This window comes from Sorangium sp. So ce204 (genome assembly GCF_051526795.1).
GTDB lineage: Bacteria > Myxococcota_A > Polyangia > Polyangiales > Polyangiaceae > Sorangium > Sorangium cellulosum_B.
Genome location: NZ_CP150317.1, coordinates 2,476,703 through 2,534,373, shown reverse-complemented (window position 1 = coordinate 2,534,373; position 57,671 = coordinate 2,476,703). Strand labels below are relative to the sequence as shown.

At 72.2% G+C, this 57,671-nt stretch carries 45 protein-coding genes (2 of these 45 running past the window's edge); 18 read left to right on the top strand and 27 right to left on the bottom strand.

The genetic code is table 11. From position 1 onward, the window contains the following. Window positions 1-2,037: the 3' portion of an ATP-dependent RNA helicase gene (locus WMF22_RS09580; RefSeq protein ID WP_438035528.1), read on the top strand. 687 nt of this gene lie to the left of the window's left edge; 2,037 of the gene's 2,724 nt are visible here — the last part of the coding sequence; its start codon lies beyond the left edge, outside the window; its stop codon occupies window positions 2,035-2,037. A gap of 1 nt (window position 2,038) precedes the next feature. Here WMF22_RS09580 and WMF22_RS09575 read toward each other — a convergent pair whose 3' ends face one another. The 3 genes from WMF22_RS09575 to WMF22_RS09565 all read right to left on the bottom strand — a co-directional run bounded on the left by WMF22_RS09575 (window position 2,039) and on the right by WMF22_RS09565 (window position 4,641). Further along, the gene (locus WMF22_RS09575) at window positions 2,039-3,076 is read right to left on the bottom strand and encodes a hypothetical protein (RefSeq protein ID WP_437298793.1); all 1,038 of its coding nucleotides are present in this window, start codon (window positions 3,074-3,076) and stop codon (window positions 2,039-2,041) included. Beyond that, window positions 3,076-4,170 (bottom strand): bifunctional chorismate mutase/prephenate dehydratase, encoded by a 1,095-nt coding sequence (locus WMF22_RS09570; protein ID WP_437298792.1) that lies wholly within the window; start codon window positions 4,168-4,170, stop codon window positions 3,076-3,078. The genes WMF22_RS09575 and WMF22_RS09570 overlap by 1 nt, the downstream gene beginning before the upstream one ends. A gap of 123 nt (window positions 4,171-4,293) precedes the next feature. Beyond that, entirely contained in the window at window positions 4,294-4,641 is a 348-nt protein-coding gene (locus WMF22_RS09565; RefSeq protein ID WP_437298791.1) for an FmdB family zinc ribbon protein, read from the bottom strand. Between the two features lie 263 nt (window positions 4,642-4,904). Between WMF22_RS09565 and smc the strand changes: the two genes are divergently transcribed. From smc to WMF22_RS09550, 3 genes are all read left to right on the top strand, one after another. Continuing rightward, window positions 4,905-8,510 (top strand): chromosome segregation protein SMC, encoded by a 3,606-nt coding sequence (smc, locus tag WMF22_RS09560; protein ID WP_438035527.1) that lies wholly within the window; start codon window positions 4,905-4,907, stop codon window positions 8,508-8,510. Then, complete coding sequence (locus tag WMF22_RS09555; protein WP_437298789.1) at window positions 8,507-9,067, top strand: hypothetical protein; 561 nt, start codon at window positions 8,507-8,509, stop codon at window positions 9,065-9,067. Before smc ends, WMF22_RS09555 begins: the two co-directional genes overlap by 4 nt. A 182-nt stretch (window positions 9,068-9,249) precedes the next feature. After that, window positions 9,250-10,899 (top strand): ATP-binding protein, encoded by a 1,650-nt coding sequence (locus tag WMF22_RS09550; RefSeq protein WP_438035526.1) that lies wholly within the window; start codon window positions 9,250-9,252, stop codon window positions 10,897-10,899. Window positions 10,900-10,968: 69 nt separating this feature from the next. On the opposite strand, the gene WMF22_RS09545 is transcribed toward WMF22_RS09550, so the two are convergent. The 4 genes from WMF22_RS09545 to WMF22_RS09530 all read right to left on the bottom strand — a co-directional run bounded on the left by WMF22_RS09545 (window position 10,969) and on the right by WMF22_RS09530 (window position 18,321). Continuing rightward, entirely contained in the window at window positions 10,969-14,226 is a 3,258-nt protein-coding gene (locus WMF22_RS09545) for an error-prone DNA polymerase (protein ID WP_438035525.1), read from the bottom strand. After that, complete coding sequence (locus tag WMF22_RS09540; protein WP_438035524.1) at window positions 14,214-16,079, bottom strand: DinB/UmuC family translesion DNA polymerase; 1,866 nt, start codon at window positions 16,077-16,079, stop codon at window positions 14,214-14,216. Before WMF22_RS09540 ends, WMF22_RS09545 begins: the two co-directional genes overlap by 13 nt. Before the next feature lie 13 nt (window positions 16,080-16,092). Beyond that, complete coding sequence (locus WMF22_RS09535) at window positions 16,093-16,893, bottom strand: recombinase A (RefSeq protein WP_437298785.1); 801 nt, start codon at window positions 16,891-16,893, stop codon at window positions 16,093-16,095. 270 nt (window positions 16,894-17,163) lie between these two features. Next, on the bottom strand, window positions 17,164-18,321 hold the full coding sequence (locus tag WMF22_RS09530) for a citrate synthase (RefSeq protein ID WP_437298784.1): 1,158 nt from the start codon (window positions 18,319-18,321) through the stop codon (window positions 17,164-17,166). 249 nt (window positions 18,322-18,570) lie between these two features. On the opposite strand from WMF22_RS09530, the gene WMF22_RS09525 reads away from it, so the two are divergent. After that, complete coding sequence (locus WMF22_RS09525; protein ID WP_437298783.1) at window positions 18,571-19,860, top strand: citrate synthase family protein; 1,290 nt, start codon at window positions 18,571-18,573, stop codon at window positions 19,858-19,860. A gap of 13 nt (window positions 19,861-19,873) precedes the next feature. Here the strand turns inward: WMF22_RS09525 and WMF22_RS09520 are convergent, their stop codons facing one another. Both WMF22_RS09520 and WMF22_RS09515 read right to left on the bottom strand, forming a co-directional pair. After that, complete coding sequence (locus tag WMF22_RS09520; protein ID WP_437298782.1) at window positions 19,874-21,820, bottom strand: potassium transporter Kup; 1,947 nt, start codon at window positions 21,818-21,820, stop codon at window positions 19,874-19,876. Window positions 21,821-21,878: 58 nt separating this feature from the next. Next, window positions 21,879-22,541, bottom strand: coding sequence for a UdgX family uracil-DNA binding protein (locus WMF22_RS09515; protein WP_438035523.1), 663 nt, complete (start codon window positions 22,539-22,541; stop codon window positions 21,879-21,881). Between the two features lie 149 nt (window positions 22,542-22,690). Here WMF22_RS09515 and WMF22_RS09510 point away from each other — a divergent pair, with 149 nt between their 5' ends. The 4 genes from WMF22_RS09510 (at window position 22,691) to WMF22_RS09495 (ending at window position 28,302) form a co-directional block, all read left to right on the top strand. After that, window positions 22,691-23,422 carry a TetR/AcrR family transcriptional regulator gene (locus tag WMF22_RS09510; protein WP_438035522.1) on the top strand — a complete coding sequence of 244 codons (732 nt, stop codon included), beginning with the start codon at window positions 22,691-22,693 and terminating at the stop codon, window positions 23,420-23,422. Between the two features lie 380 nt (window positions 23,423-23,802). Next, window positions 23,803-24,186 (top strand): hypothetical protein, encoded by a 384-nt coding sequence (locus tag WMF22_RS09505; protein ID WP_012234367.1) that lies wholly within the window; start codon window positions 23,803-23,805, stop codon window positions 24,184-24,186. A gap of 184 nt (window positions 24,187-24,370) precedes the next feature. Further along, on the top strand, window positions 24,371-25,051 hold the full coding sequence (locus WMF22_RS09500; protein WP_438035521.1) for a hypothetical protein: 681 nt from the start codon (window positions 24,371-24,373) through the stop codon (window positions 25,049-25,051). Between the two features lie 155 nt (window positions 25,052-25,206). Further along, window positions 25,207-28,302 (top strand): CheR family methyltransferase, encoded by a 3,096-nt coding sequence (locus WMF22_RS09495; protein WP_438035520.1) that lies wholly within the window; start codon window positions 25,207-25,209, stop codon window positions 28,300-28,302. A 5-nt stretch (window positions 28,303-28,307) separates the two neighbouring features. On the opposite strand, the gene WMF22_RS09490 is transcribed toward WMF22_RS09495, so the two are convergent. From WMF22_RS09490 to WMF22_RS09480, 3 genes are all read right to left on the bottom strand, one after another. Further along, window positions 28,308-28,667, bottom strand: a complete 360-nt coding sequence (locus WMF22_RS09490; RefSeq protein WP_437298777.1) for a gamma-glutamylcyclotransferase family protein — start codon at window positions 28,665-28,667, stop codon at window positions 28,308-28,310. After that, window positions 28,664-29,035: a response regulator gene (locus WMF22_RS09485; RefSeq protein WP_012234363.1), complete on the bottom strand. Its 372-nt coding sequence runs from the start codon at window positions 29,033-29,035 to the stop codon at window positions 28,664-28,666. The genes WMF22_RS09490 and WMF22_RS09485 overlap by 4 nt, the downstream gene beginning before the upstream one ends. A 512-nt stretch (window positions 29,036-29,547) precedes the next feature. After that, window positions 29,548-29,952, bottom strand: a complete 405-nt coding sequence (locus tag WMF22_RS09480) for a response regulator (protein ID WP_437298776.1) — start codon at window positions 29,950-29,952, stop codon at window positions 29,548-29,550. 493 nt (window positions 29,953-30,445) lie between these two features. On the opposite strand from WMF22_RS09480, the gene WMF22_RS09475 reads away from it, so the two are divergent. Further along, entirely contained in the window at window positions 30,446-32,152 is a 1,707-nt protein-coding gene (locus WMF22_RS09475; protein ID WP_437298775.1) for an oxidoreductase, read from the top strand. A 40-nt stretch (window positions 32,153-32,192) separates the two neighbouring features. On the opposite strand, the gene WMF22_RS09470 is transcribed toward WMF22_RS09475, so the two are convergent. The 4 genes from WMF22_RS09470 to WMF22_RS09455 form a co-directional block, all read right to left on the bottom strand. Then, a complete protein-coding gene (locus WMF22_RS09470) occupies window positions 32,193-33,602 on the bottom strand; it encodes an adenylate/guanylate cyclase domain-containing protein (RefSeq protein ID WP_437298774.1) in 1,410 nt (469 codons plus the stop codon). Beyond that, the gene (locus WMF22_RS09465) at window positions 33,599-35,608 is read right to left on the bottom strand and encodes a hypothetical protein (protein ID WP_438035519.1); all 2,010 of its coding nucleotides are present in this window, start codon (window positions 35,606-35,608) and stop codon (window positions 33,599-33,601) included. Before WMF22_RS09465 ends, WMF22_RS09470 begins: the two co-directional genes overlap by 4 nt. Then, window positions 35,605-35,826 (bottom strand): Franean1_4349 family RiPP, encoded by a 222-nt coding sequence (locus WMF22_RS09460; RefSeq protein ID WP_012234358.1) that lies wholly within the window; start codon window positions 35,824-35,826, stop codon window positions 35,605-35,607. Before WMF22_RS09460 ends, WMF22_RS09465 begins: the two co-directional genes overlap by 4 nt. 121 nt (window positions 35,827-35,947) lie before the next feature. Next, entirely contained in the window at window positions 35,948-37,027 is a 1,080-nt protein-coding gene (locus tag WMF22_RS09455) for a geranylgeranyl pyrophosphate synthase (protein ID WP_438035518.1), read from the bottom strand. Window positions 37,028-37,159: 132 nt separating this feature from the next. On the opposite strand from WMF22_RS09455, the gene WMF22_RS09450 reads away from it, so the two are divergent. After that, window positions 37,160-39,163: a C1 family peptidase gene (locus WMF22_RS09450; RefSeq protein ID WP_438035517.1), complete on the top strand. Its 2,004-nt coding sequence runs from the start codon at window positions 37,160-37,162 to the stop codon at window positions 39,161-39,163. 11 nt (window positions 39,164-39,174) lie between these two features. Here the strand turns inward: WMF22_RS09450 and WMF22_RS09445 are convergent, their stop codons facing one another. The 6 genes from WMF22_RS09445 to WMF22_RS09420 all read right to left on the bottom strand — a co-directional run bounded on the left by WMF22_RS09445 (window position 39,175) and on the right by WMF22_RS09420 (window position 45,457). After that, a complete protein-coding gene (locus WMF22_RS09445) occupies window positions 39,175-39,972 on the bottom strand; it encodes a TetR/AcrR family transcriptional regulator (RefSeq protein WP_437298770.1) in 798 nt (265 codons plus the stop codon). A gap of 155 nt (window positions 39,973-40,127) precedes the next feature. Next, window positions 40,128-40,412 carry a hypothetical protein gene (locus WMF22_RS09440; protein WP_437298769.1) on the bottom strand — a complete coding sequence of 95 codons (285 nt, stop codon included), beginning with the start codon at window positions 40,410-40,412 and terminating at the stop codon, window positions 40,128-40,130. A gap of 197 nt (window positions 40,413-40,609) precedes the next feature. Further along, the gene (locus WMF22_RS09435) at window positions 40,610-41,056 is read right to left on the bottom strand and encodes an NUDIX hydrolase (protein WP_437298768.1); all 447 of its coding nucleotides are present in this window, start codon (window positions 41,054-41,056) and stop codon (window positions 40,610-40,612) included. After that, entirely contained in the window at window positions 41,053-42,699 is a 1,647-nt protein-coding gene (locus tag WMF22_RS09430) for a transglutaminase-like domain-containing protein (RefSeq protein WP_438035516.1), read from the bottom strand. The genes WMF22_RS09435 and WMF22_RS09430 overlap by 4 nt, the downstream gene beginning before the upstream one ends. A gap of 139 nt (window positions 42,700-42,838) precedes the next feature. Next, on the bottom strand, window positions 42,839-44,143 hold the full coding sequence (gene pcnB / locus WMF22_RS09425; RefSeq protein ID WP_438035515.1) for a polynucleotide adenylyltransferase PcnB: 1,305 nt from the start codon (window positions 44,141-44,143) through the stop codon (window positions 42,839-42,841). A 351-nt stretch (window positions 44,144-44,494) separates the two neighbouring features. Beyond that, complete coding sequence (locus WMF22_RS09420) at window positions 44,495-45,457, bottom strand: serine/threonine-protein kinase (RefSeq protein WP_437298766.1); 963 nt, start codon at window positions 45,455-45,457, stop codon at window positions 44,495-44,497. 442 nt (window positions 45,458-45,899) lie between these two features. On the opposite strand from WMF22_RS09420, the gene WMF22_RS09415 reads away from it, so the two are divergent. Then, a complete protein-coding gene (locus tag WMF22_RS09415; RefSeq protein ID WP_438035514.1) occupies window positions 45,900-46,934 on the top strand; it encodes a site-2 protease family protein in 1,035 nt (344 codons plus the stop codon). Window positions 46,935-46,946: 12 nt separating this feature from the next. On the opposite strand, the gene coaD is transcribed toward WMF22_RS09415, so the two are convergent. The 3 genes from coaD to WMF22_RS09400 are packed head-to-tail and all read right to left on the bottom strand — an operon-like array spanning window position 46,947 to window position 49,859. Next, window positions 46,947-47,444 (bottom strand): pantetheine-phosphate adenylyltransferase, encoded by a 498-nt coding sequence (gene coaD, locus WMF22_RS09410; protein ID WP_012234349.1) that lies wholly within the window; start codon window positions 47,442-47,444, stop codon window positions 46,947-46,949. Between the two features lie 5 nt (window positions 47,445-47,449). Next, window positions 47,450-48,955: a tetratricopeptide repeat protein gene (locus WMF22_RS09405; protein WP_437298764.1), complete on the bottom strand. Its 1,506-nt coding sequence runs from the start codon at window positions 48,953-48,955 to the stop codon at window positions 47,450-47,452. Window positions 48,956-48,962: 7 nt separating this feature from the next. Beyond that, on the bottom strand, window positions 48,963-49,859 hold the full coding sequence (locus tag WMF22_RS09400; protein WP_437298763.1) for a 3'-5' exonuclease: 897 nt from the start codon (window positions 49,857-49,859) through the stop codon (window positions 48,963-48,965). 285 nt (window positions 49,860-50,144) lie between these two features. Between WMF22_RS09400 and WMF22_RS09395 the strand changes: the two genes are divergently transcribed. Then, window positions 50,145-50,846, top strand: a complete 702-nt coding sequence (locus tag WMF22_RS09395; protein WP_437298762.1) for an HNH endonuclease — start codon at window positions 50,145-50,147, stop codon at window positions 50,844-50,846. 58 nt (window positions 50,847-50,904) lie between these two features. Here the strand turns inward: WMF22_RS09395 and WMF22_RS09390 are convergent, their stop codons facing one another. Further along, window positions 50,905-51,375, bottom strand: coding sequence for a hypothetical protein (locus WMF22_RS09390; RefSeq protein ID WP_437298761.1), 471 nt, complete (start codon window positions 51,373-51,375; stop codon window positions 50,905-50,907). Window positions 51,376-51,470: 95 nt separating this feature from the next. Here WMF22_RS09390 and WMF22_RS09385 point away from each other — a divergent pair, with 95 nt between their 5' ends. Continuing rightward, window positions 51,471-52,133 (top strand): AgmX/PglI C-terminal domain-containing protein, encoded by a 663-nt coding sequence (locus tag WMF22_RS09385; RefSeq protein WP_438035513.1) that lies wholly within the window; start codon window positions 51,471-51,473, stop codon window positions 52,131-52,133. A 28-nt stretch (window positions 52,134-52,161) separates the two neighbouring features. After that, on the top strand, window positions 52,162-53,772 hold the full coding sequence (locus WMF22_RS09380) for a hypothetical protein (protein ID WP_437298759.1): 1,611 nt from the start codon (window positions 52,162-52,164) through the stop codon (window positions 53,770-53,772). Between the two features lie 194 nt (window positions 53,773-53,966). Here the strand turns inward: WMF22_RS09380 and WMF22_RS09375 are convergent, their stop codons facing one another. Next, on the bottom strand, window positions 53,967-54,344 hold the full coding sequence (locus WMF22_RS09375) for a hypothetical protein (RefSeq protein ID WP_012234342.1): 378 nt from the start codon (window positions 54,342-54,344) through the stop codon (window positions 53,967-53,969). A gap of 491 nt (window positions 54,345-54,835) precedes the next feature. On the opposite strand from WMF22_RS09375, the gene WMF22_RS09370 reads away from it, so the two are divergent. The 3 genes from WMF22_RS09370 to WMF22_RS09360 all read left to right on the top strand — a co-directional run. Continuing rightward, window positions 54,836-55,660, top strand: a complete 825-nt coding sequence (locus WMF22_RS09370; RefSeq protein WP_437298758.1) for an OmpA family protein — start codon at window positions 54,836-54,838, stop codon at window positions 55,658-55,660. 10 nt (window positions 55,661-55,670) lie between these two features. Next, entirely contained in the window at window positions 55,671-56,606 is a 936-nt protein-coding gene (locus WMF22_RS09365) for a Ppx/GppA phosphatase family protein (protein ID WP_437298757.1), read from the top strand. Between the two features lie 631 nt (window positions 56,607-57,237). Beyond that, on the top strand, window positions 57,238-57,671 hold the 5' portion of the coding sequence (locus WMF22_RS09360) for a CarD family transcriptional regulator (protein WP_012234339.1). Its footprint extends 73 nt past the window's final position; only the first 434 of its 507 coding nucleotides appear in the window; the start codon lies at window positions 57,238-57,240; its stop codon lies off the right edge, out of view.

Below are 57,671 nucleotides of genomic sequence, written 5' to 3'. Positions count from 1 at the left end.
GCCCCGGCGCACTGGGGCGACAGGACGCTCGAGAGCCTCGTCGCGTCGTCGGTGCGGCAGCTCATCGAGGAGGGGCTCGACGGCGACGTGCTGGTGTTCCTGCCCGGCTCCGCGGAGATCAGGCGGGCGATGGAAGCGTGCGCGGCCCTCGCGAAGAGCGAGGACCTGCTGATCCTGCCGCTCCACGGCTCGCTGTCCGCGGCCGAGCAGGACCGCGCGGTGCGCCCCGCGGATCGGCGAAAGATCATCCTCTCGACCAACGTGGCCGAGACCTCCGTGACCATCGACGGCGTCGTCGCGGTCGTCGACAGCGGCCTCGCGCGCGTGGCCGCGCACGCGCCGTGGTCGGGGTTGCCGACGCTCCGCGTCGCGCCCATCGCCCGCGCCTCCGCGGCGCAGCGCGCGGGGCGCGCCGGGCGGACGCGGCCCGGCCGCTGCCTCCGGCTCTACACGCGCGGGGATCTCGCCTCGCGGCCGGAGCACGAGGCGCCCGAGATCCGCCGGCTCGATCTCGCGGAGACGGTGCTCGAGCTCTGCGCGGCAGGGGTCACGGATCTCGAGGCGTTCGGGTGGCTGGAGGCGCCGCCCGCCGCCGGGCTCGCCGCGGCCGAGGCGCTGCTCGTGCGGCTCGGCGCGCTCGACGAGGGGCGGCGCGTGACGCCGACCGGAAGGCGGATGCTTCGCTTCCCGGCGCACCCGCGCCAGGCGCGGATGATCGTCGAGGCCGAGCGGCGCGGCGTCGCCGGCGACGGGTGCACCCTCGCGGCGCTCGTCGCGGAGCGCGACCTCGGCGCGCCGTCGGGCGCGCGGGAGCCCCATGGTCGGAGGAGCGACGCGCGGCACAGCTCCGACCTGCTCGCCGCGCTCCAGGCCTTCGAGGAGGCGGATCGCGCGCGGTTCGCGGCGGACCGCCTGCGGTGGCTGGGCGTGGACCCGGCGCGCGCGCTCACCGTGGAGCGGACGCGCAAGCAGCTCTCGCGGCTCGCCGATCACCGCAGCGCCGCGCCGCCGGAGACCGTCGAGGCGCGCGAGATCGCCCAGCGCATCGCGATCCTCTCCGGATACCCCGACCGGGTCGGGCGCCTCCGCCGGCCGATCAGCGCGACGGGTCGGACCGGACGGGAGGTCGTGCTCGCCGCCGGCGGGACGGCCGCGCTCTCCGAGGCGAGCGTCATCGACGAGGTCGATCTCGTGGTCGCTGTCGACATCGAGGAGCGCAGCGAGGGGCGCTCGGCGCGCGCGGTCGTCCGGGCGGCGAGCGCGATCGAGGCCGACTGGCTGCTCGACCTCTTCACGGACGCGATCCGGGACACGACGGAGGCGACGTGGAACGCCGCCGCGGAGCGCGTCGAGGTCGTGCGCCGGCTGTCGTACGACGCCCTCGTGCTCGACGAGGCGCGGCCGGCCGCCGGCGCCGGCGGTCCGCTGGCGGAAGCGGCGGCGCGGGAGCTCGCGGCGCAGGCGAGGGCGAAGGGGTGGCGAGCGTTCGTGAAGGGCGACGCCCTCGAGAGCTGGCTCTTGCGGGTCGCGTTCGTGCGCGCGCACTGCCCCGACGCGGCGTTACCGGACGTGGACGAGGACGCGGTGCTCGCCACGCTCGAGGCGCTCTGCGACGGGCGCAGGAGCTTCGCCGAGCTCCGCGACGCCGATCTCTCGAGCGCCGTGCAGGCCTCGCTGGGCCCCGCGAAGGCGCGAGCGCTCGCCGAGCTCGCCCCCGAGTCGATCGTCCTGCCCGGCGGCCGGCGGGCGCGCCTCGAGTACACGGCGGGCGCGGCGCCGTCGCTCGCGTCCCGGCTGCAGGACTTCTTCGGCATGGCGGAGGGGCCGCGCGTCGCCGGTGGACGGGTGCCTGTCGTGCTGCACCTGTGCGCGCCGAACCAGCGCCCCGTGCAGGTCACGACCGATCTGTCGGGGTTCTGGGCGCGCCACTACCCCGCCATCGCGAAGGAGCTCCGCCGCCGCTACCCGAAGCACGCGTGGCCGGACGACCCCGCCCACGCCGCGCCGCCCTCGCGCGCGCCGCTCCGCAAGGCGTGAGTCAGCGCACGAGCGCCACGCTCCGCGCCGTGTCGGCGACCGTGCGGAGGAGCATGCGCACGATCCCCTCGCCGAGGGGCAGCGTGAACGCGACGTCGCTCTCGCGCTGCGCGACCTGCATCGGAGGGACCGAGCCGTAACCGAAGCCCCACGAGGAGAGCAGGGTCGCGATCCTGGCGATCTGCTCGAGGTTGCGGAGCGCGACAGCGCCGTTCGCCGCGCTCTGCGGGTCCGTGTACGTGAGGGCACCGGCGAAGTTGACCCCGGGCGGCTGGAAGTTGCCGATGACGCGCACGTACTGGAGCCCCGCGAGGAAGGGGAACTGCCCCGCCGCAGACGCGACCGCCGCCTGGCTCGAGAGATCGCCGGCCACGGCGAACGACGCGCCCTTGGTCCCGAGCAGCTCGACCATCCACGAAGGCACGGAGCGCGTCAGCTTGCCGGAGCGGAGCCGATCGAGGGCCCGCCGCATCCCGGTCTCGTTGCCGGTGAGGATCGTGTGCGGCGTGAGCACGACGAAGCCGACGTTGCCGGCCGTGAAGAGATCGTTGTCCGCGTAGCGCGTCTTCACGAGCGGCGCGCCGATCACGGTGACCGACCTGGCGTCGGCGGAGCGGCGGATCGCGTCGACGTCGAAGTTGCCCTGCATCACGGCGCAGAAGTCCGCGCCCTGCATGGCATAGAGGCCGCCGTAGACCTTCACGATGTCGCGCGACGGGACGAAGTTCGACTCGGGGCCCAGCGGGAGCAGGCTCGTGACGATCTGGTTGACCTCTCCTCCCAGGCCGGACGTGAACATGGCCGCCGCGTCGAGGTAACCGAGCATCACCGCGCCGCTCGGGAGGACGGCCAGGGGGTCGCGATCGATCGCCGTCGCGTCGATCTTCTCTCCGCCGACCAGCGCGAGGCTGTCGTCGGCGCCGCCGCAGCCGCCGAGCGCCTGGAGGGCGAGCGCCGCGATCGCGATCGCGCCCGCCGCGCGGCGCAGGGCGGCAGCGCCTCGGGAATGGAACAGCGTCCGCACCATCTCGTTCGCCATCAAGCTCGCTCGTGCGGCGGGTCGGGGCGCTCCAGCGGGAAGGAGCCGATGATCTTCAGCATCTTCGTCTCGCGCTTCACGCCCTCGAGCGCCGCGACGAGCGCCCGATCGGTCGTGTGTCCGCTGACCTCCACGTAGAACACGTAGTCCCAGCCCTCGCCGGGGACGGGGCGGGAGTGGACCCGCCGGAGGTTGCAGCTGCGCTCCTTGAAGTGCTGGAGGATGTCGTGGAGCGCGCCGGGCCGATCGTGGACGCTGAAGAGGATCGCCGTGGCGTCGTGGCCCGAGCGCGGCGAGGGGAGCCGGGACAGCACCGCGTAGCGGATCCGGAGCTCCCCCTCGTCGCCGACGTTCTCGCGGGCGACCCTGAGCTCCTGCCCGCCCGCGAAGCCGCGGGGGACGATGGCGGCGCTGCCCTCGTTCTCCGCCGCGAGATCCCAGGCGGCCTGCGGGCCCCGCACGTCGAGCACCAGCGCGCGCGGGTGCTGGAGCTCGAGGTAGTTCACGCAGGCCACGTGATCCTGGGGCGAGGAGTACACCCGCTCGACGGCGGCGAGGCTGCCCGTCCGGTTCACGAGGTCGAGCGCCTGCACCAGCTGGCGCTCGCCGACCACCTTGAGATCGGCGCCGCCGATCGCCTGGATCGTCGGGAAGATCGGCCCTTCCTTGAGCGACTCGTACGGGATCACCGCGAAGTCGGCGCGCGAGCGCGCGACCTCCTCGATGGCGGCGAGGGGGCTGTCGGCGCGGACGAACTCGCCTCCGATCCCGAAGTGATCGTGCGCCGCGGTCCAGCCATAGTCGCCCTCGGCCCCCAGGTACGCCACCCGGGGCGCGACCTCGAACGCGCGCGAGGCCGCGTCGATGGCGACGAAGATCGGCCGCACCGCGCGCTGCGGGAACGGCGGCGTCACGGCGCGCTCGAGCGCCTGCACGTGGGCGGCGTCGGCCGTGGGGGCGAACCGGGCCGTGCCCGTCCTCAGCTTGGCAAGCTCGTGCGCGATGCGAGCCCGCCGCTCGATGCTGCGAAGGATTTCTTGATCCAGCTCCGTGAGCTGCCGGCGGAGCTCCTCAAGTCGCTTTCTCTCATCCATCCAGGGCACCCTAGCACCGCGCCCGGCGCCGGTGGGCACGCAGCATTGCCGGCGCACCACGACGGCGCCACTGCGCGCTGCACCGCGCTGGCCACACCCCCGTCGCTGCTCGCCGAGCTGGCGTCAGGCCGCCGCGGAGGAGGAGGAGGCGGACGACGCGCTGGAGTCGCTCTTGGTGCTGCCGCTCGCCGGCGAGGCGCTGCTCGACCCGGAGTCCGAGCTCGCCCCCTCCGAGCCGGAGGAGCTGCCCGACCCGCCCTCCGACTTCGCGGGCGGCTTGTTCGACCCCGAGGCGTAGAGGTCGGAGTACCAGCCGCTGCCCTTGAGGATGAAGCCCGTGCCGCGCGAGATCTGCCGCCGGGCTGTCGCGTTGAGGCACGACGGGCACTCCGAGAGCGCGGCCTCCTTGATGGACTGCTCGGCCTCCCATTCATGCGCGCAAGATGTGCAGGCGTACTCGTAAGTGGGCATGACGTTTCTACTCCTCGGAACAACCCGAGGAGTATGGCCACGTTAGCCACCTGTCAAGGCGGCTGCCAAAAGCACACCTTGCGCTCCGGACATCGCTGCACCAGCGGGATGCGCAAGACCTGGTCCTCGGCGCGCGTCAGGAGCCAGGATTCCGCTCTTGCCGCGCGGCGCCAGCCCACGTAGACCCCGAGACGCCAGTTGTGACGGTACGTGGCGTGCTGTGACGATACGTTTAAGCCCGCCCGGCCGGTCCCGGGGACGTCATGCGCATTCGTAAGCTCGAGATCAGCGGGTTCAAATCGTTCGTCGACCGGACGGTGGTCCATTTCGACACGGACGTGGTGGGCATCGTCGGTCCCAACGGCTGCGGCAAGTCGAACATCGTCGACGCCATCCGGTGGGCGATCGGGGAGCAGAGCGCGAAGCACCTGCGCGGCAAGTCGATGTCGGACGTCATCTTCAACGGCTCCGAGACCCGCGCCCAGCACGGGATGGCCGAGGTGACGCTCACCTTCGACAACAGCGAGCCGACGGCGGCGTCGCAGCTGCCGCTCGAGTACCGGGACTACGCGGAGATCGCGGTGACGCGCCGGCTCTTCCGCGACGGGACGAGCGAGTACCTCATCAACAAGACCCAGGTCCGGCTCAAGGACGTGACCGACCTCTTCCTCGGCACCGGCGTCGGCACGAAGGCCTACTCCATCGTCGAGCAGGGAAAGATCGGGCTCATCGTCTCGGCGCGCCCCGAGGACCGGCGGATGCTCATCGAGGAGGCCGCCGGCATCACGAAATACAAGGCCAGGAAGAAGCAGGCCGAGCAGAAGATGGACCAGACGCGGCAGAACCTGCTCCGCGTGGGGGACATCGTCTCCGAGATCCAGCGGAACCTCGCGTCCTTGAAGCGCCAGGCGGCCAAGGCCGAGCGGTACGTCAACTACCGCAAGGAGCTGGAGGACCTCGTGCTCCACGAGGCGTCGCACAAGCTCCTCGAGATCACGGTGCTCACGCAGCACGAGTCGCACGGCAGGGCCGCGCACGCGGAGCGCGAGCAGGCGTCGCGCACGGCGCTCTCGGCGCGCGAGGCCGAGATCGAGGTCACCCGGCTCGAGGCCCTCGCCTGCGAGGAGCGCGCCGAGCGCGCGCAGAACGAGGCGTTCGCGGCCGACAACCAGGTGCGCACCCACGAGGCGGAGATCGCGCGGGCGCGCGACCGCCTGCGGCACCTCGAGGAGCGGCTCGTCACCGCGGCCAAGGAGCAGGGAGAGCTCGAGAAGACGGTCGACGAGCTCAGCGCAGAGAAGGCGCAGCTCGAGGCGCAGCTCGCCGGCGTCGACGAGGAAGAGGCGCGGGAGAGCGAGCTCGCGCTCGAGCAGCACGAGCGGCTCGAGGAGCTGCGCCACGGAGAGCGGACCGCCGAGCACGAGGTCGCCGCCCTGCGCCGGCGGGCCGCCGAGGCCACCGCGGCGGTCGCGGCCGCCGAGGCGTCGCTCGCCGGGTTCGATCGGCGCATGGCGGAGATGAGCCAGCGGCGCGCGAAGCTCGAGGACGAGCTCGGGCGGCTGATGTACGAGTCGGAGGAGCTCGAGCGGCGGCGCTCGTCGCTGACGCGCAACGTGGCGGAGCTCGCCGAGGGGAAGCGGATCTCGGCGGAAGACCGGACGCGGCTGGACGCAGAGATGAAGGCGCTGCGCGAGCAGGCGGTCTCGAGCGACCGCGCCGTGGAGCACGCCAAGAACGAGCTCGGGCAGCGGCGCAACCGGCTCCGCGCGCTCGAGGAGCTGCACGCGCGGCTGGAGGGCGTCGGCGCCGGGGTGAAGAACCTCCTCAAGACCAAGGACCCGGCGCTGCTCGGGCTCGTGGCCGACCGCATCGAGGCGCCGGCCGAGCTGACCGCGGCCTTCGCGGGGCTGCTCGGGGACCGGCTGCAGTGCGCGGTCGTGAGCGACGTCGAGCGCGGGATCGCGCTGCTCGCGGATCTGTCGAAGAACAACCGGGGGCGGGCGAGCGTGATCGCGGCGCGGCCCTCGTTCGTGGCCGGCGCGGCGCGGCGGCCGCCGCGCGGGGAGGGCGTGCTCGGGCCGCTCGTGGACCGGCTCGTCTTCGCGCCCGAGGACGAGGCGCTGGCGCGCGCGCTCGTGGGGGACGCGGTGGTCGTCGCCTCCGCCGAGGTCGCGGCGCGGCTCGCGGCGGAGGGCGCGGGGTGCACGCTCGTGACGCTCGACGGCACCGTCCTGCGCGAGGACGGCGTGGTGAGCGGCGGCTCGGGCGACGCGGTCGCGGCCGGTATGATCGAGCAGAAGCGGGAGATGCGCGCGCTGCACGAGTTCGTCGCGACCAAGTCGGAGGAGGTGACGGCCCTGCTCGACGCGCAGCAGAAGCTCCGCCTGCGCATCACCGAGGTGGGGACGGCGCTGGAGCGGGCGCGGAGCGAGGCGCACGAGGGAGAGCTCGCGCTCGTGACCGCCGAGAAGGATCTCCGCCGCGCGGAGGAGCAGCTCGCCGCGGCGCAGAAGCGCGAGGGCGTGGTGCGATCCGAGCTCGAGGACCTCGCCGACAACCTCGACGCCGGCGGGAGCGAGCAGCAAGCGGCGCGCGACAAGCTCGAGGCGGGGCGAGCGGCGCGCGAGGCGGCGGCGGCCGGCCTCGAGCACGCCGAGCAGGTCGCGGCCGAGTGGCGCGAGCGGGTGCTCGGGCAGCAGTCGGTCGTGACCGAGCGCAAGGTGAAGCTCGCGCGCGTGCGCGAGCGCGCCGCGGCGGCGCGGGGCACGGTCGAGCGGCTCACGCGGTCGTGCAACGAGCTCCGTGGCCGGATCGCCCGGCTCGACCAGGAGCGGACGGAGAGCGCCGTGGGCGCGGGGAAGGCCGCGGCGACGATCATGATCGCGCGCGAGGCGCTGGTCCGCGCCGTCGCCGAGGCCCACGCGGCGCAGGCCGCGCTGACCGAGGCGCGGCGCTCGCTGGACGAGGCGCGGCACGCGCACGGGGTGCGCGAGGCCGACCTGCGCGGGCTGCGGCAGGAGCTGGCCGAGGTGTCGGAGCGGCTCCGCAAGCACGAGCTCGCGCTGGAGCGGCTGCGGGTCGAGCACGACCACCTCATCGAGGGGGTGCGCGAGCGCTTCCGCGGGCTGGAGCTCGCCCGCGTGGTCGGCGACTACCACAAGCGGCCGCCCGCCGACGCCTCGCACCGCGCGCGCATCCAGGAGCTGACGGAGCTGCTCGACCGCATGGGCCCCGTCAACCTCGACGCCGTGCGCGAGCACGCCGAGGCCGAGGAGCGGTACACGTACTACTCGGGCCAGAAGGCCGATCTCGAGAAGGCGATCGACGACCTCGAGAAGGCGATCGCCCAGATGAACCGCGAGTCGAAGCGGCTCTTCAAGACGACGTACGACGGCATCAACGCGCGCTTCAAGACCCTGTTCCCCAAGATGTTCCGCGGAGGGCAGGCGGAGCTCCGGCTGACGAACCCCGACGACATGCTGGAGACGGGGATCGAGATCCTGGCGCAGCCGCCGGGCAAGAAGCTCGGGAACATCGAGCTCATGAGCGGCGGCGAGAAGGCGCTCACCGCGGTGTCGCTCATCTTCGCGATCTTCCAGTTCAAGCCGTCGCCGTTCTGCATCCTCGACGAGGTCGACGCGCCGCTCGATGAGGCGAACGTGGCCCGCTACAACGAGGCGATCCGGAGCATGACGAGCCACTCGCAGTTCATCCTCATCACGCACATCAAGCGCACGATGCAGTCGGTCGACGTGCTCTACGGCGTGACGATGCAAGAGCCCGGCGTCTCGAAGCTCGTCAGCGTGAAGATCAACGAGACGGCGAAGCGCCCGGAGCGCGAGGCGGCGCCGGCGGCGGCGGTGGCGTGAGCGCGGACGGGGCGGCAGGGCGGCGCCTGTCGCGCGGCGCCTCGGGGCTCCGGCACCTCCGCTGGGCCCGCGAGGTGCTGGCGACGCTCGAGGCCCACGTCGAGCACAACCCGGCGCTCTCCGGCGCCGATCGCGAGGCGCTCCGGGGCGAGGCGAACGCCCTCGCGGCGGCGGTGCAGGCGCTCAGCGGGGCGGTGAAGCCGTACCGGGATTTCCTCGAGCGGACGCGGGTCCGCTACCGCGGGCGCGTGCGCGTCGCGGAGTACCTGGTCCGAGAACCCGACGCGGGCGAGGCGGGCGGTGCGGCGCGCGCGCACCTCGAGGAGGCGCTCGTGGAGCTCACCTGGATGGAACAGGCGCAGCGCCAGCCGCTCAAGGCAGCGCTCTCGGCCGAGATCGATCGGCTGCGCGAGGCGATGGCGCGGATGGATGCACACCTCGCGGGTCGGCTCTCCGGGGAGTTCGTCGAGAGCCTGTACCCGCTGCTCGCGGACGGCGCGACGAGGGTCGCCGACGACGGCGATCCGGACGACGACGCGACGTCCAGCCCCCGATAGCCGCGCGAAGCGGGCGAGCCGACCGGCTGGCGAGCGGCGCGAAGGAGACCGGCGACGCGGCGAGGCGCCTGGCAGGCGCAGCGGAACGGATCACCATGCCTGCACGCCGGGATGGAGATGCGGTAAAGGATCTTCGAAGAACACCTGAAACGGGTCTTCGAAGGACAGCTGAGAGGACGTCGATGGGCTGCGCGGAGCCGGCCGCCATCCTGCTCCTCCGCGGGCGCGCCGCGGCGAGCGAGCGATTCGAAGCGCTGATCCGACGTCACGCGCCGGACGTCGGCGTCACCTCCGACCCCGCGCATGCCCTGGAGCGGTGCCTGGGCGAGGCGCCGCCGGTGCTCGCCGTCGACTGGAGCGAGCCCGCCAGCGCCGCCGCGCTCTGCGGCCGCGTGCGGGCGCAGCCCGGCGGCGATGCGGTGTTCGTCCTCGCGATCACCGAGCGCGACGGGGACATCGACGGCATCCTCGCGGCCGGCGCGAGCGATTTCCTGCTCGCGGGCGGCGACGGCGCGGGCCCCCGGGCGCGGCTCTCCCTCGTCCGCGAGCGCGCCGCGCGCGACGCCGCCTCGCGCCAGGCGCTCGCGCAGACGCAGGCCCGCCTCGTCGGCGCCGGCCGCATGGCGAGCGTCGGCACGCTGGCCGCCGGCGTCGCCCACGAGATCAACAACCCCCTCGCCTTCGTCATCACGAACGTCGACGCGGCCATCCGGCGCATCGGCTCGCTCGATCGGCGGAACAGCGCGGCGCGCGGCGGCCCCTGGGCGCGCTCTCACGGCGACGGCCGCGCGCCGTCGAGCGAGCTCTCCGACGTGCTGAGCCTGCTGGAGGACGCGCGCGAGGGCGCCGAGCGGGTGCGGCTCATCGTGCGCGATCTCCACAGCTTCTCGCGCGCCGAGGAGGACCGACGCGGGCCGGTCGACCCCCGGCGGGTGCTCGACGCCTGCGTCCACATGGCGATGAACGAGATCCGGCACCGCGCCCGCGTCGTCCGGAGCTTCCAGGAGGTGCCGCCCGTCCAGGCGAACGAGCCGCGGCTCGCGCAGGCCTTCCTGAACCTCATCGTGAACGCCGCGCAGGCCATCCCCGAGGGGCTCGCCGAGCAGAACGAGATCGAGCTCTCGACGCGCTGCGACGCCGAGGGGTCGGTCGTCGTCGAGGTGCGCGACACGGGCGCCGGGATCGCGCCCGAGTCGCTCGCTCGGGTCTTCGAGCCGTTCTACACGAGCAAGGAAGCTGGCGAAGGGCTCGGGTTGGGGCTCGCGATCTGCCACTCCATCGTCACGGCGCTGGGGGGTCGGATCGAGGTGGACAGCCGCCCCGGCAAGGGGAGCACGTTCCGCCTCGTCCTCCCCGCCGCCGCGGCCAGCGAGGCGCGCGCCTCCGCTGCGCCCGGCTCGCGCGCGTCGAGGTGGCCGCGCGAGAGCGGCAGCCTCGACGCGCTCGCGCCGGAGGCGGCGCAGCGGCAGCGGGTCCTCATCATCGACGATGAGCCGCTGCTCACGCGGGCGATCGCGGGGACGCTCGAGCCACGGCACGAGACGACCGCGACAGCGAGCGCGCGCGACGCGCTCCGCCGGATCCGCGCCGGAGAGCGCTACGACGCCATCCTGTGCGACCTCATGATGCCCGACATGACGGGGATGGATTTCTACACCTCGCTTGCCGAGCACGCGCCCGAGCAGCAGCGCCGTGTCGTGTTCCTGACCGGCGGCGCGTTCACGGAGCGCAGCAAGGCGTTCCTGCAGCAGGTCAACGCCCGGCTGCTCCTGAAGCCGTTCGACGCGGCGACGCTGCTCTCGCTGGTCGACGAGGTCGTCGCCGCTCGCTGACGAGCGCGCGTGCTCTCCTCACGCGCCGCCGATCGCCCCGCGCTCCGGGAGCGCGGCGTCGGCGCGCCCTCACCGGTAGTCGCGCGATTTGAGCGCGATCTCCTCGCCGCTGGGCAGCTCCAGCCGATCGAGCTCGCGCGCGAGCACGTGGACGACCTCGCCCTGCCGCTCGATCCGCCCGGCGACGAGCAGGAGCGCCGCGTTCCTCGCCACGTGCTCGTACTCCGCGAAGACCTGCCGCTGGACGATGACGTTGACCACGCCGGTCTCGTCCTCGAGCGTCATGAACGTCACGCCGCTCGCGGTCGCCGGCCGCTGGCGTCCGACCACCATCCCGGCGACCCGCACGCTCTCCCCGTCGCGCGCGGCCTTGATCTCCTCCGCGGTCCGCACGCGCCCGGCCCCGCGCCGCCGCTTGAGCGCCCGCCGCACGTGCCGCATCGGGTGGTCGTGCAGCGACAGGCCCACGCGCCCGTAGTCCAGCGCGAGCTGCTCCAGCGGCCTGAGCGGAGGGAGCCCGACGTCCCGGTCCTGCTCGATCGGAACGCCCTCGAACAACCCCTCCACGCGGGGGGCGCGCGCGCGCCAGAGCGCCTCTCTCCGGGCAGGCACCAGCGCGGCGAGCGCGCCCGCTTCTGCGAGCGCCTCCACCTCGTTCTTCTTCAGCTCCGTGCGCCTCACGAGATCCGGGAGGCTCGTGAACGGCGCCTCCTCGCGCGCCGCCACGATCGCCGCCGCGGCCGCCTCGCCGAGCCCCTTCACGAGCCGCATGCCGAGCCGCAGCGCCGGGCCCGCCGAGGGCTCGGCGGAAGGCTCCAGGGTCGCGTCCCACGCGCTCTGCACCACGCACACAGGCCGCACGTCCACGCCGTGCCGCTGCGCGTCCTGCACCAGCGCCGACGGGCTGTAGAACCCCATCGGCTGCGCGTTGAGCAGCGCGCAGGTGAACGCCGCCTGGTGGTGGACCTTGAGCCAGGCCGACGCGTACACGAGGAGCGCGAAGCTCGCCGCGTGCGACTCCGGGAAGCCGTACTCCCCGAAGCCCTGGATCTGCTGGTACAGCATCTCCCCGAACTTCGCCGAGATCCCCTGCTCGGCGAAGCCCTGGATGAGCCGCCCGCGGTGCCGCTCCAGGCGCCCGTGCTTCTTCCACGCCGCCATGTCGCGGCGCAGCTGGTCGGCCTCGCCCGGCGTGTAGCCCGCGCCGACCATCGCGATCTGCATCACCTGCTCCTGGAAGAGCGGAACGCCGAGCGTGCGCTCCAGGATGGGATCCAGGCACGGGTGCGGGGACACCGGCGGCTCCTGCCCCGTCCGCCGGCGCAGGTAGGGGTGCACCATCCCGCCCTGGATGGGCCCGGGGCGCACGATCGCCACCTCGATCACCAGGTCGTAGAACTTGTTCGGCTTCAGCCGCGGGAGCATCGCCATCTGCGCGCGGCTCTCGATCTGGAACACCCCCACCGTGTCGGCCCGGCCGATCGCCTCGTAGACAGCCGGGTCCTCCGGCGGGATCTGCGCGAGCGCCGCGATCGGATCGAACGCGGCGCCTCGGCCCGCGTGGAACGAGACCCCTGCGGGCGCAGGGTCCCGTGCCGCGTCGACCAAGCGACCCGCGAGCCCGGCGTACCGGTCCGAGTGGATCAAGCCGAGCGCCTTGCGGATCGCCGTCAGCATGCCGAGCGCCAGGACGTCGATCTTGAAGAAGCCGAGATCGTCGAGATCGTCCTTGTCCCACGGGATCACCGTGCGGCCCTCCATCCGCGCAGGCTCGACCGGGGCCACCTTGTGCAGCGGCTCGGACGACAGCACGAAGCCGCCCACGTGGATCGAGAGGTGGCGCGGGAAGCCCTCGAGCGCGCTCGCCATCATGACGGCCTGCCGGACGCGCACGTCATCCGGATCGAGGCCCGCCTCGCTGACCCGCTGCTCGGTGATGTCCGCCTCGTGGTGATGCACGAGGCCGCTCAGCCGGTCGACCTGATCCGCCGAGAAGCCGAACGCCTTGCCCACCTCGCGGAGCGCGCTCTTGCCGCGGTAGGCGATCACCTCCGAGACCATCGCCGCCCGGTCGCGCCCGTACATCTCGTAGATCGCCTGGATCACCTCCTCCCGGCGCTCGTGCTCGAAATCGACGTCGATGTCCGGGGGCTCGTGGCGCTCCTCCGACAGGAAGCGCTCGAAGAGCAGGCTCGACCGGGCCGGGTCCACCGCCGTCACGCCGAGCACGAAGCACACAGCGCTGTTCGCCGCGCTCCCGCGGCCCTGGCAGAGGATCTGCCGCGCGCGCGCGATCTTCACGACCTGCTGCACGCTGAGGAAATAGGGCGCCACGCCGAGCTTCGCGATCAAGGCGAGCTCCTTCTCGATCTGCGCGCGCACCGGAGGCGGCGCCCCCTCCGGGTAACGGTCGCGGCAGCCCTCCTCGGTGAGGCGGCGCAGCGCCTGATCCGACGTCTCCCCCGGCATGCAGAGGGCGTCGCTCGGGAAGCTGTAGCGGAGCTCGGACAGCGAGAAGCGGCAGCGGGACGCGACCTCCACCGTGCGCGCGACCCAGGCCGAATGATCGCGGAACAGCGCCGCCATCTGCGCGCCGGACCGCACGTACGCCTCCGCGTTCGGCGCGATCCGCGTCCCCGCTTGATCGAGCGTGGTCTTGGTCCGGATGCACGCGAGCACGTCCGCGAGCGGCTTGCGCGACGGGTGATGATAGAGCGGGCGCGCCGTCGCCACCACGCAGGGGCCGTAGCGGCGCTCCGCCGCGAGGGCCGCCGCGACGCGCTCGCCGTCGCGGCGATCGAGGTGCTTCCAGGTCGCGACGAGCGCGCGCTCGCCGAACGCGTCGCGCAGCGTGCCGAGGAGCGCGCCGGAGACGCCCTCGGGCACGAGAGGATCGAGCGGCACGATCGCGGAGAGGCCTCGCTGCGCCGCCGCGATCGCCTCCGCCGAGATGCTCGCCATCCCCTTCTCGCACTCGGCATGCGCGATCGTGAGCAGGCGGCAGAGGTTCGCGTAACCCTCGCTGTCCTCGACCAGGAGGACCACCGACGGCCGGACCTCCGGCGCGCGCTCGGCGCCCCCGCGCGGCGCGCCCAGCGTCAGCTCGGCCCCGACGATCACCCGCTGCTCGACCTTCTTCGCCGCCGTGTGCGCGCGCACGCTGCCGTAGATCCCGTCGCGATCGCAGAGCGCGAGCCCCTCGAGGCCGAGCTCCTTGGCGCGGTGCACGAGCTCCTCGGGGTGCGAGGCGCCCTCCAGGAACGAGAAGCAGGAGCGGCCGCAGAGCTCCACGAACGGGACCGACGCGCCGGCGCTCACTCGCACCACCCCTGCAGGAACGCCTCGCCCGTCGCGCGGTCGACGTAGATCCACGCTTCGCCGCAGGAGCTCGCGCTCGCGCCGTCTCGAGGAGGGCGCAGCTCGCCGAGGCGCGCCGGGGCGGCCTTGCCGGACGGAGAGCCCGAGACGAGCCAGGCGCGCGCGTAATCGCGCGACGCCGGCGTGGGCGTCCACCACTCCACCGCGTCGATGCGCATCACGAAGGAGAGCCGCTCGATCGCGTAGAGGTGCCGATCGACGGCCACGATCGCCCCGCGCCCCACCCGGCCGAGCGGGATCGGCTGCGCGAGGAGCCGCGCGGGCTCCAGCGCCGGCGCGTCCGCGCCCCCGGCCTGCTCGGCCGCGCCCCGATCCGCCGCGGTGCGCGCGCGGGCCGCGGCGGACGCGCGCGTCATGGCCGCCTCGCCGGAGGCCGGCACGAGCCGCGAGCGCGCCTCGGGGCGGTGCGCGTCGGCGATCTCCAGGATGCCCACCCGCTCCTGGCCGATCTCCGCCGAGAGCTCGGCCAGGAGCGCCGGCAGGCTGTCGGGATCGACCGACCGGTCGCGCGACAGATCGAGCTGCACCCGGCGGGCCCGCGCGATGCGCGAGGCGATGACGTGCACCCCCACCGCGGGCGCCGCGAGCTCGATCCGCTCGAGCCTCGCCTTCAGCGGACGGAGCAGATCGCCCGCGTCCGAGAGGGGCACCGGCATGTCGACGTGGAAGCGCAGCGAAGGGCCGCGCCCGTCGTCTTCCAGGAGCGCCGCGGCGGCGTCGTCCTCGCGCTCGCCGAGGCGGAGCCGCGCGATCGAGCGATCGTAGGCGATCGCCACGTTGAGCCGCCCGCACGCCTCCCCGCGCGCGGCGAGCCGCGACGCGATCCGCGACGTCATGCCGCGCAGCACGAACAGGAGCGACTCGGCGCTCTCGATCGGCTCGTCGAAGAGCACCTCCTCCTCGAGCAGTCGGGGCACCTCGAACGGCAGGAGCGGCACGGGATCGCGGCCTGCGAGGAGCTCCATCACGTCCGCCGTCCGCGGCCCCAGCCGCGCCGCCACCTGCGCCCGCGGGAGGCGCGCGAGATCCTCGACGCGGAGCACCCCGAGCCGGACGAGGAAGCTCGCCACCTCGCGCTCGACCGGGAGCGCCTGCACCGGCAAGGGCCCGATCGCCTGCGCCCCCTTTCCTGGCGGCGCGATCGGGGCCTCCGCCCCTCCCCCGCCGTCCGCGTGCGCGCCGAAGCGCGCGAGCGCCTGCGCGAGCCGCGGCCCGTCGGCGATCGCGAGCCGCGCCCGGTGGCCGAGCGCCGCGACGCGCTCGCCGAGCTCGCCGAGCAGCGCCTCCTCGCCGCCGACGAGGTGCGACGCCCCGGTGATGTCGAGCCACACCGTGTCGTACGGGCCGTCGCCCCACGGGCTCCGCGCCTCGCTCGCGGCGCGCTCGGGAGCGCGGCTCGCCCGCGCCGCGCCGGCGCGCGGGGCGCCCTGCTCGCCGAGCTGGATCGCCGCCGTCGCCCCGAGCCCGAGCGCCACCTCGGCGACCCGGCCGAGCGCCGCGTCGATCTCGGCGAACGTCACCCGGTGGATCGCGAGGTGGGCGACCAGCGCCGCCGCCTCGACGACCTTCTGCCCCGGCCTCACCCCGTACCGCCTCGCCTCGTCGTCGACCACGTCGATCACCGCCGCCGGCGCCTGCGGCTCGCGCTCGGGCTGCGGGGCGAGCGCCGCGCGGCGGTCCTCCTCGCCCCCGAGGATCACCGCGAGCGGCGCCTTCCCGCTCGGCGAGACCGGCCCGCGCTGCTTCACCAGCTCGCACGCGAGCTGCGGGAGCACGATCGCCACAATGCGCCTCACCGCCATCGCCTCTCCTCCCTCACGCCCGCGACAGCGCGGGCCGCGGCTCGCCGCCCGCCGTCCGCTCTGCCTTGTCCCCGGGCCGCTCCCCGAGCACCACCGGGGTCGGCGAGGTCACGCGCCCTCGGCGGTCCTTGGCGACGCGGACCATCAACCGGTTCTCGGCGACCTGCTCGAGCTCCAGCCGCATCGCGACCGGCAAGGGCATCGGCCGCGCCGCCTGGCGATCGGTGAGGAGCAGGATCGTCCCGTCGCTCCCCTCGATCGCCAGGGCGAGCTTGCGCACCACGTTGACCCAGCGCGCGAGGTCCTCCTCGCGGCGCCCCGCCCCGGGCGCGCTCCGCTCCCCCTTCCCCGCGCCCTGGCCGAAGGCCCCCGGGACCCCGGCCACGTCGATCACGAGCACCGCGAACGCCCGGCTCATCGCCATCCGCACCGCGACCTTCGCGAGCACCTCCGGCGGGGGCCGCACAACGAGCAGCCGGCTCAGATCGACCTGCGCGCGCGCGACCGCCGGCGCGTAGAGCGAGCCGCTCGGGTCGATCCACGCGCACCACGCCCCCGCCGTCGCGCTCGTCCCGCGCAGCCGCGCCTCCGCTTGCGCCGACGCGCACGCCGAGAGGGCGAGCGAGGTGGAGCGCCCCAGCCCCCGCGGCGCGGCGAGCTCCACCACCCCCCCGCGCGGCAGCCCCCCTTCCGGGAGCGCGTCGTTGATTTCCCGCAGGCCGAGCGGGAGCGTCTTGGCGCGCGCTTCGAACTCGGGGAGGGTATGGCGCAGGAGGTCCCGGGCAAGCGGAGCGGCAAGAGCGGCGGACGACATACTGAACACGATAACAGTGCCCCCGCGAGGCTGCCAACTTTGCAGGACGAACAACGTCCTACCCGCGCCCGGCGCGTTCTCCTTTTGTCCTTCGAGGGCTGTGGAACGGCCTCTCCGGCAATTTCTGTGCGGATAGGATGGAAGGACGACGGGGGTGAAGTGAATGCCGTCACGGACTCTTCAATAAGTCCGACCTGGGCAGGTCGACCTCGTGGCCGGCACGAGCGCTCCTGCCAGCAGCCTCACCGCGCGCGCGGCGGGCCCGACGCCTCAATGCGGCGGAGCTGCCGCTCCAGGGACGCCCCCGATGTAGCGTGAGCTCGGGCGAATGAGCCGCCCCGCGCGCCGTTGCTCGTCGATGTGCGCGCACCAGCCCGCGACCCTGCCCGCCGCGAAGGTCGGCGCGAAGAGCGCGCGGGGCAGCCCGAGCGCGTCGAGCAGCACCGCCGTGTAGAACTCGACGTTCGCGCGCAGCGGGCGCTCCGGGTGCCGCGCGCGGAGCGCGGCCTCGGCCGCCCGCTCGACCTCACGCGCCAGCGCGAGCCGTGCGCTCCGCGCGCCGCCTGCCGTCCGCTCGAGCCGCTCGAGCCGCTCGATCGCCCGCTCGAGCACCGCCGCCCGCGGATCCCTCACCCGGTAGATCCGGTGGCCCATGCCCATGATCCGCCGGCCCGCCGCGAGCTCGGACTGGATCCAGCGCTCGGCGGAGCCCTGGGGCGGCGCGCCGCCCTCGCCCGCCTTCGCCGCGATCGCGTCCAGCATGTCGAGCACCGGCCCGGGCGCGCCGCCGTGGAGCGGCCCCTTCAGCGCGCCGATCGCCGCGACCACCGCCGAGATCGCGTCCGACCCCGTCGAGGTGACCACGCGCGCGGTGAAGGTGGACGCGTTCATGCCGTGGTCCGAGACCGTCACGAGGTACGTGTCGAGCTCTCGCGCCTCGGCCTCGCTCGCCGCGGCCCCCCGCGCCATGCGCAGGTAGTCGGCCGAGAGCCGGAGCGCCGGATCGGGCGCGACCGGCGCCTCCCCCGCGCAGCGCCGCGCCCACGCCGCCGCGAACGTCGCCACCGCCCCGGCGATCGCCGCGGGCGGGACGTCGCCCGAGAGGTGCGCGACCGCGGCGCGGATCGCATCCATCCCGTCGCCCGCCTGGAGCGCGTCCCCGAGCCGCCCGAGCAGCGCAAAGGCCCTCGTCCGCCCCTCGGCGATCGCTCGCCGGAGCGACTCCCGCTCCGCCGCCCCGGGCAGCGCGCCGCCCCAGAGCAGCCCGCACGCGTCCTCGAAGGTCACCCCGCCGCCGCCGGCGAGCTCCTCGACGTCGTGGCCCGCGAGGGTGAGCCTCCCCCGCTCTCCGTCCACCTCCGAGAGCCGCGTCTCCGCCACCACCACGCCCTCCAGGCCGCTCGCGAGCGGCGCCGCCACATCCCTCATCCCGATCACCTCCGCTGACGACATCTTGGGCACCGCACGAGGTTGATCAACCTTGATTGTACAATCAACCATGCACGGCCTCGAAGCGCGTCGAGGAAGAATCCCGGAGGATGCCGAGGAGGGCGGTGCTAGGAGGAATGGATGTCGCCGATGTCGCCGATGTCGCCGATGTGCCGATGTCGCCGGCGCGCGCGACGCCGGCGCCTCGTGCATCGGAGGACAGGATGGATGCAACGTTGATGGGCGCTCATGGTGGATCTACCTGACTCGGGTCAGCGGCCCTCGGCGTACGTGACCGGCGCCGAGGCGGCGGAGCTGCTCGGCGTGAAGCGGGAGACGCTCTACGCGTACGCGAGCCGGGGCGTGCTCCGGGGGGTGCCCGGCGGGCGAGGGCGCGCGCGGCTCTACCTCCGGGCGGACATCGAGCGGCTCAAGGCGCGGCACGACGCGCGCGCCGGCCACGGCCCGGTCGCCGCCGAGGCGCTCCGGTGGGGCGAGCCGGTGCTCGAGTCGGCGCTCACCGCGATCGGCCCGCGCGGGCCCGTCTACCGGGGCAAGGAGGCGGTCGCGCTGGCGCTCGACGACGTGCCCTTCGAGGCGGTCGCCGAGCTGCTCTGGACCGGCGAGCTGCCGGCGGAGGGCGCGCCGGCGGCGCGGCCAGGCCGGCCGAGCGTCCGCCCGGCCAAGCTCGCGGCGCTCCTGCCGGAGGGCGCGCCGCCATTCGTCGCGCTCGCGCTCGTGGTGCCCGCGCTCGGCGCGCACGACGCGACCCGCCACGTGGGCGCGCCCTCGGGCGACGGGCGCATCCCCACGGGCGACGCGGAGCGCGCGCGGGCGCGGGCCCTCGTGCGATCGCTCGCGGCGCTCGTGGGCCTCGGGCGGGACGCGCGCAGGGCGACCGACGCCCTCGAGGCCGACGGAGCGGCGCGGCGGCTGCTCATCGCCCTCGGCGCGAACCCCTCGAAGAAGGCCGAGCGCGCCGTGAACCGCGCACTCCTGGTCTCGGCCGATCACGAGCTGAACGCCTCGACGTTCGCGGTCCGGGTGGCCGCCTCCACCGGCGCCGACCTCTACGCCTGCGTCAGCGCGGGGCTCGCCGCGCTCTCCGGCCCGAGGCACGGCGGCATGACCGACCGGGTGGAGGCCCTGGTCGCCGAGGCAGGCCGGCCCGAGCGCGCCGCCGCCGCGGTCCACGAGCGGCTGCGCCGCGGCGAGCCCATCGCCGGCGTCGGGCACAGGCTCTACCCCGAGGGCGACCCCCGCGCCCAGCTGCTGCTCGACACGGCCCGCGCCCTCGCCCCGCAGAGCGCGGCCTTGCGCACGGTGCTCGCGCTCGTCGACGCGCTGCGCGACGCCGGCCTCGATCCGCCGTCGCTCGACCTGGGCCTCGTCGCGATCGCGGCCGCGCTCGGCCTGCCGGCCGGCACGGCGGCCGCGCTCTTCGCGGTGGGGCGCGCCGCCGGCTGGATCGCCCACGCGTTCGAGCAGCGGGAGGCGGGGTACATGCTACGGCCGCGCGCGCGGTACACGGGGCCCTGAGCCCCGCGCCCTCCTAAAAATCCACCTGCATTCCGAGCTCGACCACGCGGTTCGGGGGCAGACCGAAGTACGCCGTCGCCGGCCGCGCGTTCCGCGAGATGAAGGCGAACAGCCCCTTGCGCCACCGGGACATCTTCGAGCGCCCGGTCGTCAGCAGCGTCTCCCTGCCGAGGTAGTAGCTCGTCCTCCCGAGATCGATGTCGAGCCCGTGCCGCTTGCACCCCTCGAGCACCGACGGCGCGTTCGGCGTCTGCATGAAGCCGTAACACGCCGTGACCTGGTAGATCCCCTCCCCCCGCGGGATGACCGTCGTGCGCCGCTCCGCCGGCACCTCCGGCACGTTCGTCACCTGGATCGAGAGGAGCACCACCTGCTCGTGCAGCACCTGGTTGTGCTTCACGTGGTGCAGCAGGATCGGCGGCGTGCCCTCCGGGCTCGACGCCATGAAGACCGCCGTCCCGCGCACCCGGTGCGGCTTCACGCGCTTCACGTCCTCGAGGAACATGTCGAGCGGCAAGATCGCCGACTTGATCGCCTCGGCGAGGTGCTTTCGCCCCGTCTTCCAGGTCGTCATCACCGTGAAGATCGCCGCGCCCATCACGATGGGCACCCAGCCCCCGTGGAAGAACTTGGCGCTGTTCGCCGCGAAGAACGCGAGATCGATCACCAGGAAGAGCCCGGCCAGCGGGAGCGACTTCCAGACCGGCCAACCCCACGTCTCCCGGGTGACCACGTAATAGACCACCGTGGTGATCCCCATCGTCCCCGTGACGGCGATGCCGTAGGCAGCCGCGAGCGCGCTCGAGTTCTTGAAGGTGAGGACCAGCACGATGCACGAGATGAGGAGCCCGCTGTTCACCTCGGGGATGTAGATCTGCCCCGCCTCGTCCTTCGACGTGTGGACGACCGTGACACGCGGGAAATACCCGAGCTGCACCGCCTGCTGGGTGAGCGAGAAGGCCCCGGAGATGAGCGCCTGGGACGCGACGACCGTCGCCGCCGTGGCGATCGCCACCGTGGGGTAGAGCGCCCACGACGGGACGAGCGCATAGAACGGGTTCGCCGCCGCGGTGGGGTCCGCGAGGAGCTTGGCGCCCTGGCCGAAATAATTGATGAGCAGCCCGGGCCAGACGATCGTGTACCAGGTGTACTTGATCGGCACGCGGCCGAAATGCCCCATGTCGGCGTACAGCGCCTCGCCGCCCGTGATGCAGAGGACGACCGCGCCGAGGATCAGGAAGCCATGCAGTTGGTTCTCGGCAAAGAAGCTCACCGCGTAGGTCGGTGAGACGGCCCGGAGCACTCCGGGGCTGCGCATGAGCTCCTTGGCCCCGAGCAGCACGAGCGTGACGAACCACACGAGCGTCACCGGCCCGAAGATCGACCCGACCCCGGCCGTGCCGCGCTTCTGCACGAGGAACACGGCGAGCAGCACGCCGCAGGTGATGATCGGCACGACGGCAGGGTCCAGCCTCGGGATCGCGACCTCGAGGCCCTCCACGGCCGAGAGCACCGAGATCGCTGGCGTGATCACGCCGTCGCCATAAAGGAGCGCCGCGCCGAAGAGGACGAGGAGCACGAGGAGGCCGCGGCCCTCGCCCTTGCGATCGCCGCTCGGGACGAGCGCGAGCAGCGCGAGGATGCCGCCCGCGCCCTCGTTGTCGGCCCGCGTGATGAACGTCACGTACTTGACGGTCACCACCATCATCAGCGACCAGAACATCAGCGAGAGCACCCCGAGCACGTTCGCGGGCGTCGGAGCGACGTGGTGCGGGCTGCTGGGGCTGAAGCACTCCTTCATCGCGTAGAGCGGGCTCGTCCCGATGTCGCCGTAGACGACCCCGAGCGCCGCGAGCATCAGCGGCCACATCTTCTTCGAGCTCCCCAGGTGGGCGCGCTCGGCCATCGGAGAGGACGCGGGGCGCTCTGCGGCAGGGGCCGGTCGTGGGCTCATCGTCATCGCGGGCGGATCCTACTCCATCGAGAGCGCTCCTCGTGAGGAGGCGACGCGCGCCGGCTCAGCCGAGCGCGCGCGCCGCCACGGTGAGATCCTCGATGAAGCGGGAGAGCTCGGCTCGCCTCGTCGCTTCGTCCGGCATGCGGAGGATCGACGCGGGGTGCACGGTCGCCAGCACGCGCGGCGCGAGCGGCGAGGCGACGATCCTGCCGCGCTCGCGCGTGACCCGGAACGAGCCGCCGAGCAGCGCCTGCGCCGCCGTCGCGCCGAGACATACCACGATCGCCGGCTGCACCACCGCGATCTCCGCGGCGAGCCACGGCAGGCACGCGCGGATCTCGCGCGCGTCCGGCTTCATGTGGACGCGGCGCTTGCCGCGCGGCTCCCACTTGAAGTGCTTCACCACGTTGGTCACGTACGCCCGGCGCCGCTCGATCCCCGCCGCCTCGAGCGCGCGATCGAGCAGCTGCCCCGCCGGGCCCACGAACGGCTTGCCGGCCAGATCCTCCTTGTCGCCCGGCTGTTCGCCGACGAGGAGCACGTCCGATCGCGCCGCGCCCTCGCCGAACACCGTCTGCGTCCCGCGCTCCCAGAGCGGACACGCCCGGCACCGCGCGGCGGCCTCGCGCAGGCTCGGCAACGAAGGAGGGCTGGGGACGAGCGCCGCCGCCGTCGCCTCGCCGGCGCCGCGCCCTGCTGCATTTCGTCTCGCCACGGTCGTCATGACCGCCTCCGCAGCATCGCTCGTGCCATGGGCGACGCGGCGCGGTCGAACGCGCCGCGTCGCGAGGAGCGCGGCCGACGAGCGTCTTGACGGCTTCCGGCGGCCTTCCCATAGTGCCCCGGTCCTCCGACGTTGACCGACCAGTCAGAATGCCCCGCCTTGCCGATCGCCGCGCCAGGATCGAGCTGCTCCGCGCCGCCGAGGCTGCCTTCACCGAGCGCGGCCTGGCCGCCGCGAGGGTCGAGGACATCACCGAGCGCGCAGGCGTCTCGAAGGGCGCGTTCTACCTGCACTTCCAGAGCAAGGACGACTGCTTCAAGCAGATCGTCGAGACCTTCATCGCGCGCCTCGCCGACTGCGTGGAGCCGCCGCCCATCGTCTTCGAGGCCGAGCGAGCGTCGGTGAACGAGTACTTCAAGCGGGTCCTCGCCCACGACCTCGAGGTGCTCGAGTTCTGCTGGCAGAACCGGGCGCTCCTCAGGATGATGCTGGCGGGAGGCGGTGGGACCCCGTACGCCTACCTGATCGACGAGTTCGCCCAGCGCGTCGCGCGGCAGGTGGAGGGCCGCGTCCGGTACGCGATCGACATCGGCCTCTACCGGCGCGATCTGGAGCCCAGCGTCATCGCCGCGCTCATCTCCGGCGCCTTCGATCGCCTGGTGCGCAAGCTCATCGACGCGCCGTCCAGGCCAGACATCGCCGCCTGGGCCGCGCAGGTGCTCCAGCTCTTCACGCACGGCCTGCTCGCCCCGGAGGTGCGCGCCGTCGCTGACCTGTCGGTCATGAAAGCCCCCCCGCGCAGCGCGCGGCAGACCGCCGACCCGCCGCCTGCCTCAGCGTCGAGCAGCGAGCGCCGGCGCTCCAAGGCCAAGGCGACCTAGGCGGCCTGCGTGACCCAGAGACGACCTGCGTGACCCAGGCGACCCGGACGTAGGGCTTTGCCTGAACAAAACAGCCGGAGGCTCAGCGGTGCCAGGACAGCTTACAGGGAATCCCTGACGAGCGATTCCATATCGCCCTAGCGGTCGGTCGGGCAGCAGCTGAGCTACAGCTAGCGGTCAACGGGATTTTCGGCGGGACAGTGAGGGGGTGGAGCGAGGAGCCGGAGGGGGAACCGCTCGGGCAACTCGGGAGGAGCGCAGCCTTGGGGAGCGGTCCTCCTCGTTCAATCGCGCCAGGCTGACCGTCGCGCGCTCTGGCCGGTCGCAGGCACTCTCTGGACGGCTCTCCGCAGAAGAACGGAACTGTCGAGGGGGGCGGGATGGGCAACCAGACGGGTCGTGATAGACGGTTAATCCAGGAGCTGCTCCGGCAGACCTGCCGCTCGATCCAGTGGCGCGCGGACACCGCAAGGTCGATCGCGGACAGGATCGACGTCGCCCTCGCCGAGCACGCGCTCCACGTCTCCACGCCGGACGTCGACCTGCGCGTCCGGCTGACCAAGGACTTTGCGCTCGCCATCGCGATACGCGTGCTGTCCTTCGGCGAGGACGCCGAGGAGTCGCTGAGCAAAGCCCTGTGTCAGGACAGGTCGCTCATGGCGGAGCTCGTGAAGGCAGAGTGGCAGCTCGTGCGCACCGCCTGCAGAACAGCCGAGCAGACCGCCGGGAGGCTGGTGCTGCTGACGGCGGTACCGGAGGCGTGAGACCGCTAGCAGGACGCGCGCCGAGAACTCGCGCCCTGGGCTCACGGCGCGAGATCCGTGAGAATCTCATGGAGCGGGGGGCTCGCCCGCTCGGCCCGGCGCCATGGCGAGCCGCACCCCGGGAGCTGCTATCAAGAAGAGCGCGGACACCGCATGACGCGACCGGGCCCACGAGGCGATGGAGATGGCGCCCCAGACCAGCTACAGCATTTACGTTCGCTTCCGGGGCAGGCGGCTCGCGCTCACGAAGCACATCCGCTCGCTCGAGGCGGCCCGGTCCGCGCTGCAGGCCTTGCGGGCAGAGCGGTTCCACGACGCCGATCAGGTCTTCCTCGTCAACGACGCGACGAAGCAGATCGTCGACGAACGGGGGTGGGAAGACGCCGGGGGGCCCGCGGAGGATCAGCAGATCAGCGCCAACCTCCGCCTTCCGACCGATGGCAAGCGCGCGGAGCGCACGCAGGAAGCCGGGAACGACGAGGCGGATCGATCGCTGCGAGGGGCGCAGGCTCCCGCGCTGCTCGCGGCGCCCGACGCGCTCGCGCCGCCGCTCGCGGCGCCCGCCGATCACCTGGCGCGAGCCGAGGGCGAGGCGCGGCGCGTCTCACCGGAGAGGAGGTGGTCCGGCGTCGAGAACCTGGAGCCGCCGCGCGCACGCCTGCGCCGCGCGATGGAGGCAGCCCAGGTCGCCCGAGCGCGCCACGACGCCGCGCTGGAGGCCATGACCAGGCTCCAGCCCGGCGGGAGGATGGATGAAATGACACTGACGAGGCTCAACGATTCTGCCCGAATGGTATCCGACCGATCCGCACACATCATCGAGCGGATCGAGCAACTCCTGAAGCGCCTGGAAGGCGCGCGCTGATATGGTGAGATGACCGTGAGGCGCCGTGTCCCATGCGCGACATGGACGACGACAGCCATCGTTGATCGACCGCCCACCGGAACCCTGGCTTAGTCCCTGTCAGGCTCTCGCCGCCGCGAGACGCGTGAGAGAGCGCCCAACCGTTCAAGCCGACAATGCCCGAACAGAAGAAGTCACGCCGGACGCAACTCGGGGCACCGGGCCCGAGCGACGCCGCGCCCCAGGCCGGCAGGGCATCCGCGCCGGGGCGCGCGCCGGTCCCGCCCGAGGACGCCGGCGAGAGCGCCGCGGCGGGCGGGCCGCGCGCCGAGGGTGAGCTGCGCTTTCCCGTCGTCTGTGTGGTCGCTTCGGCCGGCGGACGCGGCGCGATCGCGGAGCTCCTCCGGCGGTTGCCGAGCAGGGATACCAGCCTCTCTCTCGTCCTGATCTACAGCGCAGATCCAGGGGAGCTCCCCCTCCTCGAGCTCGTGGCGCAGAGCAGCCCTCTCCCTGTGGCCGAGCTCCGATCGGAGATGAAGCTCGCGCCGGGTCGCGTCCAGGTCCTGCCCCCGGAGGCGCAGGCGACGCTGGCGGGGCTCCGCGTCGAGCTCGCGCCGCGGGGCGAGGGCGGCCCGGGCCCTGGCGATCTCTTCCTGCGCTCGCTCGCGGGCGAGCTGGGGTCGGGCGCGGTGGCCGTCGTGCTGTCCGGCGCCGGGAGCGACGGCGCGCTGGGGCTGAAGGACGTGAAGGCCGAGGGCGGGGTCACCTTCGCGGAGAACCCGCGCGGCGCGGAGCGGCCCGCGCTCCCGCGGAGCGCCATCGCGGCGGGAGGCGTCGACTTCGTCCTCAGCGTCGAGGAGATCGCGGCGGAGCTCGTGCGGATGGGTCGCCCCGGGCACGTGCTCGCTCCATGGCTCAGGCAGGGTGCGCCCCTCGGCATGGACGCCGATCTCAGCAAGCTCCTCAGGCTGGTTCACGCCGCGGTGGGCGTCGACTTCAGCCAGTACAAGAAGAGCACCCTGAGGCGGCGCATCCAGCGGAGAATGACGCTCCATCGGCTCGCCACCCTCCAGGATTACCTGGATCATTTGAGAGCGCACCCCGGCGAGATCGAGGATCTCTACCAGGACCTCCTCATCAAGGTCACCACGTTCTTCCGCGATCCGGGCGCCTTCGCCGCGCTGAAGACCCACGTGTTCCCGGTGCTCATGCACGGCAGGCCGCAGGACTCCCCTGTTCGCATCTGGGTGCCGGGCTGCTCGACGGGCGAGGAGGTCTACTCTCTCGCGATCTCGTTGCTCGAGTTCCTCGAAGCCGACGCGACCGATCATGCCATCCAGATCTTCGGCACCGACCTGAGCGAGGCCGCCATCCAGCAGGCGCGGTCCGGCATCTACATCGAGAGCATCTCGATGGACGTCTCTCCCAGCCGGCTGCGCCGCTTCTTCGTCAGGGTACAAGGCGGCTTTCAGGTCAACAAATCGGTCCGCGATCTGTGCATCTTCTCGCGCCACAACGCCGCGGCCGACCCGCCCCTGTTGAAGCTCGATCTCACCAGCTGCCGCAACCTGATGATCTACCTGGAGCCGAGCCTGCAGCGCCGGCTGCTGCAGACGTTCCACCAGGCCCTCAAGCCCACGGGGTTCCTGCTCCTCGGCTCGTCCGAGAGCCTCACCACGGCGCCCGATCTGTTCGGGGTCGTGGACAGGACCCACAGGATCTTCTGCAGGCGCGCCGCGTCGGAGGCGGCTCACCCGCTCGCCCTCAGCGCGCCCGCTCTGCCCGGCGCGCCGGTGGTCGCGCTGGCGTCGGAGCGGCCGCGGGAGCCCGAGGGGCTCGGCATGGATGCGGTGCGCAAGGAGGCCGACGCCATCGTCATGGCGCGCTATGCCCCCGCCGGCGTGGTCGTGGACGAGGAGATGCAGATCGTCCAGTTCCGGGGCAAGACGGGGCCCTACCTCGAGCCGTCACCGGGCGACGCCAGCCTCCACCTCTTCAAGATGGCCCGAGAGGGGCTCGTCCTCGGCATCCGGGCCGCCATCGACGCGTCGATGAACTCGGGGGCGATGGCCCGCAAGGAGCAGCTCAAGGTCAGGCAGGACGAGAAGATCCGGTACGTCGACGTCGAGGTCTGGCCGCTCAAGGTGCGGCTCCCGCAAGGGCGCTGCTTCCTCGTCACCTTCTCCGAGTCGGGCGCCGCGCAGCTGGACCGGCAGGGCAGCGACCCGGCCCCGAGCGACGCCCAGAAGGATCTGGAGATCGTCCAGCTCCGCAGGGAGCTCGTGACCACGAGGGAGTACCTCCAGTCGCTCATCGATGAGCTCGAGGCGACGAACGAAGAGCTCCTGTGCACGAACGACGAGATCCTCGCGAGCAACGACGAGCTGCACAGGGTGAACGACGCGCTCGAGGGCGCCCACGACGAGCTCGAGTCGGCGAACCAGGAGCTGACGACCATCAACGAGGAGCTCCGCAGCAGCAACGTCGCGCTCGGCCTCGCCAACGACGAGCTGCGCAAGCTCCTCGGCGGCATGAACATCCCGATGCTGATGGTCGACGCGGATCTACGGATCCGCCGGGTCGCCGGCGCCGCCGACAAGCTGCTCGGCCTCGCCGCGAGCGACGTGGGCAGGTCCATCCTCGAGGTGAAGTCGAGGAGCGTGGCCGACATCGCGCCGGTCGTCGCCGAGGTGCTCGGCACGATGAGCACCGTCGAACGGCGCGTCGAGGACCGCGACGGGCGCTGCTATCTCATGCGGGCACGCCCTTCCCGGACCACCGACGACGAGGTCGACGGCGCGGTGATCTGCTGGCTGGAGAGCGATGCGCCGAGGCGCGCGGCGCGCGACCTCGCGGGCGCGCGCGACGGCCTCTCCGCCGTCTTCGAGGTGCTGCGCCATCCGTTCCTCCTGCTCGACGGGGAGCTCCGGATCCGGGCGGTCACCCGGCGCTACTGCGAGCAGTTCATGGTCCCGCTCGGGGACATCGAGGGACGATCGCTCTCGGCCATCGACGCCGGATGGAACACCCCGCAGCTGGAGCAGCAGCTCCGGGACGTGCTCCACCGCCGCGCCGCGCTCGTCGACTTCCGCCTCGAGGCCGTGCTCGCGCACGCCGGCCGCAGGACGCTCTCGTTCTCAGCCTTCCGGCTCCAGGCCGACGAGGGCGAGCTCCCGGCCCTGCTGCTCGTCGTCGAGGACAGGACGGCGCCCGAGATCGACCCGGCCGGTCCACCCGGGCTGCGGCCAGCGCGCCGCGCCGGCCCCGGCTGACCCGCTCATCGCCGCCGTGTCCGCCAGTCCCCCGAGGCGATCCGAGGCCACCCGAGCGCCTGCCCCGCGGGCATCAGGTAGGCCTCGCAGAGCGCGCCTCCATGGAGCTCGATCGGCTCACGCCTGAAGAGGTCGGGGCAATCCTCGTAGAGATCGAGCGAGGGCAGCGCCTCCGGGTCCGGCTCGTACAGCTCCCCGAGGACCGCGACCGAGCCCCCGCGCACGAGCGCCGGGTAGGCGCCGAGATCGGCGAGCTCGAACGACGGGGCCGTGCGGGCGGGCCCGAGGCACCGCGCGCGCCCGAGCAGCGCGTGCGCGCGCTCGCCGCGCATCAGCGTGCCGTAGACGAACAGGCGCGCCGTCACCGGCAGTGCTGTTCGACCGCGGCGAGCAGCTGCTCGAGGTTGATCGGCTTCTTGAGGAACTGCGCCGCGCCGAGCGAGGACACGAACTCGTCGCGGCCCGTCGCCGAGATGATCACCACCGGGATCGCGGCGAGCTCCGGATCCTTCTTCTGCTCCGCCCTGAACTGCCAGCCATCCATGATCGGCATCATGAGATCGAGCAGGATGAGCCCGGGTCTCGGATCCGTTCTCAGCGCGCTGAGCGCCTCGCCGCCGTGCGCCGCCGACGCGACGGCGTACCCCTCCTCCTGCAGGAGCTCGGCGAGGGTCTCTCGAATATCCGGATCGTCATCGACAACGAGGATCCTCTTCAAGGGAGTGGCAGGCACGGTGCATCAACCACTATGCGAAAGCCTGACGTCACGGCGAAACAGGGAAAGCCCTGAATCCCTGCTCGGGTTCCGCTTGATGAGGCTCTTTCTGCGAGGAAGGGGGCTCATGAAGGTCTCTCTACGTCTCTCTACGTCTCTCTGCGTCTCTCTCCGGCAATCAGCGCCGCAAAGACGCCTCGGAGCGGAGCCCGCTCCCGCGTCGCCCGTGCGGCCAACCAACCACGCGGGGTCGACGTTGGTTGAGCCGGCAGCTCTGGCAGGCGGGTACGGGCGTACGCATTACGGCGATCGATCGTCGGCGGTCGAGCCCGATGTTACAGCACGGTGACGCTCCGGCGAAGCCGCTCTGTGCCCGATCTGCGGCCAGCCAGGGTGAGCGCAGCGCGGCCTGCTCGCCATCCACCACGTCATGAGCGGCGATCCTACCACCGGCGCCGGGGGGCGCAGCAGCCCGGCGTCCGCCGGAACGACGGCCCGAGGCGCTCGCGACGCGGTCCGAACGGGCAGCGTCAACGGTCGATGTCTGTTGATCCGCGCGAGCCGAGCGAGCCGAGCACCACCTTCGAGAGGGTGCCCAGCAGGACGTCGATGTCCACCGGCTTCGGGATGAGCGCGGCCGCATGCAGCCGCTCGGCGATCGCCTGCATCTCGTGGGGGAGGCGGGCGGAGAAGATCATGAGGGGCGAGGGCGTGCCGAGCCCCTCGATCTCGGAGACGAACCGGTCCGTCGTCATGCCCGGCATCGTCAGATCGAGGAGGACCGCGTGGAAGCGCCGCTCCGCGAGCGCATCGAGCACCGCGCGCGCGGTGGCGGTCAGCTCGACCTCGTACCCTTCCAGGGTCAGGAGCTCTTCCAGCATCGTCGCGGTGTCAACGTCGTCCTCCGCAACCAGGATCACGTGCTTGCCACACATGGCTCCCCTCGGCTTTCTTCAGTAGCGGGGGTCGCTCGCCAGGGCAGCGCGCCCTCTCTTCCCCATGCTGGGCGAGGACGGGATGGGCGCTCGACGCTGCCCGAGCCTCCGCTGGCCAGCAGCCAGCGCAGCGCGAGCAACCTCGGTGATGCCCCCGGTGTGACGAATCGTCCGGACACACCGAAGCGCTCGCCGCGGTGCGCCACACGTACGACCACGCCACCAGGTGCGCAGCCCGACAGTCCGCCGCTGTCTGCCGATCCAGTACGTTCCGTTCCCCCTCTCCCGCCCAGGGCAGTATGAAAGCCCGACTGCGCGCCGGATGCAACTCCGGGTAGAAGGAGCGACTCCGGGCGCGAGGAACCGACCGGGGGGGTGGGGAGTGAGAGCAGACAGAGAGCGCGAACGGACTCCCCGACAGGGGAGACACCCTGGTAGACTCTCATGGATGCCTGGCGAACGCCGCGTCGCGCTACTCGCGATGGAGCCAACCATGCCGGACGGTGGGGGAGCGCCGTCCAGCCATGGAGTCCGTCGTGTCGAGGCCTCCTTGCTCGCCGATCCGGACCTCGCCGGCGTACCGATCCACGTGATCGACGCGCAGACGAGGGATCTCGACGCGTGGGTCGCGGAGGTCGAGACCGTGGACGCGGACGTGGTCGGCCTCGCCGCGCACGTCTGGTCGTTCCCCACGTTCATCGAGATCGCGCGCCACCTGCAGCGCAACCGGCCGGGGCGCACGATCGCCCTCTGGGGGCCCCTCGCGCGCCCCGCGATGTTCGCGCTCGCGCCCTGGCGCGACGCCACCGCTTGCATCGACGCCCTCGTGCACGGCAACGAGCTCACGTTCCGGGACATCGTCCGGCTGAGCGAGCGCTCTCCCGATGCGCTGCGCGCCGTGCCGGGGCTGCACGTGTGCACCGCCGGCGGCTGGGTCTCGACGGGCGACCCCCTCTACGTGGCGCCCGACGCGCTCCCCTCGCCGATCCGGATGAAGCTGCTCCCGACCGATCGCATCGTCCCGCTCGAGATCTGCCGCGGGGGCGCCATGAGCTGCGCGACGTGCGGCGTCTCCGCGGGCGACGCCGGCGGCGTCTTCTCCGAGGCCTACCTCGTCGAGGAGCTGAGCGCGCTCCGCGCCGCCGGCGCGCCGGGCGCGCAGATCGTCGACGCCCCGCTCAACCTGAGCGCGGAGGCGTTCCGGAACCTGGTGGCCGCGGAGAAGCAGGTCGGCTTCTTCAAGCAGGCGACGCTGACGGCATCGATCGATCCCGAGCACGTGCACGACGAGCACCTCGAGTTCCTCCGCGGCGTCGCGCGTGTGTCGCTCGACGCGCGGCTGCCGCCGCTCAACAAGGAGACGGGCGACGGCACGCAGCGCCCCTTCAGGGAGTCGAAGTTCGCGAAGGTGATCGAGGAGCTCTCGACGTTCACGGACATCGAGGTGGACATCCTCCTCGGCCTCCCGGGCGACGGTCCGATCACGTTCCGGCGCACGCTCGAGCGCGCGCGCGAGCTCCCGTGCAAGGTCCGCATCTTCCACAGCCTCGTCCTTCCGGACGACCTCATGGTCCGCGCGCCCGCCTCGTTCGAGCTCCGCTTCGACCCCTTCACGCTGATGATGCGCTCCTGCCTCGGCTGGTCCGAGGACGCGCTCTCTCGCGAGCGCAGCCGCCTCATCGAGATGGCCTACCGCGAAGGCGGCGAGATCACGCCGGACATGTGGTCGTTCCCCGGGCCTCGGGAAATGCGGCGGCCCGCGATGCCGCTCGGCAGCGGCGTGGTCCCGCCGGGCGCCGAGATCCGGGTCGAAGGCGCGACGACGCTCGCGCCGGCGGGTCAGGACTTGCAGCGCGTGCTCGAGCTCGGGATCAAGGAGGCGACCTCCGGCGGGTGGACGTTCGTGGAGGCCTCGGCGCGCCCGGGCGAGATCGTCGTCATCATGAAGACGCGCGACGGCGCGCTGGTCGTCGAGATGCGCCCCGCCTCACCCACGGAGAACGCCTACAAGGTCGTGGACGGCGTCGCGTTCGGCTACCGCTCGCCGCGCGGCGTGAAGATGAGCGACGGCGCGCTCCGCCTGCTCGATCGCGTCCTCCAGCGCCTCCACGCGCCGGCGCGCACGGCGCTCGGCCTGTCGACGCAGGACGGCGGCCCCGGCTCGGCGCGCGTCCGGCGCTTCCGCGCCACGCCCTCGTGACCCCCTCGCCCTGATCGCGCAGCGCGCCGCGAGCCTCCGGCTACTCCTTGCCGCGCAGGGCGGCCGGCGCCCGCGGCGGCATCGATTCCATGGGACGGGCCCTCGAGAGGAGCTCTCTCCGGAGCTCGCTCAGGCGCGCCGGAGACAGCTCCATGTGGTCCACGATGTAGGGGTGGACCTGGCGGCTCTTGCCCCGGATGCTCAGCGCGCCGGTCGGCTGCGCCGGGACGCAGTCGTCGAGGGTCGCGTACGTCGTCTGGCAGATGATGATCTTGGAGCCGAGCTCCTTGTTGAACTGCTCGAGGCGCGCGGCCGTGTTTACTGTATCTCCGATGCAGGTGTATTCCATGCGCTGGAGCGAGCCGATGTTGCCGGAGATGACGGTGCCGGTCGCGATGCCGACGCCCATCTGGATCTCGCCGCAGCCGAGGAGCTTCCGCTGGTTCATGCGCTCGAGCGCCTGCACCATCTCGATCGCCGCGATGACGGCGCGCTTCGGCGCATCCTCGACGGAGAGCGGCGCGCCGAACACCGCCATCAGCCCGTCGCCGATGTACTTGTCGAGGGTGCCCCCGTAGCGGAACACGATCTCGACCATCTCCGTGAAGTACTCGTTCAGGAACGAGACCACGGCCTCCGGCTCGACCGACTCGGTGAGCGGGGTGAAGTTGCGGATGTCCGTGAACATCACCGAGACGTGCCGCCGCGTGCCTCCCAGCTTGAGCCGCCTCGGATCGGACAGGACGAAGTCGACGAGATCCTTCGACAGGTACCGGCCGAGCTCCTGCTTCTCGCGCTCGAGCCGGAGGCGGGCCATGGACTCCACCTCGGCCCGCACGACCAGGTTGCGCGACATCCGCGCGATGATGCCGGCGACGACGCCGGGGAGCGCGATGAAGAGGATCTGCTGGCACTGATCCGCGATGTTGATGGCGTTCTGTCCGTAGACGGACACCGGGCTGATCGGGACCGCGCCGGAGCCGACCGTGACGGCGAGCACGATCGAGTTGAAGAGGGCCGACAGCCCCGCCGAGTACAGGCACGCCGCGAGGCTGTAGCGGAAGCCCGACATCAGGTTCCAGAGCACGTAGACGGTCGCGAGGTAGCTCGTGAAGTACTCGATGATCCCGGAGTGATTCCTCGCGTTCCCCAGGGCCGTGAGCGTCAGGAGCGCGAGGTCGACGAAGATGCTCACGTACTTGAGCCAGCCCGCGTAGACGCCGGGGCGCAGCCGGAAGAACGCGTAGAGCACGAGCGAGTAAGCGAGGTACCCGCCGGTCAGGATCGCGAAGATCTGGTTGGCGGCCGGCGTGTTGATCGTCCACACGTGCACGAGCGTGGCGGCGCTGAGCAGCGCGAACGCGAGCCGGATGTGGTTCACGATCTGCTCGCCGCGCATCTCCTGCGCCTCCATGATCCGCACGATCTCGGGCGACTTCTCGATGCTCATGTGCGACGCCCCCCTGCGCGCTGCAGCCGGGACCGCGCCGCGGCGAGCCCGCGCGCGCAGAGCGCGGTCGTCAGCGCTCTGCCCTGGTGGTGGCCCTCGCGACCGCGCTTCATGGGCACCCGGTAGAGCGGCTCCGCTGGCCAGGAGCCGTCCACGAGCTGGCGCTCGCCGAGGTAGCGCATCCCTCGCTCGAGGAGCAGCGGATCGGGCCGCTCCCTCATCGCGGCCCCCTCGAGGCACGCGGCCGTGCGGAGCGGCGCCCCGGAGCCGCCGTCGAGCCGCGGCGACTGGAGCATCCGCGACAGCGTCGCGGCCTCGACCGCCGCGACCTCGTCGGCCCACCGCGCGTCCCCCGCCCTCCCCCGGTAGAGCCGCGCGAAGCGGAGGAACGCGAGGTCCGTGTACGAGGCATCGTAGAAGCAAGCGCCCTCGAAGCCGCTCCCCGAGGCGACGTCGAGCACGCGCCGCGCGTTCGCGTCGATGAGCCGCGCGAACCGCTCCGCGTCGAACGAGAGCAGGCCCACGAGCAAGTTCAGCCGGACGGTCGTGCAGTCGTCGCCGGCCCACGCCACGCCCGGCGTGGTCGGCCCCGCGGGCCCGCGGTAGAACCAGGTCGGAACGACGCTGTCGTCACCCACGTTGGCCAGCATGACCTCGATCCACGACTCCGCCCGCTCCTTCGCCGCGCCCGTCTCGGCGACCAGCTCGAGCGCGACGCCGAGGAGGTCGGCGTCCGGCGGGACGTCACGGAACGCGGTGAAGTAACGGAGCTCCCCCGCCGGGATCTCCTCGAGCAACGCCGCGGCGTCGGCGCGGACGTCGCGCCCGACCTCCCCGATCTCGATCAGCGCCCTCAGGATCGTCGCCCGGACGAACCAGTGCCCGACCGGCTGCTCGCTCGACCCGAGCACGCCGAAGCGCTGCACTTCCCAGGACTCGCGCCACGGCGCGGCGTCCAGGAGGAACGCGACCGCCGCCTGCAGATCCGCGCGCGCCTCGTCGGGCGGCGCCGGCTCGCCCTGCGCGCGCGGCGGCCCGAGCGCCGCGCCGGGGCCGAGGAGATCGCGGAAAGACATCAGCCCCTCGAAGAAGCGGAGGCGCTCGCCGAGCGCCTCGAGGAATTCACGCTGCGCCTCGGCGAGGCCGCGCGCGCTCGGGCTCGTCCGAGGAGAGGCGGCCACGACCTCACGGGCGGACGCGAGCGTCTCCTGCATGCGCGCGGCGAGCGCGGCGCGGTACGGGCGGGTCGCGAGCAGGCCGTGGATCTCGCCGCGGCGCACGCGGGACGCGCGCTCGCCCGAGAGCGCGCGGAGCAGCGGCGGAGCGAGCCCCGCGCCGCGCAGCCAGAGCGCGAAGAGCGGCGTGAGCGTCGGCGCTGCGAGGTCAGGCGCGATCGGATCGATCCAGAGGCGCACGAGCCCGTCCAGCAGCCAGATCGGCTCGGCCACGGTCTCTCCGAAGCGACGGGAAGGCGCGAGATCGTCGCCTGCGACGAGCGCGGGCGCCGTCCAGAGGGCCACGGCCTCGCGCGCGCCGGCGGCGGCGGGCGCCGCCAGGACGCCGGAGCCGTCGATCTCGATCACCGGGTTCTCGCGCCACGAAGCCTCCGCCAGGTCGGCCAGGCCCAGGAGCCACCCGTGCGCGCGCGCGTCGTCCGCGTGCCGCGCGAGGAGACGCGCGGCGATCGCGCCCCGCGCGAGCGCGTCAGGAGCGCCTTCGATGCCCCCGGCGGCCACCGCGGCGACCGCCACGGCGGCGTCCGCGGCTGCGTCGCGCGCGGACACCCGCCCGCAGAGCCGCAGCGCCCAGCTGGCCCACGGGACGCTGTACCCCGGCGGTGTGCCCACGCTGCGCTCGAGCGCGAGCGCTCCCCACGCCGATCCACCGCGCTGAAGCGCCCCCTCGGATGACAGGTGCGCCGACCAGGCGTGCTCGCACACAGCCCGGTCACCCGGGTCGAGCCATGGCCAGGCGGCGGTCACCCCTCCAGCAGGGGACAGCGTCACATACCGACTCCGCCCTCACGCGCCGCGGCCGAGATGGCCGCATCGACCGCTTCGGGCGTCGAGGTCGCGGCGTCCCGGATGCGCTGGAGCGTCTCCGCGCCGACGTCGTACCCCTCTGCCTCGATGGTGCGCTCGGGATCGGCAAGGAGCTGCTGGCGGAAGCTCGAATCCACGACGGCGCGACCGATGAGCTCTGCCTCTGATTTCTTCGACGTCACGACTCCTCGCTTTCTCGCTCGGGAGGCTAGGAGACCTCCAAACGGCGAGCAAGTACAAGCAGGCGCGTCCGCGCGTGCTCGCGTCCTCGCGGGGTGAAGCGTCCGCGCACGACACACCGGTTCACCGCGGCGCGACGACGGGCTCGCCGGCGAGCGCGCTGAAGAACGCGAGGAATACCCGCCGCTGGATCGCGACCATGTACTGCTCGCGCTCCCTGCAGAACCGCGCAGCCTCCGGTAGCCCGAGGGCCCCCGCGGCGATCTCGGCGCGAGCCAGCTCACAACGCGCCTCCTCCAGGATGGCGTCGAAGCCGCCGCGCGCGAACAGCCGCGCGCGCAGGGCCGCCGCGCTGCGCATCTCCTGAGCGCGACAAGGCCCGCTGTCGGAGACGTCGGCCCCGCTCGGCGACGCCGCATCCGCCTCGGCGAGCGCCCAGAGCCGGGAGAGCACATACGTTGTGTTGCCGAACGCACGATCCTTCTCCGCGTGCAGCAGGTCCGCGAACAGCTGATGCGCTGCAACAAGGGCGGAAACGAACTCCTCGAGGGCGGCCATGTGCTCGGCCTGCGACACCGCGAACAGGGCCGCCGCGGCCGGGAGCACGAGCGGGCGCGAGCGGGCGAGCACCCGCCGGAACGCGGCGCCGTCCCGCGGGCCTGCGCCGCGGTGGAGCCGCCGCTCGAGGAGCATCGCCTCGCCATACCCGAGCCAGACCTCCTCGAAGAGGCCCCAGAAAGCGCTCCCGCCGGGCAGCGAACGGGCGAGCAACGCCTGATGGCGAGCGAACAACGCCCCGGACAGGAGCACCGTCGCTCCAGGCTCACCGACCCCTTCGTCCAGCAGGTCATCCTCGATCCGGACGTGCAGGTACCCGACCGCTGCCGCCTCGGCGAGGTCGGCGGCGAGCGGCGGAAGCGCCGGCGATCCAGCGTCCAGCGCGAGCGCCGGCCCGCCGGGACGCATCGCGACCCAGAGCGGCAGCTCGAGCACCGGGAGCGCCGTCGGGTGCGAGAAGTAGCCCTCGCCCGGCTCCCCCTCGAACAGCCTGAGGCGCGCGGCGAGCTCATCGAACAGCGCGCCGAGCTCGCGCCCCAGCCGAGCCCGGAACGACGCGAGCCGCCGCAGCACCTCGGCCTCGAGCGCCGCCTCGATGGCGCCTTGCGCGCTTTCGCCTCCCCCTGCGCGGCTGTCCTGGCTCATCCCACCTCCGGACGGCGCTGGCGGCGCCGGCCCGGGCGACGCTAGCACGAGCCGCCCGAGGGGGCGGGCCCCGCCGACTTTGCCCCGCGCGCCGCCCGTGCGACACTCAGCGACTTCACGAGATCAGAGACCATGATCAATTCCGAGCGTTTCGCTGGGCGTCACGGGGACATCACGACCGACGCGCGCGCTGACGTCCTCGATTTTCGCGACACCCTCTATCGCCCCACGATGGTGGAAGTGCCTCCGATCATGCCCCCGGAGCGCTTCGTGGAGTACGGCGTGCCCGTGCTCGACCAGGGCAAGAACAACGGCTGCACCGGCTTCACGGTCGCCACCGTGGCGCACTACCTGCTGCGCAGGCGCCGGGTCTCGCCGGACCGCAGCCTCGTCAGCCAGAACATGGTGTACACGATGGCGCGCCGCTACGACGAGTACCCCGGCGAGGACGACGCGAGGGGATCCAGCCTGAGGGGCGCCATGAAGGGCTGGCACAAACACGGTATCTGCTCCTATGAGCACTGGCCGTGGGACGCGAACGATCTCCACGGCACGCTCACGCCGGAGCGCGCAGTGGACGGGATGCTCCGGCCGCTCGGCCTGTATCAACGGGTGAACCACAGGGACCTCCCGGCGATGCACAGCGCCCTCGCGGAGGTCGGGATCATCGCGGCCTCGGCGCTGATCCCGTTCAACGGCTGGTATTATGGGACCCAGAGGAACGGCATCATCCCGACGGTCGACAAGACGAACCCCTTCATCGCCCCCTGGGGAGGTCACGCGTTCGCGATCATCGGGTATGACGCGGAGGGCTTCTGGCTCCAGAACTCGTGGGGTGTCGGCTGGGGCAAGGGCGGCTTCGGTCGACTCTGTTACGACGACTGGCTTCAATACGGCTTCGACGCGTGGGTCGGGCGGCTCGGCGTCCCGATCCGCCTGAACCAGGCGCGCTCGCTCCGCCCGCTCACGTCCACGAGCCGGACGTTCGCCAGCCTGCGGCCGCACCTCATCAGCGTCGACATGCACGGCCAGCTCCAGCAGCGCGGCGCCTACGGCACGTCGTCGGAGGACGTCCGTATCATCATGGAAGAGGATTTCCTGAGCGCGACCGCGACATGGAAGCGCCGCCGGCTCGTCCTGATCGCGGGCGGCGGGCTGCGCCGGCAGATCGACGCGATCAACCGGATGTCGCGCCTCCGGCCGAAGCTGCTCGGGCACGAGATCTACCCCATCGAGCTCCTCTGGGAGACCGACCATTACCCGCGCCTCCTCGAGATCCTCCATCGCGCCACGGAGGGGCGCCGCCACGACGGCTACGATCCCAGGGCGTTCGGGTTCATGATCGATCGGCGCGACGACGCCCTCGAGCCGCTCGTCCGCCGCATGGGCGGCAAGGCCGAGTGGGACCGCATGAAGCTGGCAGCGGGTGACGCGACGATGGACGCCGACCACGGCGGCCTCCGCGAGATGATCGGCCGCCTCGCGTCGCTGATGGACGGCGATCCGAAGATCGAGCTCCACCTGGTCGCCCATTCGAGCGGCACGTTCCTGCTCGCGCCGCTCGTCCAGCTGATCACCTCGGAGAAGGGCAAGAAGATCGAGGGCGGCCCGATGCGAGGTCAGCTCGGGCTCGGGCTCCCCATCGAGTCGCTCTCCCTGCTCGCGCCGGCGAGCGCCATCGACGCGTTCCGCGACACGTACATGCCGCCCATCAAGAGCGGCATGGTGCGCCGGTTCGCCCTGTTCACGCTCACGGACGAAGCGGAGCTCCAGGACCACTGCGAGGTGTACGGCAGGTCGCTCCTCTACCTGGTGTCGAACGCCCTCGAGCGGCGCCCGCGGGTGCCCGGCACGAGCGGCGTCTCGCTGCTCGGCATGGAGGCGGGGCTCCTCGATCCGGAGAACGCCGACGTCCTTTCGCTGCTCACGGAGACCAAGGACGACCGGCCCGTCGTGTTTCCGAGGGCGGAGTGGATCAAGGGGCCCAACACGAGGCCCCCTCCCCACGGCTCCGAGGCGCGGCGGCATGAGGACTTCGAGAACGACATGACCACGTGGAAGTCCGTCATCGCCCGCATCCTCAACCAGCCGTTCGCCGATCACCTGCCGCCCATGTCGGCGCGGGATCCGTGGTGAACGCGCGCCCCTCACCCCTCCGGGCGGCGCCGCTCCGCTGAGCTCAACCCGCCGAGCGCCGGGGCGCCGAGCCGCCCGGGCGCGAGCGGCGGCGCGCTCGCGCCGCTCAGGAGGAGCGCGAACGACGCCCGGATCTCCTCGCCGAAGTTGATCCGGAAGAGGCCCATATCGGGGCGGCTGCGGATATCGCGGATCACGTCGCTGGGATCGCAGACCTGGCGCATCCCGATGAGCAGGGCGTACATCCGGATGAGGGTCGGGCCGCCGTGGCCGGGAGCGAGCGACGGCAGGCACCGCTCGAGCAGCACCCCGGTGCGCTCGACGTGACCCAGGAGAGAGAGCTTGAAGCGGAGCGCGGCCTCGTAGCTGACGTTCTGCTCGAGCACGCTGTGGAGGATGCCGAGCAAGCGCGTCATCGCGTCGCGCGCGGCGAGGGTCGTCGACAGGATCGAGGCGACGCTCGCCGACGCGTCCTCGGCAGGCGCCCCGGGCGCGGCGCGGCGGGCCCGCGAGGGCCGAGGGCGCGCCGCGCTCGCGTCACCGCGGGAGGCGCAGAAATGCGTCAGATGGATATCCACATCGTGGAACCACTTCGCGAGCTCTTGATCGACGACCGCGAGAAAGAGCTCCTCTTTCGTGGTGAAGTAGAGGTAGAGCGTGCCCTTGGCGAGCCTGGTGCGCTCGGCGACCTGAGCCATGGTGACCTCGGGATAGGGGGTCTCCTGGAACAGCTGCCAGGCTGCGTCGATGATGAACCGCCGCCGCTCCTCCTTCTGCTCCTCCTTCCTCGCTCTCCGCGTCGGGCCCATAGACTTCTCGGTCTACGATGTCTCCAGAAGCGCCGCAATCCAGACTCAGCGGTCACCACACAGCGAGAATTCGAGCCGACGGGCGCGACCAGCGCTCGCCGCGATCGCTCAGCAGAGCAGCGAAACGCATGTTGCAGCCGCAGTAACCGCGTTCATCACATTTCGCCGGACACGGTCACACCGAACCCGTGCAGACCAAGGAACATCGGGGTGACGCCCGAGCGCGCCACCCACGAGACGGTCCTTGAGAGGGCGCGCGCGACCCGCGCCGGGAGCCAGCCCGAGGCCTCGGGTACGCCGGGAGGCACGGCGGCGCGCGAGACGCGCGCGACGCGCGGCGCGGGCAGCGCGAACAGGCCAGCCCCATCGTTGCAAGGCAGCGCGAAGCAGAGAGGAGAAGAGACCAGGGTCGCCACCACGACGACCACCAATCCCCTCATGATCGCCGGACCAGCGCTCACCCCTGCCCCCACATCCAACCTAGCGCTGCCACCGGCGATTGTCGTGAGCGTCAGGGCAGCAAAATAACGTTGCCGCTGTCCAACTATGGACGTTCGACATGGAGAGTCGCCCTTTCTGCGACATCTCACCTCTGCCACGGCCGCGCCAAGTCGGGCGCTCCCTGGATCGCGCCGTTTCAGCCGACGGCCGCCATCGCCAGGGCTTTATGGATCACGCGGAGCGCGACCTCGGTGAGGCCGTAGGCCGGCAGCTCGGGGACGGGTACGAGGGCCACCTCGGAGGCGTCGTCGCCTGGAGAGAGGGCGCCTCCGATCGACTCGCACAGATAATCGAGGATCACATAATGATAGGGAGTCGCCACGATCTCCACGACCTCCACGAGGGGACCGACGCGGACGTCGAGGCCCGTCTCTTCGCGGATCTCGCGGGCGACGGCGTCCGCGAGCCGCTCTCCGGGCTCCACGCGCCCACCCGGAAGCGACCAGGAGCCCTCGAGCGGAGGACGAGCGCGCTTGACGACGAGCACGCGCGGCGCGTCAGGCGCATCCGGCCGGCGATCGATGACGACGGCGCCCACCGCGACGCGCGGGGGCGAGAGGGCGCATGCCGGCGCGTCGCTCACGGGGCGGCGGCTTCCGTGCGGCCGGCCTTGCAGCGGACGTCGCCCGGCGTCGCGACCGCGAGGTCGTACTCGCCCAGCGCGAAATCGCCGGGGATCACGACGGCCCCGTCGTACCGGCCGCGGTCGTCGGTCGACAGCGAGCCGACCGTCACGCCCTGCGGCGCCGCGGTCCCCGTCAGGACCACGTCGACGCGGACGTGCCCGCACGGCGCCCCGGCGCTGCTGACCTGTCCCTGGAGGTGGAGGGGAAAGCCGCGGCGGATGTCCTTGTCCAGCGCGGTCACGACGACGTCGGTGCTCTCCGCCGCGCGCCCGGCCGCATCGGTCGTGGGCGTGGGCGCGGGGGGCGGCGGCGCGGCGGCGCCGCTGCTCCCGGCCCCTGGGCCAGCGGGCCCCGGCTGCGCCTGCTCGGCGCGCGTGCGATCGGCGAGATCCTGGCCCGAGTCGCGCTGCTCCGGCCAGCTGTAGGGATCCGGCGGCGGCACATGCGGCGGGCGGCTCGGATCGACCTCCTGGTCCATGTTGAGGGCGGCCCCCCCGAGGTCGATGCGGTGCCAGAGCGAGCCGTCGAAGACCTCCACCCAGGCGTGCGCCTCGTTGACGACCATCCGCGCGGGGATCCCGATGTGCAGGGCCGTGACGAGGAACGCGAAGGCGCGGTGCCGGCAGACGCCTTTTCGCGAGAGCGCGAGATCCAGGTAGATGTCGCCGTTCCCCTTGGGCGGGTCGTCCGACGGGGCGAACGACCGGAAGTACTCGACCATCTTCTGAACGACGTCGCGCGGCCGCATCGCGGGCGAGATGCCGATCGCCTGGGCGACCTGCCTGAACGCCGCCTCGTGGGAGGCCTCCTGCGGCCCGCGGAAGGGCTCGAGCTTGCTCCAGCCGACGTCGGCGAACTCGCTGCCGAAGGTCGCGCGGGCGATGGCGAGCTGCACGATGAGCCGGACGCGCGCGCTCTTCGTGCCGCGCACGAACCAGTTGTCGGCGCCGTCACGCAGGACGACGACCGGGGTATCGGGGTTCACGTGCATCCGCACGAGCCGCGTGTCCGGCCCGACCGTCGGGATCCGGACCGGCTCGTTGGGCACGAGATCGACCGCGATGTCCCCGTAGAACGCCTCGTCGCCCGCCGAGACGGCGCTGTCCGCCTTGACGGTCTTCAGGTTCCTATCTCGGACGACGAGCGAGTAGTCCGCCCTCACGGCGTCGTACGCTTGCAGCCGCTTGAACGGCGCGGTCGCGGGGGAGAACGGATCGTCGTAGCGCTCGACGTTCGGGCGGCGGGTGTCTCGATCCGGCTCGTAGGACGCGTCGGGGCCGGCGTCGGATCCGACGTTGCTGTAGACCTGCTGCTGGTTCGACGGCGGGCGCTGCGGGTCGGGCGCCGTGGCCAGGCCGCTCGGCGTCTGGATCGCCGCGGGGAGCCCGCCGTCGAGCGTCGTCGTGGCGAGCGACACGTCCTCCGCGGGATCCGGCGCGATGAACTCGTGCAGGAGCGACGCCTGCGCATCGGCGAGCCGCGACACGGCGCAAGCGAGCGCGAACACGAGCAGGCTGCGCGCCGAGCCGCCGGACCGGCGCCTGGACACGGGGACAGCCGGTGGAGCAGCAGGGCGCAGGCGCGCGACCGGAGAGGACATCAGGGGCCTCTTATGAAACCAGAAACCCCGGTGATGTTCCACGGCGGCTGGTCGGTTGCCGCCAGCTACCTGCCCGGCGGCCACCTTCGATCGCGCCGGCGGCGCCGGCGTCGCCCACGTCGCCCACGTCGCTCACCGGTCAGCGCCGGAACTGCGCGGCGTCGGCGTGCTGGCGCCGCGGGTGCGGGGCGGAGCGCAGGCGGTCGATCGCTTCGGTCGACTCTCCGCGCGCGGTGAGCTCGGCGGCGAGCACGTCGAGGGCGGGCTGGAAGATGTCCGTCCGCGCGAAGCGGCCAGCGCGCCCCCCCGCGAGCCTCGGCAGGACGGCGACGATGCGCCGCATGCCGTCGGCGTAGCGCCGGGAGATGGCCAGCCGGTCGATGAGAGGCTCGAGGAAATCGGCGACCGCCGCCGCGCGGTCGCGGACGCCGTCGCAGGCCTCCTTCATCGGCTCGAGGAGCAAGAGCGTCCAGAGGACCGTGTCGTCGAGCGGGCGATCCGCCGCGGTGCGCCGGTCGACGTAGTCGAGCACGCGCCAGAGGCGCTGGCCGGGGCCGTCATCGCCGCGATCGTCGTAGAGCAGCGCCGAGACCTCCGGCAGGAGGACGTCGAGCACCCCTGTCTCCCACGCGAGGTAGATCGTCCGGCGCGCCTGGCCGCCGCGCAGCAGGCGCAGGATCTCCTCCGAGAGGCGCGGGCGCGCCGCGAGCGCGAGCGCGTCCCGGCAGTAGACGACCGCATCGTAGACGTCGGGGGTGATCGCGAAGCCCAGGCGACCAGCGAACTTGAGCGCGCGCAGGATGCGGATCGGATCCTCGCGGAAGCGCGTCTCCGGATCGCCGATCGTGTGGACCACCTGGCGGCGCACGTCCTCCATGCCGCCGACCCAGTCGAGGATCTGCCGCGCCTCCACGTCGTAGAAGAGCGCGTTGATCCGGAAGTCGCGGCGGAGCGCGTCCTCGTGCGCGACGCCGAACGCGTTGTCGCTGCGGATGAGCAGCTCGCTCCCGTCGTCGGAGTCCTCCTTCGGGTTGCGGCGGAAGGTCGCCACCTCGATGACCTTGCCGCCCTGGAAGAGGACGTGCACCAGGCGAAACCGCCGGCCGATGATGCGCGAGTTGCGGAACAGCTCGCGGACCTCCTCCGGCCGCGCGCTGGTGGCGACGTCGAAGTCCTTCGGGCGCCGATCCAGCAGCAGATCCCGCACACAACCGCCTACCAGGTAGGCTTGAAAGCCGTGGCGTACCAGGCGTCGCACGACTTTCTGGACGTCCGGATCGATCCGCGCCTCGTCGAAGACGACCTGGTAGCGCCGCGGGGTGGGGATGTCTTCGTCGACCAGCTCGACGCGAAACGGATCTTCGTCGAGGGCGCCTGTGTCCGTCGGCATGAGCTCGCCCTCGGGCCCAGCGCGCGGCCCGGAGGCGCTGCGGCTCTCGTACATCGGGAGTTCGGCGTCGTGAAACGCCGCTGTGCCGTTATCAGGTGATGGGGTCGCGCGACCCATAGTCAGCAACCGAAAAAGCGCCAGGCAAAGCCTGGAGGGAGTGGAGGACGACTGGCGCGCGATTCTGGGATTCCAGGACTCGCTGGAGAACCGACCCGCGCAGATGAGGCCCGCGCCCGCGGACCTCCGAACCACGCCGGCTCGCTCGCCGCGGCCAGCGTCGGCCTGACGAGCGGATCCGGCTGTCGCCCGGAACAAGAGATGGTAACGGCCGTCTAGCAGGGCTTCGCCGTGAGAGCAAAGCCGAGGCGCAGGGGGGCCGACGGAAGCTTCCGGAGCGAGCGGGCTTCACGGTTTGGTGCCCCAGTGCCCGACGCCGGGGGGCGGCGGCGCGCCGGCGTCGGGCGGAGCGGCGGACGACGTCCCGGCGCGGGCCTCGGGCGTCGCGAGCAGCGCCTGCCGCAGCTCCGCCGTCGAGGCGAACCGGCCGCGGGGGTCCTTCACGAGCGCCTTGCGCACGACGGCGTCGAGCTCGCGCGAGATGAGCAGCCCCGGGTGTACCCGGTGAAGCGGCGGCGGCGGCTCGCGCCCGTGCTTCTCTGCGATGGCTGGGTACGGGCCCTGAAAGGGGACACGGCCCGCGAGCATCTCGTAGAGCACGATGCCCAGGGAATAGACGTCGGCGGCGGGCGCCGCCGGCGCGCCCTGCGCCTGCTCGGGCGCCATGTACTCCGGCGTCCCCACGACCCGGGGGAGCAGCGCGCCTTCGGCGCCCTGGCCCAGGATGCACGCGAAGCCGAAGTCGAGCAGCTTGACGATCTCGCGCCCGTCGGCCGCGTGCACGAGGAACACGTTCTCCGGCTTCACGTCGCGGTGGATCACCCCGGCGCGGTGGGCGGCGTCGAGGCCCGAGGCGAGGTCGGCGGCGATCCGGACCGCGCGAGACGGGACGAGCGCTCGGGTGAACGTCAGCGTGTCGGCGAGATCGAGCCCGACGAGCAGCTCCATCGCGAAGCACGGCGCGTCGCCGGCGCGCTCGAGCGCATCGACGCAGAGGACGTTGGGATGACGGACGCGCGACGCCGCGCCGGCCTCTCGCTCGAATCGCGCGACGAGCAGCGGATCGTCGCGGAGCTCTGCCCGGAGGACCTTGACCGCGACGCGCGACGTCGCGGCCTCACGCGGCCTGCCGACGCGATCCGCGAGGTAGACGTGCCCGACCCCGCCGCTGCCGAGCAGCTGCACGACGCGGTACTTGTCGCAGAGGAGCTTGCCCACGAGCGCTTCAGCGGCGACGCGAGCGGGAGGCATGGGATCGATCGTAGCGCAGTCGCGCCTGCCGAAGGGCACGGAGGGCACACGGACGCGACAGCGGCGCAGAAGAGAGCGCTGGCCAGCCTGCGCGCAGCCAGGAGAGGTTCGCGCCCGCACCATCGGGAGGCCGCGTCGCGCGCCCCGCTGCAGCGCAGCGCTCCGGCCGCGACCGTTCCCACCGGCCGGGCCGACGCCACAGGAGGACCGTGGCGCCGCGAGATGACGCGCAAAGTCATCGGTGTGCGCGCAGACCTAGTCGAGCCTGCAGCAGGCGTGGTCGAGGGTCCCGCGGCCAGACGAGCACACCGCCACCGCAGGGCCGCGCGCCGCCCAGCAGCGCCGCGTGCGCTCCCAGGGCGCGGCCGAACTGCCCGCCCTGAGCGCAGGCGCGCGTGGATCGCTTGAGCGGCGGCGAGGAGGCGGCCACGCTAGGCGCCGCATGACCGACGACCGTCGATCCTCCACCCCGAGCACGCTCGATCTCGACGCCGAGCTGGCGCCCGCGGCGACGAGCTCCGCAGAGCCGAGCGCAGCAGCCGCTTCGCACCCGCCCCCGCTGCGATGGCAGAAGAACCTCGCGCTCTTCTGCCTGACGGTCGTCTCGGTGTTCGTCGCCGGCACCCTCTGGACCCCGATCACGCCGGACGACGACAGCGCGCTCTCGTTCGTGAAGGCGCTGCCGCAGACGTGGCCGTTCGCGGTGCCGTTCCTGTCGATCCTGCTGGCGCACGAGTTCGGGCACTACTTCGCGGCGCGCGCGCACGGGGTCGAGGCGTCGCTCCCCTACTTCATCCCGCTCCCGGTGGTGAGCCCGCTCGGCACGATGGGCGCGGTGATCTCGATGAAGGGCAGGATCAAATCGCGGAACGCGCTGCTCGACATCGGCGCCTCCGGCCCGCTGGCCGGCCTCGCGGTGGCGCTCCCGGTCCTCTTCGTGGGCCTCATGCACTCGGATGTGCACGCGAGCTCCGGACCTGCGCTGCAGGAGGGGCGCAGCCTCCTGTATCTCCTGCTGAGGCGGCTCGCGGTCGGCTCGATCCCCGAGACCGATGACGTCTTCCTCGGCCCCACGGCGATGGCGGGGTGGGCCGGGCTGCTCATCACGGCGTTCAACCTCTTTCCCGTCGGCCAGCTCGACGGAGGGCACGTCGCCTACGCGTTGTTCGGCAAGGAGCAGGACCGCTACAGCCGCGCCGCGCACTGGCTGATGCTCGCGCTCTTCGTCGGCAACGTCGCCTATTTCACGCGGCACTTCATCGCCGAGGGGCTGTCCGACGCGCTCCTCTCCGCGGTCGCGAACGGGATGCCGTGGCTCACGTGGTTCGGCTTGGTCCACCTGATGTTGCGCGTCGGCGGGCGGGAGCACCCTCCCACGGAGGCCGGCGAGCTGTCGCCGGCGCGCAAGGTGATCGCCGTGGTGACGCTGCTCCTGTTCGTGCTGCTGCTGATGCCGACCCCGTTCGGCACCTACTGAGCGCTCGGGCGCTCAGGGTTTCGCGGCGCCGAACTTCGCCCGGAGCGCGTCGCAGACGGCGGCGGGCGCGTAGTGGCTGACGTCGCCGCCGTGGCTCGCGATCTCGCGCACGAGCGACGCGGAGACGAAGCCGTAGTGGGTGCGCGTCGGCAGGAAGACGGTATCGACGCCGGGGAGCATGTCCGCGTTCGCGTGGGCGATCTGCAGCTCGTACTCGAAGTCGGTCGCCGCGCGCAGGCCGCGGACGATCACCCGCGCGCCGACGCGCTGGCAGTACTGGATGAGGAGCCCCTCGAACGAGTCGATCCGCGCGTTCGTCACCTCGCTCGTGGTCTGGCGCAGCAGCTCGAGCCGCTCCGAGTACGTGAACAGCGGGTGCTTCGTCGGATGCCGGCCGACGGCGATGATCACCTCACCGAACAGCTTCGACGCCCGCTGGATCAGATCGAGGTGACCGAACGTGATCGGATCGAAGCTCCCCGCGTAAACCGCCAACAGATCCTTGGACATGACGCTCACTGGTCCGGCGTCCGCTTGGGAGCGCCCGCGGGCGGCGCCGGCTTCGGAGCGGCCGCAGGCGGAGTCGACCTCGGAGCGGCCGCGGGGGGTGCCGTCGGGGGGGTCAGCGGCGCCTGGAGCGCGGGCCCCTGGGGCGCAGGTGAGCCGGGCGCGCCTGCTGGACCGGCGCCCTCTGCTGGCGGCGCGGCGGGAGCCTGCCCTTCGTTGACGGGTGCCGGCGCGCCGCCCCGGAGCACCTTGTTCACGGCGGTGTCGTCCTCGATCCACATGAGCCGACCGCCGTCGCCGAAGGTGACACGGAAGTAGGCGAGCAGCCCCGCCCCGATCACGCCGTCCAGATCGAGCTGGAGCTGCTTCTCGAGCGCCTGGAGCGGCGCCCCGTACACGCCCGGGACCTTGGGGATCTCCAGCGCACCCAGCCGCAGCATCGGCACGACGCCCTGCTTCAGCTTCTGCTCCGGATCCTGCTCGACCCGCTTCAACCCATCGGCCTCGAAGCCGGCCTTCTTCCAGCCTTCCTTGTCGAGCGCGATCGGGAACGTCATCGACGTGTCGATGAGCAGCGGCCCCTGCACCGACTTGTCGGGGCCGAGGCTGCTCCGCAGCACCATGCCGCCGCCCTTGATGAAGGCGACGTCGACGCGCGTCGCGTCGGGCGGCGCCGGCGGGGAGAAGCTGCGCACGACGAACTGCCAGCCGCTGTAGTCGATGGTCGCGTTGAGGCGGCGGAGCAGGTTCACCCCGAGCAGCGCCTTGACCGGCGCGCCGATCTGCTTCGAGACGCCCGACAGGTCCTGCGTGAGGGCGGGCACGTCGTTGATCTCGAGCTTCTTGCCGAAGCGGAGGGACACCCAGCTCGGCTCCTTGCGCGTGCTGCTGTCGAGGACCACCTCGCCCGTGCCGGTCGACACCATCGCGAGCGCCGACTCGCCGTCGATCTCGAGCGGGACGACGAAGAACGGGGCCGCGGGGCTGACGTGCTGCATCTCGATCGCCGCGAGGAGCGCGCCCGAGACAGTGAACGGCGCGCGCCCCGCGCCGCGCCGCGCCAGCTTGGCGATCGACTTCGCCCACTCGTCGACGACATCGGGATCGTCGAGCATCGCCTCGAGCTCGTCGGCGGCGGCGTCGAGATCGCCCTTGTACCAGAGCGCACGCCCGCGGAGCCCTGCAGCCTCGGAGCCGGCGACGCCCTTGAGGAGGCGCAGCGCCTCGGCGTAATCGAGCCGGGCCAGCGCGATGCGCCCCGCGAGCAGCCGGGCCTCCGTGTCGGTCGGGACGATCGTCAGCGCCCTCGAGACCGCATCGCGCGCGTTCTCGACGTCGGCGGACTGGAACTCCTGTCGAGCGCGGGCGAGCCATTTCTCGGCCGCCGGCGGGCGGGCGGACTCCGGGCCGATCATGCTCGAGCACGAGGCGAGGAAGGTCGCGGTCAGGAGGCCGCCGAGGCGGACGGCGAGGGAGCTTCTCGTCGGCGAGGTTCGGTTCGAGTGGATTCGCACGTGGATCTCAGGCCCTTTGCGGCACGCCGTCCGGCCCGAGCTCTCCCGGCGAAATCGGCTCGATCGCCAGGATGCGATCGGCCCGTAGCTCGCGACGGCTGCGCGACGGGAGCAGATAGCCGAGAACCCGGGGTGGGTCGAGGTCCGTTCGCACCCCCGTTACGCACACGACGAGCTCCTCCGGCCCTCGGCGCGCCGGACGGTACCTCACGCGCACGGTGGCGGCATGCTCGGCCGCGCGCACCGCCGCTGCCACCAGCGCCGGGCGGGCGTGGCGCTCGCCGATCCGGACGTGCCACAGGTCGCGCGGCGTCCGCGGCGCGAGGACCTCCACGATCTTGCGGAACACGGCGCGCAGGGCGTGGACGTCGTCTTCGGCGCGGTGAGCGCGCTCGCGGTGCACGCCGAGCTCCCTGCAGAGGGAGGCGAGGCTGTGGCTCGGCAGGGCGAAGGCCCGGCGGGAGAGGACGAGCGTGTCGAGGTAGTGCGGGAGGCGCCTCGCCCTGCCCGCCCGCGCGAGCTCGGCCTCGAGGAACGCCACGTCCCACGCGGCCGCGTGCGCGACGAGCACCGCGCCCTCCGTGACCTTGTCGATGCGATCGCAGAGCTCGGCGAACGTGGGCGCGCCCGCGAGCTCCCGCGGATCGATGCCGTGCACGTGCGCGTTGCCGAACACGCCCGGCTCGGGCCGCACGAGCGACGTGATCGCGTCCTCGCGCGCATCCCCCCGCGTCCGCTCGGCGCAGACCTCGATCACGCGATCGCTCTCGGGGCGGAGGCCCGTCATCTCGAGATCGAGGAACACGAGCGGCGCGCTCTCGATCGGATCATCCCATGGCGAGCCGGCAGGGGGCTCCGCGCCGGTCGCCCGCTCGGGCCCCACCCCTTCGCGCTGCTCCGTCATCCGACCTGCTTCCCCACCACGGCGGCTCGACCCAGGAGACGACCGTCCCTCGACATGGACGCGTCTTAGCGAATACGGCGCCCGATCGAAAGCGATCCGCGCGGAGCGTCGAGCGCGGCGCGCCCGGCCCGTGACGTCCGGGCTCCGGCGCGCAGCCCGAGCTTCGACAGGGCGGGCGCGGGGGGGTTCGAGGCGATGCCCTGACGGCTCAGGGCGCGGCGTCGCGCCCGATCCGCCGCGCGGCAATGGCAGAGATCCAGCAGAAACGCCGCCGTGCAGCGCCGGATGTTCACCGGAGCTTTCGTTGCTACACTGCCCAGCGTGCCGGACGGGGTAGCTACAGTCCCGGGGGGCTCTCCTCACGAGGAGCTCGATCTCGGCGACGGTTTTTCAGGGTTCCGCTGCGAGCGTAGGACCGAGCCGCTCGATCTCCCGGTCCTCGTGGTGAACCGCTTCTTCCAACCTGTGCAGATCACGACCGCGCGTCGCGCTTTCCTGCTGCTCTTCGGCGGGGCCGCCCTCGCGGTCGACGAGGTCGGCGATCTCCACGATTTCTCGGCGTGGCGGACTTTGCCGGTGCGCGAGAAGGACGATGGCCTCCCCGTGGTCGGCGGCTCGCTCCGCGTGCCGCGCGTCCTCCACCTCCGCCGGTACGACCGCATGCGGCGCCCGACGATCCGGCTGACGCGGAAGAACGTGATGCTCCGCGACACGCACCAGTGCCAATACTGTGCGCGCCGCCCGCCCGTCCGCGATCTCAACATCGACCACGTGCTCCCCCGGTCGCGCGGCGGCGAGGACACCTGGGAGAACCTCGTGACCGCGTGCCGCACGTGCAACCTCCGCAAGGGCTGGCGCACGCCGGACGAGGCCAGCATGCGGCTCATCCGCCAGCCTCTGCCGCCGCGGTGGTCGGCGACGATGCAGATCCTGATCGGCTTGCCGCATTCGTTCGACGAGTGGAGCCCCTTCCTCAGGGCCGGCTGACGCGCCCCCCCGTGGCTCTCTCCTCGGCGCCGAAGGCAGGCGCCGACGAGCCGATCGTTCACTGCGCCACGATCACGCGCCCTTGCTGGTCGCAGTAGGCGATCGCTCTCCACCCCTGCTCTGTGCAGAGGAAGAAGTCGATGCAGCCGGTCCAGCACGCGGTATCCGCGCAGGTCTCCGCGGCGTCCGCCGGGCAGTCCGGCTGCTGCAGGGCGGGCGAGCAGCCCGCGGCCTCGCCGCTGCGATCGAGCGTCACGACCTCGCACGCGCCGGGGTCGCCGCCCGCGCCCGCATCCCCATCCCCGGCAGGCTCACCCGCGGAATCGCAGAACGCGGCCTCCGTCCAGGCCCCCTCGAGGCAGTCGTAGAGCGCACGGCACGCGGCATCGTCGCAGGTGCCCCCCCGGCCGACCGGACACCCTCCCTGGGGGATCTGGCCGCACAGCTGCGGCTCCGCGACGGGATCGCAGCCTGCGGGCGCAAGGACGGCGACGGCGGCGGCCACGGTGAAGCACAGCGGGATCTTCAAGACGGCCGTCGAGGAGACCCCGGATTGCCGGCGCGAGGGGAGAAAAACGCAAGGCGCCTCGCCTCCGCTCAGCCGAACCGTTTAGTATGCGCGCCATGCGTCCCTGCGCCACCGCCAGCGCCGTGTTCACCGGAGTCCTCCTCGCCGCGGCCCTGTTCGCGGCCTGCTCGAGCGGCGCCGCGCCGCCGCCTTCGCCGCCTGACAGCGCGCCGCCGCCTTCGCCGCCGCCTGCCTCGCAGCCGACGTCCCCTGGCGCCGCGGACCCTGGCGCCACGGCCGCTGGCGCGGCGGACCCGGGCGCCGCCGCGCCCGCGCAGCAGGACCGGCCCGCGAGCCGCAAGAAGGCCGCCGAGACCGTCGAGGACTGCAAGGTCATCGCCTCCGAGATCACGAACGATCCGCCGGACGGCGGGGTCGTGATGAACAACGCGACGACCTCCGCCGACGCCGGATCGAGCGATCGCCTGCAGCCGCTCGTCGACGCGATCAAGGCGAGGCGCGACGCCTTCCGCTGCTGCTTCGATCTCTACGCCCGCAAGCACCCGGGCGCGCAGGGCAGGGTCACGTGGCAGCTCAAGCTGAAGCCCGACGGGACGTTCGAGGAGGCGAGCATCGTGCGCGACAAGAGCGACGTGACCGCGCCGCAGGTCGAGACCTGCATGGAGGAGCTCGCGAAGTCGATCACCTGGGCGCGCTCGCCGAGCGGCAAGGAGACCGTGCTGACCTACCCCTTCGACTTCAAGCGACGCAACTACTAGCAGCGCGCCGCCTGCGAGGAGCACGTCAGTGTCGAGCGACGCTTCGGGGATCCTGCGCGGCTCGGGCCACCCCGGCCGCAACGCCTACGCCGAGCTGCTCCGCGACACGCGCGGCCTGAGGCGGGAGCAGCAGCAAGCGCGCGAGGCGTGGTTCGCGCGCCTCGCGGCCGACAAGAAGGACGAGACGCTCTTCGAGCTCGAGATCCTCCTGAAGGGCGTCGCCTGCTTCGCGAACCCGCGGAACCACCCGGGCGCCGCGCGGCGCCAGACGATCGTCAGCCACGACTTCCGCGAGCACCTCCAGCACGCCCGCGACGGCATGGCGCGCGTCGTCCAGCTGACGCGCACCATGCTCGGCGATCGCGATCGCGCCTTCGTCTTCCAGCGCTACCTGGAGACGGTGCTCCCGGAGGACACGGCGCGCACCCGCCTCCTCCACGCGACGATGGCGCAGGAGTCGCCGGAGTCGAGCCTGTTCGTGCTCCGGCACGGCTTCACGAACCTCATCGAGGTTGCGGGCGGGCTGCTCCGGCTGCCGAGGGTCAGCTTCAGGCTCTTCTACGCCCACCTCGCGACGGCGATGCGCGAGATCGCCCAGAGCACGTTCTTCAACCCGCTCCACGCGCTCGAGTTTCGCCCGGAGTTCGATCGCATCCCGTCGACGCAGGTGCTCGAGCTCATCCACCGCGTGCCCGGCGAGCAGGCGCACCGGCTCGTGGCGCTCACGTTCCTCGCGCTGTTCAGGATGCTCAGGTACCTCCGCCTGCTCGACGCCATCGCGCTCGATCACTCGGATCACCGCGTGGCGGGGCGCGGGTACCTCGTGCTCGCGGTCCTGCGCAGCGACGCCCGCGCGCTCTCGAACTACCTCCGGCGCCGGGCGGGCGCGCTGCTCGCGGACAGCTTCGAGCGCGATCTGCTGCGCGTGCCCGCGAGCGACATCGTCGCGCGCCACGACGAGCTCGCCGCCGAGGGGCACCGCCTCCTCTCCACGAAGGCCGCGCTGAGCGGGCTCGCCGCGAACCTGCGGCTCGAGATGCGCCGCGCCTTCGAGCACGACCTCCCGCCCGCGGACGCGCTGGTGAGCGAGTCCGAGTACCGGGTCCGCCTCCGCGCCGTCTCGCACGGCCTCCGCCCCGCGCTGCAGAACGCGATCCTGTTCCTCGGCAGGTCGCTCGGCGCGAAGCTCGAGGAGGGCCGCGTCTTCGACGATCAGGCCGCGCGGCGCGCGACGAGCGATCGCCTCCGGCGCGACGTGTGGATGTTCGCCCAGATCTCGCGCGCGTTCGCGAGCAAGGCGCGCCACACCGGCCCGGCGCCCGACCGATGGACCGGCATCGCGAGCTTCGCGTTCGTGCGCGAGTTTCTCTCGTATTTCCGGGCGATGGGCTACCCGCTGCTCCGGGTGGGCGACTACCCCCACGTCGACGCGTTCGTCTCCGCGATGACGGCGCTCGAGGAGAGCGACCTCCTCGATCCGCAGCGGCTCGACGCCGCCATCCGCGAGTGCGAGGCGTTCTTCGAGTTCCTGATGAAGCTGTTCGAGCAGATCTCGAAGCGCGAGGACCTCGCCGGCGTCCCGTTCGATCGCAAGGGCGCCGCGCGCGCTCTCCGGCTCTACCTCGGCGAGCGCACCTGAGCGCCCCTCGCGCGGGCCGCGCCGCCGCGGGGACATCGTCCACCCGCGCGCGCCTCCGGCCTGGACCCGCGCGTCCGGATCCTCGGCGTCCTCACCCCCCGATGGTCTTGTAAGACGGATTATCTGGTCGCAACCGGCGGGTCGGGTCGCCGCGCCTCGTTCTGTTGGAAGACCCGAGGCGCTCCCGTGTCGCCTTATTCCGACTCGTCGGACGGGCCGGTGCTCGCAGGAGCAGGAGCCGGCGTGCTCTTGCGCGCGCCGCGGGTGCTCGCGCCCTTGGCCGGCGCGCGCTTGGCGGCGGCGCGTCCTCGAGGAGCGGCCGCCTTCTTCGGCGCAGCCGCCCGCTTGCCGGCGGCCTTCGCCTTGCGCTTCGGAGCGGCCTTCTTCGCGGCCGGCTTCTTGGCGGCGGCGCGCTTCGGGGTCTTCTTGGCGGCGGCGCGCTTCGGGGCGGCCTTCTTCGCTGCCTTCCGCGCCGGCTTCTTCGCGACCTTCCCGGCCTTCGCGGCGGCCGGCTTCTTGGCCGACTTCGTCACCTTCTTCGCAGGCTTCTTCGCGGTCTTCTTAGCAGCCATTGGAAATCCTCCTGCATTCGCCCCGGCACGGCACGGCGGACATCGCCAAACGTCCTCTCCGCTACAGTTTCCCTACCGAGGCAACAGATGTTGCACGACGTATATTGCCACGCATGGTGATGGTCAAGGAAAATCTTGCAGGCCCTAAACCGATGTATCCCGTGTGTTCCAGGCAAACTGGTCCGCAAGCGTTGCGAGGGTAAACGTCGGAGCAGGCCATGGTGAAGCAACCAGACCGAACCGTACGATTGATTTTTGTTGACAGTTGACGGGATGTCTGTCTTGGCCCTTCGCGCTCCTTCCTGGCGATCGCGCGCCTGCACGGCGCGGCAAACGGCGCCGGTGCGCTCATGGTCGCACGGAGCTCCAGCGTTGCGCAGGCTCTAGAGAGCCTTGTGCGGCGCCATTCGCCTCGCTACGGTCGCGCCGCCTGCGCGGCGCCCCTCATGGCCGAGCGCCGCGCTGCTCTAGGCTGCTCTAGGAGGAAAGGTATGTTGGTTCGTCGCTCGACGTCGTGGTTGTTGCTTGGCGCAACGCTCCTTGCGGGCTCGGGGGCGCTCGGGTGCGGCTACTCGGAGGAGGAGATGCAGGCGAAGATCCGCGAGATCGAGGGCCTGAAGACCCAGCTGAGCGCCGAGCAGGCGCAGAACAAGAAGGCCAAGAGCGAGCTCGACGAGGCGGCGGCCCGCATCGAGCAGCTCAAGTCCCAGCTCAAGGCGGCGGGCGTGGATATCTCCAACCTGAACGCGAACCTCGAGCAGCAGGCGCGCGCGCTCGAGGACTTCCGCCGCCGTGCCCAGCAGCTCGAGGACATCAAGAAGCGCTTCGAGGTCCTGCGGGACAAGCTCCAGGCCCTCACCAAGCTCGGGCTCAGCGTGACCGTCCGCAACAACCGGATGGTCATCCAGCTGCCCGGCGACGTCCTCTTCGACTCGGGACGGGAGACGCTCAAGAAGGAGGGGCAGGAGATCCTGCTCAAGGTGGCCGAGGTCATCCGCAACGACTCCGGGCTGTCGGCGCGCTCCTTCCAGGTCGCCGGGCACACGGACAACGCGCCGCTCGCCGGCGGCCGCTTCAAGGACAACTGGGGGCTCAGCGTGATGCGCGCCCGCGAGGTGCTGGCGTTCCTGCTCCAGCCCGAGGACAAGGCCGGCGGCGGCCTCAAGCCCGAGCGGTGGAGCGCCTCCGGCTACGGCGACACCGACCCGGTGAAGCCCAACGACACCCCGGAGAACAAGCAGGCCAACCGGCGCTGCGAGCTGGTGGTGCTGCCGAACGTCGAGGAGATGCTCGACCTGAAGACGCTCACCCAGTAAGGCCCGGGGCATGAGCGTCGCGGCCATCGACATCGGCACGAACTCGGTCCTCCTGCTCATCGCCGAGCGCCGCGGGGGTGAGCTCGTCGCGCTCGTCGAGCGCGCGACCATCACCCGGCTCGGCCAGGGGGTCGACGCGGCGCGCGCGCTCGCGCCCGAGGCCGTGGAGCGCACGCTCGCCTGCCTCGCCCGCTACGGGGAGGAGCTCCGGTCCCGGGGGGTCGAGCGCGTGGACGCCGTCGGCACCAGCGCGATGCGCGACGCCGCCGGCGGCGAGGCGTTCATCGCCCGCGCCCGCGAGCTCATCGGCGTCGCGCCGCGCGTGATCTCCGGGCCGGAGGAGGCGGAGCTCACGTACGCCGGCGCGCTGACGGGGCTCGACCTGCCGGCCCGCGGTCCCACGATCGTTGTCGACGTGGGCGGCGGCAGCACGGAGATCATCGTCGGCAGCGCCGGCGGCGCGGTGGAGCAGGCGGTGAGCCTCGACGTGGGGAGCGTCCGCCTGACCGAGCGTCACGTGCGCACGGATCCGCCGGCCGCCGCGGACCTCGAGGCCGTCCGCGCCGACGTCCGGGCGGCGCTGGCGACGCTCCCAGCCGTGCCCCAGCTCGCGGCGCCCACGCTGGTCGGCGTCGCGGGCACGGTGACGACCCTCGCCGCGCTCGTGCGCGACGTGGCCCCCTACGACGGCGCCCGCGTGCATGGCGCGCGGGTATCCGGGGCAGAGATCGTGGACGTCACGTCCCGCCTCGCTTCCCTGCCGCTCACCGCGCGCAGCCAGCTGCGCGCGCTGGATCCAGCGCGCGCGGACGTCATCGTGGCCGGCAGCGTGCTCATCGAGGAGATCCTCGCGTGGGCCTCGCGGCTCGCCGGAGCGCCTGTCGACCTCGTCGCTTCGGATCGCGGCGTCCGCTGGGGGCTCGCCGAACGCCTCAGCGCCGCCTGAGCACCCCGGCTCGTTTGAAGGCCGGACGGACGTAACGCCCGACGTCCGTCGCGTCCGTCACATTTTCGAGTCATCCCACCCAGGTCAGGTCCGCCACCTCTCCCGGAGACGCCCGCTCTGCCCTAAACTAGGCGGGTGAGCCGGCGCGCACCCACGCCGATGCCTCCATCGGTACACACTGTCACCCCGCCCGACCCCGAGGAAAAACCAGAGTGATCACGCCACGATGGCTCAACCCCGGGGATTTTCGTTGACGTATCTCTGCCGGCTCACTAGAGTGCGCGCGCCTGGCGCAAACCGGCCCTTTTTCAAGAGGGCCGTTCCCCCAACCTCAATCCCTTCCGCCCGCACCCGTCCGCTTCAACCGCCGCTTGTCAAGATTCCGCTGTGCACGCCAGAGCACCGACCGCTCGCGGGTCATGGAGGGTGCTCGCGTTCCTGCTTCTCGCACAGCGGTCTCGAGCGGCGGCTCATGGCTCTTTTCTCGGAATTTTTCTCGGAATGCGTGACGGTGTGTGTCGGTTCTGCGGGTCCAGGTTCAACCGCATGTGCAGCGTACGCCCCTCGAAGGGATTTCGGGAGGCAGACGAAAAACTAAAAGGACGGCGGGGTGGAAGGCAAAGGAGACGATATGCAGGCTCGTTCGGAGATCCAGTTCAAGGTGGGCGACAAAGCCGTCTACCCGGCCCAAGGCGTGGCCGAGGTGGTCAACATCGAGGAGAAGGACATCGCTGGCAACCGTCAGCGATTCTATGTTCTCCGCATCTTGGACACGGATCGAAAGATCATGGTTCCAGTCAGCAACGCGAGCGCGGTCGGCCTTCGCCAGGTCATCTCTGAACAGGAAATCCGGGAAATTTTCGACATCCTCCGCGAGCGTACCATCGCGTTCGACAACCAGACCTGGAACCGTCGGTACCGCGGCTTCATGGACAAGATCAAGACGGGTTCTATTTACGATGTCGCCGAGGTGCTACGCGACCTCTATCGCTTGAAGACGGACAAGCAGCTCTCGTTCGGTGAGCGCCGCATGCTCGACACCGCCCGGACGCTGATCGTGAAGGA

Bases quoted from the DNA above. Each gene is read 5' to 3' on its own strand.
- WMF22_RS09575 (WP_437298793.1), bottom strand. From the start codon at position 3,076: ATGGCGAACGAGATGGTGCGGACGCTGTTCCATTCCCGAGGCGCTGCC.
- WMF22_RS09570 (WP_437298792.1), bottom strand. From the start codon at position 4,170: ATGGATGAGAGAAAGCGACTTGAGGAGCTCCGCCGGCAGCTCACGGAG.
- WMF22_RS09565 (WP_437298791.1), bottom strand. From the start codon at position 4,641: ATGCCCACTTACGAGTACGCCTGCACATCTTGCGCGCATGAATGGGAG.
- smc (WP_438035527.1), top strand. From the start codon at position 4,905: ATGCGCATTCGTAAGCTCGAGATCAGCGGGTTCAAATCGTTCGTCGAC.
- WMF22_RS09550 (WP_438035526.1), top strand. From the start codon at position 9,250: ATGGGCTGCGCGGAGCCGGCCGCCATCCTGCTCCTCCGCGGGCGCGCC.
- WMF22_RS09540 (WP_438035524.1), bottom strand. From the start codon at position 16,079: ATGGCGGTGAGGCGCATTGTGGCGATCGTGCTCCCGCAGCTCGCGTGC.
- WMF22_RS09535 (WP_437298785.1), bottom strand. From the start codon at position 16,893: ATGTCGTCCGCCGCTCTTGCCGCTCCGCTTGCCCGGGACCTCCTGCGC.
- WMF22_RS09530 (WP_437298784.1), bottom strand. From the start codon at position 18,321: ATGAGGGATGTGGCGGCGCCGCTCGCGAGCGGCCTGGAGGGCGTGGTG.
- WMF22_RS09525 (WP_437298783.1), top strand. From the start codon at position 18,571: ATGGTGGATCTACCTGACTCGGGTCAGCGGCCCTCGGCGTACGTGACC.
- WMF22_RS09520 (WP_437298782.1), bottom strand. From the start codon at position 21,820: ATGACGATGAGCCCACGACCGGCCCCTGCCGCAGAGCGCCCCGCGTCC.
- WMF22_RS09515 (WP_438035523.1), bottom strand. From the start codon at position 22,541: ATGACGACCGTGGCGAGACGAAATGCAGCAGGGCGCGGCGCCGGCGAG.
- WMF22_RS09510 (WP_438035522.1), top strand. From the start codon at position 22,691: ATGCCCCGCCTTGCCGATCGCCGCGCCAGGATCGAGCTGCTCCGCGCC.
- WMF22_RS09505 (WP_012234367.1), top strand. From the start codon at position 23,803: ATGGGCAACCAGACGGGTCGTGATAGACGGTTAATCCAGGAGCTGCTC.
- WMF22_RS09500 (WP_438035521.1), top strand. From the start codon at position 24,371: ATGGCGCCCCAGACCAGCTACAGCATTTACGTTCGCTTCCGGGGCAGG.
- WMF22_RS09495 (WP_438035520.1), top strand. From the start codon at position 25,207: ATGCCCGAACAGAAGAAGTCACGCCGGACGCAACTCGGGGCACCGGGC.
- WMF22_RS09480 (WP_437298776.1), bottom strand. From the start codon at position 29,952: ATGTGTGGCAAGCACGTGATCCTGGTTGCGGAGGACGACGTTGACACC.
- WMF22_RS09475 (WP_437298775.1), top strand. From the start codon at position 30,446: ATGCCGGACGGTGGGGGAGCGCCGTCCAGCCATGGAGTCCGTCGTGTC.
- WMF22_RS09470 (WP_437298774.1), bottom strand. From the start codon at position 33,602: ATGAGCATCGAGAAGTCGCCCGAGATCGTGCGGATCATGGAGGCGCAG.
- WMF22_RS09455 (WP_438035518.1), bottom strand. From the start codon at position 37,027: ATGAGCCAGGACAGCCGCGCAGGGGGAGGCGAAAGCGCGCAAGGCGCC.
- WMF22_RS09450 (WP_438035517.1), top strand. From the start codon at position 37,160: ATGATCAATTCCGAGCGTTTCGCTGGGCGTCACGGGGACATCACGACC.
- WMF22_RS09445 (WP_437298770.1), bottom strand. From the start codon at position 39,972: ATGGGCCCGACGCGGAGAGCGAGGAAGGAGGAGCAGAAGGAGGAGCGG.
- WMF22_RS09440 (WP_437298769.1), bottom strand. From the start codon at position 40,412: ATGAGGGGATTGGTGGTCGTCGTGGTGGCGACCCTGGTCTCTTCTCCT.
- WMF22_RS09430 (WP_438035516.1), bottom strand. From the start codon at position 42,699: ATGTCCTCTCCGGTCGCGCGCCTGCGCCCTGCTGCTCCACCGGCTGTC.
- pcnB (WP_438035515.1), bottom strand. From the start codon at position 44,143: ATGTACGAGAGCCGCAGCGCCTCCGGGCCGCGCGCTGGGCCCGAGGGC.
- WMF22_RS09420 (WP_437298766.1), bottom strand. From the start codon at position 45,457: ATGCCTCCCGCTCGCGTCGCCGCTGAAGCGCTCGTGGGCAAGCTCCTC.
- WMF22_RS09415 (WP_438035514.1), top strand. From the start codon at position 45,900: ATGACCGACGACCGTCGATCCTCCACCCCGAGCACGCTCGATCTCGAC.
- coaD (WP_012234349.1), bottom strand. From the start codon at position 47,444: ATGTCCAAGGATCTGTTGGCGGTTTACGCGGGGAGCTTCGATCCGATC.
- WMF22_RS09400 (WP_437298763.1), bottom strand. From the start codon at position 49,859: ATGACGGAGCAGCGCGAAGGGGTGGGGCCCGAGCGGGCGACCGGCGCG.
- WMF22_RS09395 (WP_437298762.1), top strand. From the start codon at position 50,145: ATGTTCACCGGAGCTTTCGTTGCTACACTGCCCAGCGTGCCGGACGGG.
- WMF22_RS09385 (WP_438035513.1), top strand. From the start codon at position 51,471: ATGCGTCCCTGCGCCACCGCCAGCGCCGTGTTCACCGGAGTCCTCCTC.
- WMF22_RS09375 (WP_012234342.1), bottom strand. From the start codon at position 54,344: ATGGCTGCTAAGAAGACCGCGAAGAAGCCTGCGAAGAAGGTGACGAAG.
- WMF22_RS09370 (WP_437298758.1), top strand. From the start codon at position 54,836: ATGTTGGTTCGTCGCTCGACGTCGTGGTTGTTGCTTGGCGCAACGCTC.
- WMF22_RS09365 (WP_437298757.1), top strand. From the start codon at position 55,671: ATGAGCGTCGCGGCCATCGACATCGGCACGAACTCGGTCCTCCTGCTC.